At 64.6% G+C, this 57,671-nt stretch carries 47 protein-coding genes and 1 pseudogene (1 of these 48 running past the window's edge); 35 read left to right on the plus strand and 13 right to left on the minus strand.

What is annotated here, in order from left to right; genetic code table 11:
• Together H3H36_RS16910 and H3H36_RS16915 are read left to right on the plus strand one after the other, a co-directional pair.
• Window positions 1–202 carry the final stretch of a YdeI/OmpD-associated family protein gene (locus H3H36_RS16910; protein WP_182219264.1) on the plus strand. 416 nt of this gene lie to the left of the window's left edge, so the window shows 202 of its 618 coding nt (coding positions 417–618); its start codon lies off the left edge, out of view; the stop codon is at window positions 200–202.
• A gap of 298 nt (window positions 203–500) precedes the next feature.
• Window positions 501–866, plus strand: coding sequence for a VOC family protein (locus tag H3H36_RS16915; protein ID WP_182219265.1), 366 nt, complete (start codon window positions 501–503; stop codon window positions 864–866).
• A 9-nt stretch (window positions 867–875) separates the two neighbouring features.
• Here H3H36_RS16915 and H3H36_RS16920 read toward each other — a convergent pair whose 3' ends face one another.
• Window positions 876–1,523, minus strand: coding sequence for a LysE family translocator (locus H3H36_RS16920; RefSeq protein ID WP_182219266.1), 648 nt, complete (start codon window positions 1,521–1,523; stop codon window positions 876–878).
• Window positions 1,524–1,553: 30 nt separating this feature from the next.
• Window positions 1,554–2,177, minus strand: a complete 624-nt coding sequence (locus H3H36_RS16925) for a glutathione S-transferase family protein (RefSeq protein ID WP_182219267.1) — start codon at window positions 2,175–2,177, stop codon at window positions 1,554–1,556.
• A gap of 104 nt (window positions 2,178–2,281) precedes the next feature.
• Here H3H36_RS16925 and H3H36_RS16930 point away from each other — a divergent pair, with 104 nt between their 5' ends.
• Window positions 2,282–3,163, plus strand: a complete 882-nt coding sequence (locus tag H3H36_RS16930; RefSeq protein WP_182219268.1) for a LysR family transcriptional regulator — start codon at window positions 2,282–2,284, stop codon at window positions 3,161–3,163.
• Between the two features lie 41 nt (window positions 3,164–3,204).
• On the opposite strand, the gene tssK is transcribed toward H3H36_RS16930, so the two are convergent.
• A complete protein-coding gene (gene tssK / locus H3H36_RS16935) occupies window positions 3,205–4,551 on the minus strand; it encodes a type VI secretion system baseplate subunit TssK (RefSeq protein WP_182219269.1) in 1,347 nt (448 codons plus the stop codon).
• 276 nt (window positions 4,552–4,827) lie between these two features.
• Between tssK and tssF the strand changes: the two genes are divergently transcribed.
• The 7 genes and pseudogenes from tssF (at window position 4,828) to H3H36_RS16970 (ending at window position 14,450) form a co-directional block, all read left to right on the plus strand.
• Complete coding sequence (gene tssF, locus H3H36_RS16940; protein ID WP_182219270.1) at window positions 4,828–6,675, plus strand: type VI secretion system baseplate subunit TssF; 1,848 nt, start codon at window positions 4,828–4,830, stop codon at window positions 6,673–6,675.
• A complete protein-coding gene (gene tssG, locus H3H36_RS16945; RefSeq protein WP_311196647.1) occupies window positions 6,672–7,724 on the plus strand; it encodes a type VI secretion system baseplate subunit TssG in 1,053 nt (350 codons plus the stop codon). Before tssF ends, tssG begins: the two co-directional genes overlap by 4 nt.
• Window positions 7,725–7,752: 28 nt before the next feature.
• Complete coding sequence (locus tag H3H36_RS16950; RefSeq protein WP_182219272.1) at window positions 7,753–10,551, plus strand: type VI secretion system Vgr family protein; 2,799 nt, start codon at window positions 7,753–7,755, stop codon at window positions 10,549–10,551.
• 34 nt (window positions 10,552–10,585) lie between these two features.
• On the plus strand, window positions 10,586–12,361 hold the full coding sequence (locus H3H36_RS16955; protein WP_182219273.1) for a Tle4 family T6SS lipase effector: 1,776 nt from the start codon (window positions 10,586–10,588) through the stop codon (window positions 12,359–12,361).
• 19 nt (window positions 12,362–12,380) lie between these two features.
• Window positions 12,381–13,727 (plus strand): T6SS immunity protein Tli4 family protein, encoded by a 1,347-nt coding sequence (locus H3H36_RS16960; protein WP_182219274.1) that lies wholly within the window; start codon window positions 12,381–12,383, stop codon window positions 13,725–13,727.
• A gap of 83 nt (window positions 13,728–13,810) precedes the next feature.
• Window positions 13,811–14,077, plus strand: coding sequence for a PAAR domain-containing protein (locus H3H36_RS16965; RefSeq protein ID WP_182219275.1), 267 nt, complete (start codon window positions 13,811–13,813; stop codon window positions 14,075–14,077).
• A gap of 55 nt (window positions 14,078–14,132) precedes the next feature.
• A pseudogene (locus H3H36_RS16970) lies at window positions 14,133–14,450 on the plus strand (helix-turn-helix domain-containing transcriptional regulator).
• Between the two features lies 1 nt (window position 14,451).
• Here the strand turns inward: H3H36_RS16970 and H3H36_RS16975 are convergent.
• Together H3H36_RS16975 and H3H36_RS16980 are read right to left on the minus strand one after the other, a co-directional pair.
• Window positions 14,452–14,922 (minus strand): cyanophycin metabolism-associated DUF1854 family protein, encoded by a 471-nt coding sequence (locus H3H36_RS16975; protein WP_182219276.1) that lies wholly within the window; start codon window positions 14,920–14,922, stop codon window positions 14,452–14,454.
• A gap of 9 nt (window positions 14,923–14,931) precedes the next feature.
• Window positions 14,932–17,202: a cyanophycin metabolism-associated ABC transporter gene (locus H3H36_RS16980; RefSeq protein WP_182219277.1), complete on the minus strand. Its 2,271-nt coding sequence runs from the start codon at window positions 17,200–17,202 to the stop codon at window positions 14,932–14,934.
• Between the two features lie 267 nt (window positions 17,203–17,469).
• On the opposite strand from H3H36_RS16980, the gene H3H36_RS16985 reads away from it, so the two are divergent.
• The 6 genes from H3H36_RS16985 (at window position 17,470) to H3H36_RS17010 (ending at window position 31,162) form a co-directional block, all read left to right on the plus strand.
• Window positions 17,470–17,613, plus strand: a complete 144-nt coding sequence (locus tag H3H36_RS16985; protein WP_182219278.1) for a hypothetical protein — start codon at window positions 17,470–17,472, stop codon at window positions 17,611–17,613.
• Window positions 17,610–19,769 (plus strand): cyanophycin synthetase, encoded by a 2,160-nt coding sequence (locus tag H3H36_RS16990; protein WP_182219279.1) that lies wholly within the window; start codon window positions 17,610–17,612, stop codon window positions 19,767–19,769. Before H3H36_RS16985 ends, H3H36_RS16990 begins: the two co-directional genes overlap by 4 nt.
• A gap of 144 nt (window positions 19,770–19,913) precedes the next feature.
• Window positions 19,914–22,484 carry a cyanophycin synthetase gene (cphA, locus tag H3H36_RS16995; RefSeq protein WP_182219280.1) on the plus strand — a complete coding sequence of 857 codons (2,571 nt, stop codon included), beginning with the start codon at window positions 19,914–19,916 and terminating at the stop codon, window positions 22,482–22,484.
• Window positions 22,485–23,022: 538 nt separating this feature from the next.
• Window positions 23,023–23,676: a phage tail protein gene (locus H3H36_RS17000; RefSeq protein ID WP_182219281.1), complete on the plus strand. Its 654-nt coding sequence runs from the start codon at window positions 23,023–23,025 to the stop codon at window positions 23,674–23,676.
• Between the two features lie 154 nt (window positions 23,677–23,830).
• On the plus strand, window positions 23,831–29,977 hold the full coding sequence (locus H3H36_RS17005; protein ID WP_182219282.1) for an Ig-like domain-containing protein: 6,147 nt from the start codon (window positions 23,831–23,833) through the stop codon (window positions 29,975–29,977).
• 111 nt (window positions 29,978–30,088) lie between these two features.
• Complete coding sequence (locus H3H36_RS17010) at window positions 30,089–31,162, plus strand: patatin-like phospholipase family protein (protein ID WP_182219319.1); 1,074 nt, start codon at window positions 30,089–30,091, stop codon at window positions 31,160–31,162.
• Between the two features lie 40 nt (window positions 31,163–31,202).
• On the opposite strand, the gene H3H36_RS17015 is transcribed toward H3H36_RS17010, so the two are convergent.
• Complete coding sequence (locus H3H36_RS17015; protein WP_182219283.1) at window positions 31,203–32,093, minus strand: LysR family transcriptional regulator; 891 nt, start codon at window positions 32,091–32,093, stop codon at window positions 31,203–31,205.
• A gap of 99 nt (window positions 32,094–32,192) precedes the next feature.
• On the opposite strand from H3H36_RS17015, the gene scpC reads away from it, so the two are divergent.
• The 10 genes from scpC (at window position 32,193) to pqqD (ending at window position 40,050) form a co-directional block, all read left to right on the plus strand.
• Window positions 32,193–33,695 carry a succinyl-CoA:acetate CoA-transferase ScpC gene (gene scpC / locus H3H36_RS17020; protein ID WP_182219284.1) on the plus strand — a complete coding sequence of 501 codons (1,503 nt, stop codon included), beginning with the start codon at window positions 32,193–32,195 and terminating at the stop codon, window positions 33,693–33,695.
• Between the two features lie 167 nt (window positions 33,696–33,862).
• The gene (locus H3H36_RS17025) at window positions 33,863–34,984 is read left to right on the plus strand and encodes a M14 family metallopeptidase (RefSeq protein WP_182219285.1); all 1,122 of its coding nucleotides are present in this window, start codon (window positions 33,863–33,865) and stop codon (window positions 34,982–34,984) included.
• Between the two features lie 2 nt (window positions 34,985–34,986).
• A complete protein-coding gene (locus tag H3H36_RS17030) occupies window positions 34,987–35,451 on the plus strand; it encodes a CYTH domain-containing protein (RefSeq protein WP_182219286.1) in 465 nt (154 codons plus the stop codon).
• Between the two features lie 29 nt (window positions 35,452–35,480).
• Window positions 35,481–35,786, plus strand: a complete 306-nt coding sequence (locus H3H36_RS17035) for a hypothetical protein (protein ID WP_182219287.1) — start codon at window positions 35,481–35,483, stop codon at window positions 35,784–35,786.
• Between the two features lie 145 nt (window positions 35,787–35,931).
• Window positions 35,932–37,077 (plus strand): pyrroloquinoline quinone biosynthesis protein PqqE, encoded by a 1,146-nt coding sequence (gene pqqE / locus H3H36_RS17040; protein WP_182219288.1) that lies wholly within the window; start codon window positions 35,932–35,934, stop codon window positions 37,075–37,077.
• A 103-nt stretch (window positions 37,078–37,180) separates the two neighbouring features.
• Window positions 37,181–37,687, plus strand: coding sequence for a urate hydroxylase PuuD (locus H3H36_RS17045; RefSeq protein ID WP_182219289.1), 507 nt, complete (start codon window positions 37,181–37,183; stop codon window positions 37,685–37,687).
• Window positions 37,684–38,769: a 3-phosphoserine/phosphohydroxythreonine transaminase gene (gene serC / locus H3H36_RS17050; RefSeq protein WP_182219290.1), complete on the plus strand. Its 1,086-nt coding sequence runs from the start codon at window positions 37,684–37,686 to the stop codon at window positions 38,767–38,769. Before H3H36_RS17045 ends, serC begins: the two co-directional genes overlap by 4 nt.
• Window positions 38,766–39,530 carry a dihydroorotate dehydrogenase gene (locus H3H36_RS17055; RefSeq protein WP_182219291.1) on the plus strand — a complete coding sequence of 255 codons (765 nt, stop codon included), beginning with the start codon at window positions 38,766–38,768 and terminating at the stop codon, window positions 39,528–39,530. Before serC ends, H3H36_RS17055 begins: the two co-directional genes overlap by 4 nt.
• A gap of 107 nt (window positions 39,531–39,637) precedes the next feature.
• On the plus strand, window positions 39,638–39,712 hold the full coding sequence (gene pqqA, locus H3H36_RS27735; protein WP_182155479.1) for a pyrroloquinoline quinone precursor peptide PqqA: 75 nt from the start codon (window positions 39,638–39,640) through the stop codon (window positions 39,710–39,712).
• Window positions 39,713–39,774: 62 nt separating this feature from the next.
• Window positions 39,775–40,050 (plus strand): pyrroloquinoline quinone biosynthesis peptide chaperone PqqD, encoded by a 276-nt coding sequence (pqqD, locus tag H3H36_RS17065; protein WP_182219292.1) that lies wholly within the window; start codon window positions 39,775–39,777, stop codon window positions 40,048–40,050.
• Window positions 40,051–40,052: 2 nt separating this feature from the next.
• Here the strand turns inward: pqqD and H3H36_RS17070 are convergent, their stop codons facing one another.
• The 3 genes from H3H36_RS17070 to H3H36_RS17080 all read right to left on the minus strand — a co-directional run bounded on the left by H3H36_RS17070 (window position 40,053) and on the right by H3H36_RS17080 (window position 43,607).
• Window positions 40,053–40,700: a response regulator gene (locus tag H3H36_RS17070; RefSeq protein ID WP_182219293.1), complete on the minus strand. Its 648-nt coding sequence runs from the start codon at window positions 40,698–40,700 to the stop codon at window positions 40,053–40,055.
• Window positions 40,701–40,722: 22 nt separating this feature from the next.
• Entirely contained in the window at window positions 40,723–42,138 is a 1,416-nt protein-coding gene (locus tag H3H36_RS17075) for a sensor histidine kinase (RefSeq protein WP_182219294.1), read from the minus strand.
• A gap of 200 nt (window positions 42,139–42,338) precedes the next feature.
• Window positions 42,339–43,607 carry a DUF2863 family protein gene (locus tag H3H36_RS17080; RefSeq protein WP_182219295.1) on the minus strand — a complete coding sequence of 423 codons (1,269 nt, stop codon included), beginning with the start codon at window positions 43,605–43,607 and terminating at the stop codon, window positions 42,339–42,341.
• A gap of 178 nt (window positions 43,608–43,785) precedes the next feature.
• Between H3H36_RS17080 and H3H36_RS17085 the strand changes: the two genes are divergently transcribed.
• Window positions 43,786–44,487, plus strand: coding sequence for an RNA polymerase sigma factor (locus tag H3H36_RS17085; protein WP_375539602.1), 702 nt, complete (start codon window positions 43,786–43,788; stop codon window positions 44,485–44,487).
• A 49-nt stretch (window positions 44,488–44,536) separates the two neighbouring features.
• Window positions 44,537–45,112 carry a ferritin-like domain-containing protein gene (locus H3H36_RS17090; protein WP_182219296.1) on the plus strand — a complete coding sequence of 192 codons (576 nt, stop codon included), beginning with the start codon at window positions 44,537–44,539 and terminating at the stop codon, window positions 45,110–45,112.
• A 518-nt stretch (window positions 45,113–45,630) separates the two neighbouring features.
• Here H3H36_RS17090 and acnA read toward each other — a convergent pair.
• From acnA to H3H36_RS17110, 4 genes are all read right to left on the minus strand, one after another.
• Window positions 45,631–48,342: an aconitate hydratase AcnA gene (gene acnA / locus H3H36_RS17095; protein ID WP_182219297.1), complete on the minus strand. Its 2,712-nt coding sequence runs from the start codon at window positions 48,340–48,342 to the stop codon at window positions 45,631–45,633.
• Between the two features lie 95 nt (window positions 48,343–48,437).
• Window positions 48,438–48,914 (minus strand): hypothetical protein, encoded by a 477-nt coding sequence (locus H3H36_RS17100; RefSeq protein WP_182219298.1) that lies wholly within the window; start codon window positions 48,912–48,914, stop codon window positions 48,438–48,440.
• 2 nt (window positions 48,915–48,916) lie between these two features.
• Window positions 48,917–49,918: an HpcH/HpaI aldolase/citrate lyase family protein gene (locus tag H3H36_RS17105; RefSeq protein WP_182219299.1), complete on the minus strand. Its 1,002-nt coding sequence runs from the start codon at window positions 49,916–49,918 to the stop codon at window positions 48,917–48,919.
• Between the two features lie 111 nt (window positions 49,919–50,029).
• Window positions 50,030–51,019: a malate dehydrogenase gene (locus H3H36_RS17110; RefSeq protein ID WP_182219300.1), complete on the minus strand. Its 990-nt coding sequence runs from the start codon at window positions 51,017–51,019 to the stop codon at window positions 50,030–50,032.
• Between the two features lie 355 nt (window positions 51,020–51,374).
• Here H3H36_RS17110 and H3H36_RS17115 point away from each other — a divergent pair, with 355 nt between their 5' ends.
• From H3H36_RS17115 to gltA, 7 genes are all read left to right on the plus strand, one after another.
• Entirely contained in the window at window positions 51,375–52,184 is an 810-nt protein-coding gene (locus H3H36_RS17115; protein WP_182219301.1) for a GntR family transcriptional regulator, read from the plus strand.
• 234 nt (window positions 52,185–52,418) lie between these two features.
• A complete protein-coding gene (gene sdhC, locus H3H36_RS17120) occupies window positions 52,419–52,841 on the plus strand; it encodes a succinate dehydrogenase, cytochrome b556 subunit (protein ID WP_182219302.1) in 423 nt (140 codons plus the stop codon).
• Complete coding sequence (sdhD, locus tag H3H36_RS17125) at window positions 52,841–53,206, plus strand: succinate dehydrogenase, hydrophobic membrane anchor protein (protein WP_182219303.1); 366 nt, start codon at window positions 52,841–52,843, stop codon at window positions 53,204–53,206. The genes sdhC and sdhD overlap by 1 nt, the downstream gene beginning before the upstream one ends.
• Before the next feature lie 2 nt (window positions 53,207–53,208).
• Window positions 53,209–54,987, plus strand: coding sequence for a succinate dehydrogenase flavoprotein subunit (sdhA, locus tag H3H36_RS17130; RefSeq protein WP_182219304.1), 1,779 nt, complete (start codon window positions 53,209–53,211; stop codon window positions 54,985–54,987).
• A 10-nt stretch (window positions 54,988–54,997) separates the two neighbouring features.
• Window positions 54,998–55,708 carry a succinate dehydrogenase iron-sulfur subunit gene (locus H3H36_RS17135; RefSeq protein ID WP_182166963.1) on the plus strand — a complete coding sequence of 237 codons (711 nt, stop codon included), beginning with the start codon at window positions 54,998–55,000 and terminating at the stop codon, window positions 55,706–55,708.
• Window positions 55,709–55,786: 78 nt separating this feature from the next.
• On the plus strand, window positions 55,787–56,068 hold the full coding sequence (locus tag H3H36_RS17140; protein WP_182219305.1) for an FAD assembly factor SdhE: 282 nt from the start codon (window positions 55,787–55,789) through the stop codon (window positions 56,066–56,068).
• A 104-nt stretch (window positions 56,069–56,172) separates the two neighbouring features.
• A complete protein-coding gene (gltA, locus tag H3H36_RS17145) occupies window positions 56,173–57,477 on the plus strand; it encodes a citrate synthase (protein ID WP_182219306.1) in 1,305 nt (434 codons plus the stop codon).
• Window positions 57,478–57,671 lie beyond the last annotated feature (194 nt).

Raw genomic sequence — 57,671 nt, forward strand, 5'->3', positions numbered from 1 at the left:
GGACCACCCCGGGGCAGCTGAATTTTTTGCCACTCTCAAATCTCAAAACAGATATGCAGTGTTGTTCCGGGTGCAGACTGCAATAAAGCCTGAGACCAAACTACGCAAGGCGCAGGAGTATGCAGCCATGCTGGCTCGGCATGAGACGCCTCATCCGATCATGGCTAAGAAGCCGAGCAAGGCGGCCGAGGATGCGACATAAGTGAAAGGGGGCGACTCATCGCGGCAACTATGCGAGTCGCCCGCCACCGTGACTCATTACGAGTTTGTTTTTGATAATTCACCTGCGCGTTGCTCGTCCGGTTGTATCAGCACGCGGAACCGGCCCATCCGCGGAAAACTGCCCGCCGGATCAAATCCGAACGCGTCCACATGAAGGAAGGACGGCGCGCGTCCTGCCTACTCAAACGCTACTGACAGAAACTGTCAGCGCTTGCCCTTAGCATAATGTTTCGCGACGTCACAAGCGCGCCATACTTTGAACTTATGCGGAGAGCACCATGATCGACCCCAATTTCATCCTGCTGTATGTGGACAACCCGCAAACCAGCGCCACCTTCTACACCGAGCTGCTGGGCGTGGCGCCGGTGGAGGCGTCGGCCACCTTCGCGCTGTTCGCGCTCAAGTCCGGCCTCAAGCTGGGCCTGTGGGCGCGCCACACGGTGCAGCCGGTGGCCATGGCCTCCGGTGGCGGCGCGGAAATCGCGTTCGCCCAGGCCGACCGCAGCGCCGTCAACGACATCTACGCCGACTGGGTGGAGCGCGGCGTGACCATCGCCCAGCGTCCGGTACAGATGGATTTCGGCTACACCTTCGTGGCGCTGGACCGCGACGGCCACCGCCTGCGCGTGTTCACGCCGGAGTGAGGGCGGCGTTCACGCCTGGCGCTGCAGCGTGAACATCGACACGCCCAGTGCGATCAGCAGCAAGCCGGTGGCGCCGTTGAACCATCGGGCACGGCGTCCGCCGGCCATGAAGCGCAGCACCGGGCGCGCCAGCGCGATGTAGGTCAGGTGCGACAGCATGGCGCAGGCGGCGAAGGTGGCCGTGAGCAGCACGAAGCGCGCGCCGCCCGCATCGCCGCCGCCCATGAAGCGCGGGAACAGGGCGATGAAGAACATCAGGCTTTTCGGATTGGTGAGCGCCACCAGCAGCCCTTGCCTGAGCGTTTGCCAGTCGCCCTGGGCGTGCGCGGTGGCCGCTGGCGTCGCCTGGCCGGGGCCGGCGGCGCCGAATCCCCGTTGGCCGCATTGGCGCCAGCCCAGCAGGATCAAGTAGCCGCCGCCGGCCAGTTGCAGCATGAGGAAGGCCGTGGCCGAGGTCTTGAACAGCAAGCCCACCACCGTCACCGACAGCGTGGCCACCATCAGGATACCGAGCGCGTTTCCGCATGAGCTGCACAAGGCCTTGCGCGGCCCCAGCGTGGCGCAGTTGGCGATGGCCAGCAGCACGCCGGGGCCGGGCGAGAAGGTGGTGAGCAGGGAGATGGTCAGGAACAGCAGCCAGGTCGAAACGGTCATCATGGTCGGGGGCTCGTCAGGTGGTCGGGAGCATCAAGGCAGGCCATTGGCGCCGTGGGCGGCAAAGCCGGGCCGTTGCAGCAGGCGTTCGTGGTAAGCCGCCACTGCCGGCAGCGCCGGGCGCGTGATGGGCGAGAGCAGCCAGCGGTTCACCGACAAGCCGATCACCACGTCGGCCAGCGTGAACGCCGCGCCCGCGACGTGGGCGCCCGTGCGCGCCAACTGGCCGTCGAGGATGGCCATGCGGCGGTTCCAGTCCTGCACGCTGGCCTCGGCCGCCGCCGCGTCGCCGAACGCGGGGTTGCGCCGCACCAGGTGCATGAAGGCGTAGCGCCACGCGCTGTTGAGGTCCGTGGCTTGCCAGTCCATCCATTGCTCCACTTGCGCGCGCGGCGCGGCGGCCGCTGGCAGCAGGGCGCCGTTGCCGTAGCGTGCGGCCAGGTAGCGGCAGATGGTGTTCGATTCCCACAGCACCAGGTCGCCATCTTTCAGCACGGGTACGGTGGCATTCGGGTTAAGCGCCAGGAACGATGGGGTGGCGGTGGCTGGTCCGGCGCCGCCCCACGCTTCGAGCGTGTACGGCAGATCCAGTTCGGCGCAGGTCCACAGCACCTTGCGCACGTTGATCGATACGGTATGGCCGAGGATGGTCAGCATGGTTGGTTTCCTTTGCGTTCGATGGTGGACAGTATGGCAGTGTATGGCCTGCAGATAAATAATCTATAATTTTCAATACTATTAACCATTAATTCATAATCGCCATGGACAAGCTGCGCAGCATGGAAGTATTCGCGGGCGTGGTGGGGGCGGGCAGTTTCACGGCGGCGGCGCGTCAGTTCGAGATGTCGACCGTCATGGTGGGCAAGCACATCGCCAGCCTGGAACAGCAACTGGGCGCGCGCCTGCTCACGCGCACCACGCGCCGCCAGGCGCTGACGGAGATCGGCGCGCGCTACCACCAGCAGTGTTTGCAGATACTGAGCCTGGTGCGGCAGGCGGAAACGGGGGCGGAAGCCATGCGCAGCGAGGCGCGCGGCACGCTCAAGGTGAGCGCGCCGGTGGCGTTCGGCAGCGAGTGCCTGGCGCCGGCGCTGGCTGATTATCTGGCCCGGTATCCCGAAGTGTCGGTCGATCTGGACCTGGGGCCGCGCGTGGTCAATATCGTCGATGAAGGGTTCGACGCGGCCATCCGCATCGGCACGCTGGATGAATCGGCGCTGGTGGCGCGGCCGTTGCGGGCCTATGGCATGGTGATCTGCGCCGCGCCTTCCTATCTTGAGCGGAACGGCTGGCCGCGCACGGCGGCCGATCTGGCGCAGCATCAATGCCTGGACTTCCTGCACTGGAAGCGCCTGGTGCGCTGGCGGCTCGATGGCGGCGACCAGCAATGCACGCCGCCGCAAAGCCGCTTCCGCTCCAACAACGGGCAAGCGTTGAAGCGCGCCGCGCTGGCCGGCCTGGGCATCGTGATGCAGGCCGAGATCGTGCTGCAGGAGGAACTGCGCAGTGGCCAGCTGGTGCGGCTGTTGCAAGAGCATGTGCCGCCCGCACGCCCCATGCACCTGGTCTACCCGCGCGACCGCCAGGCCACGCCCAAGCAGACTAGCTTCATCGAGTTTGTGATGGAGCGGTTTGGCAAGTAGGCGCACCCGGTGGACGCACGCGCATCCAACATCGTGGATGATTAAGTCTTGATGGCAAACAACTCGATTTCGAGTTCCTTGATGATAATGGGCGCATAGATCGCGATCATGCGTTCCTTTCGGATCGCCTGGCAGTGGTCGCTCTTGTTCACCAGCGAGAAATAGTAGGTGTTCGGCTGCACCGGCACCTCCACCGGGACCTGTGCCAAATGGAGCAGCTCCGCACCTGGCAGTGCGCTCTTGACAAAGGTATCGACGGCGTTGGGTGTGCCTATCTTGAAGAGGCGCGGCACCTTCTCTACCAGCTCCAGCGCTGGCATGTCGGCGCGCACGGCGAGATAGAACGGGGCGTCCGAATCGGCCAGTTCGGCATCGATGGGGGCCTGCCAGAAGCAGGTTTTCTCGATCGTCAGGGGGATTTTGATCAACCTGGACGATACGACGGTGTCGAGCAGTTCGTTGATGATGCCGACCAGTGTCGCGAAGCCTGGCGCGGGGTCTTCATGCGGGTAGGCGGGCAAGTCGTTCAGCGCATACTTGGTCGAGAATGCCATCAGCGCGCCGGCAAGGTTGGCTAGCCGATCGAACAGGACTTCCGGGTGACAGTGTTGGGCTTTGGCGTGGATGGTCAGGTTAGCGCCGATCGTCGTCAAAGCACCGAGCATCGAGAATGAAGTCGAGCCGCCGCTGTGTGCCTCGACCGCGTATCCATTCGGCCGGCGTTGCAGTTGGTAGAGTGCGTCGATCTTCGTGGCGACCTTCGCCAACAGACCAAACAATAGGCGCTCCAGCGCCGGGGATGCTTTGGCCGCCACGCAGGGCGAAATGAACTCTGGGTCGATCGCGAAGCTGCCGTCCACTTTGCGCGATAGTTTCACTACCGGAATACAGTCATATCCCTTGTGCGGTTCAAGGTGTGACAAGAGCCGGACCGCCTTCCTCACATGGGAGATGGGAGCGGGCGCCCCGTCCGAGTGCAAGTCGGCCGTTTGCACGGTGAATGAGGTGTAGCGGGCATCGTCGAGTGACGCATTGATGCGGGACACATTGCCGCCATGGGCTTTCAGAATGGGGAGCGCGGCGTAAAAGGTGAAGTTTTGTTCGTCGGCGGGCAGCTCGCGCAGATCGATGGGCAGGGGCAGGGCGTCGGATGTCGGCGCCTGGTAAATGTCGCCCGTCTGGAAGATCAGCGACATGCGCTCCGCAGCGAGCGAATTGTTCGCCAGTGCGTTTTCATCCCACGTTACCGACTGCACGCCCCAGATGTGCGGATTGAGCGCCTTGGCCAAGTATTGCACGCGTGCTTCGTGATAGAGGTCCAGTTGCTGGAAGTGCTGGGCTTCCAGGCCCAGTCCCTTTTCCCACAGCAGTTTTGGCGGCAAGCTCATCGCGTTCTCCCTGTCGGCTGGTCCGGCGGACTGTGCCTATTCGGCTAGTGTGGAGAGGTCGCGAACGATGCTGTTGATTTTCCTCATGAGAAGAACCTGGCCGCCCGCCATGGCGCACCAAGCAAGACGACGCGAAGGCCATGCCTGAATTCTAACGATGCGTTGTTCGACCTCAAAGCTCGCGAGCGGCCTCATGCGAATATCGGTCGGGTCCGCATCATGCGGCCGGCTTCACTCCACGCGCCGACAAAGGCAACTCCGGGATCGATAACCACGATGAAATCTCTAGTCCCATATTATGAGCGAGAACTAGGTAGGAACGAGCTCCTCGCCGAGGGCTTTTCCGTTAGGCACCCCAAGCTTGCGGATAAATTGGGGATCCGGAGTGAGGCTGGCGGTGATCCGCAAACTGGCCGTGTACTTCAGTCGGTCGCGTTGCTTGGCGCCCGTACCGTCAAACTGCTCGATGACGATTATTCGCGCATTACCGCCGCCTTGCTCAATGTGTTGCGGCCACATTACCTGCGCCCGATTCCGGCCGCTTCTGTCGCATGCCTGGACTTTGGCCGGGCAAAGGAGAACGCGATCACCGGGGTGTCGGTCATCCCGCGCGGGACTGAGCTCAAATGCGTGGATCCCGCCGCGCACGCATGTAAGTACACGACTGCTTATCCAGTCACGATAGGACCGTACCGGATATCGGACGCGCGCTTCGACGCTATCGTTAAGGCGCCCGCCGCAGTGGCTCTCTCCGGCGATGTGACATCGCAAATCAAAATCGAGATTCGTTGTACTGCGTCGAACACTGGCCTGGCGGCTCTGGGCCTGGACAAGATCCGCGTCTACATCGCTGGCGAACCGTCCTTTGGCGCCACCTTGCGCGATACCTTGTTCATGCGCACCGTGAGCACTTACGTCGAGGCGGATGGTAGCGGGGAATGGACCGCGCTTGACCAACCGCCGCTGGTGGCGGTGGGGTTCGCTGACGGGGACGCGATGATTCCATTCGCACCTAGCGAACATCCCGTCCATCGACTGCTTGCCGAATATTTTTCATACCCTGCGAAATTCCGATTCATCGACCTCCACCTCGCCGCGTTGCTGCCGTATCTGCCGGCAGGCTGTCAGCGCGTGACCGTGCACTTCGTGCTGGCCGGCGTGTTCGCCGATTCGAACGCGGCGCGTATCCTCAAGCGGCTGTCCGCCGACAATCTGCTGCTGGGCTGCACACCGGTCATCAATCTGTTCAAAACCCATGCGACGCCAATCCGCCTGACCCACGAGCGTAGTGAATACCCCTTGCTGCCATATGAGGGGCCGGTTGAGAACTACGAGATTTACAGCGTCGATTCGGTGCAATTGCTGCGCAAGTCGGCCAAGGGCAGCGTCACCACGGAATTCACGCCCTATTATGCGCTGCGCCACGGCGCCGACGCGGGCGCGAAGGCACATTACTATCTGGTGCATCGCGACGAGGAGCTGGCTGAATTGAGTCCTGGCCACGAGTATGCGATGGCGTTCGTGGACGGCGACTTCTCTCCGCTCGCTGCGGCGACAGGGACGGCCTCCATCGCGCTGACCTGCACCAATCGGGCGCTGCCTTGTTCCTTGCCCTACGGCGCGACAGGGGGCGATCTGGCGATTGAAGGCGGCACCGGCAATTTTCCCATCCGTCTGCTGTACAGGCCGACGGCGCCGCATCGGCTGACGTCGGCCAACGGTGCGCAGTGGGGGTTGATTTCCAGTCTGTCCCTGAACCATCGCTCGCTGAGCACGGATGGCCTGCCAGCGTTCGCGGCCATGCTGGAGCTCTACGCGCCATCGGACTGCCCCGTCGCGAAGCGGCAGATCGAGGGCATCGTTGACCTTTCCCATCGGCCCATCAGGGTCTGGCTGCGCGACGGTGTGGGTGCTGCCTACCTGAGCGGTATCGAAGTGACGGTCACGCTGGACGAGGACGCTTACGCCGGTTGTGGCGTGCACACGTTTATCCAGTTGCTGGACCACTTCTTCGCGCTCTACGTCCACCTGAACAGTTTTACGCAATTGGTTGTGCTGTCCAAATCGACGGGAAAGGAGTTGCTGCGATGCCTGCCGCGCAACGGTGCTTTGAGTCTGGTGTGATCGACCTGCTGCTCAAGCAGCCCTATCGATTTGAATTCTTCCAGGCGGTCCGGCTGATCGAGCTTTGGCTGCGCCAGAACGGTATCGAGGACGGCCCCATGCCGATGCGATTCATCCGGTTCGAAAATTCCCTGTCTCTTACTTTCCCACCCAGCCAGATCGTCGCGTTGGCGGCCGTGGCCGATCGGCCCATCGATTCGGCTGCCGCGCTGCAGGCGGCGCAGCTGGAAAACCGGCTTGAGTATGTCGCCATCACGCCGGCGTTCATCGGCATCCTGGGCGCCAATGGCGGGTTGCCTTACCACGACACCGAACGGATCGCCGAGTACGAATTCGTCAACAAGGACAGTGGCCCCCGCGCTTTTCTCGACATGCTTTCCACCCGCTCGGTTGCGCTGTTCTACCAGGCGTGGGCGAAGTACCGGCCGCCATGCATGATCGATGCGCAAGGCAAGGACACGTTCTTGGCCATGCTGCAGGCGTTTTCCGGATTGCGGCCGTCCGCAAAACCAGTGGAACCGGCGGCGCCGCAAGATGTCTGCATAGGCGAGGAGATCCTCGCCTACTATGCCGCGCAGTTCCGTAGCCGTTGCGTGCCGGCGCGCGTTGTCGCTGGCGTGCTCACTGAATACTTCGCCGTTCCCTTCACGCTGGAACCGCTGGTAGGTTGCTGGGAAGACTTGCCGGATCAGCACCGCACCCGGCTGGGTGCCACGAATCGCGTCCTCGGCGAAGGCGCGATGCTGGGCAGCTGTATCTATCGCCGCGATAGCAGTGCGCGGCTATTCATCGGCCCATTGAACAGTCAGGAGTTTGAACGTTTCCTGCCGCATTCCGAAGGTGCGCGTGCCATCAGCCGGGTGCTTGGCATGTTCTGTGGCGTGGGCATGACCATCGACGTGCGGCTGGTGTTGCGTGCCCAGGATGCGAGGCAAGCCCGTTTGGCAATGGACGATGCCAGCCGCCGTTCCCGCCTGGACATCGATGCGTTCCTGGACCGGCGCGCGGCGCGGGATCGCACGACCGCGCATTACGTCCTGCAACCCTGACTATCGCCGCTTGTATTGGAAGACGAAAATGAAACGAGACCAAGACTTCCTCAATTTTCTGCAACAGACTAAATTGCTGGACACGGAGAACCGGCCGGTGCGGATGCGCATGGAGCATGCGGCCGGCATCCTGACGGACGTGCTACTGCCGCAACGGGTGATGGGCACGGCGGCCATTTGCGAAGGAACTCGTTTCGAGGTCTGGTGCATTTCGACCGACGCCGGGATCGAGCTCAAGCAACTGATCGGCTTGCCTGTGGCGGTGGACTTTGTCACCGACAGGGGAGAGTTGAATACCGTATCAGGCATCGTCACGGAGGCGTGTGCGGGCGACAGCGATGGCGGCGTGGCCACCTACAAGCTGGTGATGCGCGACGCGCTGGCGATCCTGGACAAGCGCGTCAACACTCGCATCTTTCGCAATCTGAACGAATTCGAAATCGTCAAACGCCTGATCGCGGAATGGCGGCAGAGCAACGAGGTGCTGGCCAACGCGTTTGACATGGAGGTGGATGAGAGTTTTCAACTGCGCCAGTATCCGCAGCGCGAGTTCACTATGCAGTACAACGAATCGGACGCCGCGTTCATTCGCCGCCTGTTGGCGCGCTGCGGCATCGCCTGGTATATCCGCGCGGGAGCGGGCCGGGAGTCCGGGGCGCAGGCCGAGCCGGGAAAGACCCTGGCGCACACGCTGGTGTTGTTCAATAACGCCGATAGCCTACCCCAGAACCGTGCCGGCACCGTGCGCTACCATCGCGACAACGCGACCGAGCAGCGCGACACCATCACATCCTGGGCCGCCGTGCGCACTTTGCAGGCGGGCAGTGTCACGTTGCATAGCTGGGACTACAAACAGCCGCAGGGCTACTTTTCTTCCACCGACGCCAACAGCGCAGGCGAGCAAGGCCCCAGTGGCGACGAGCTGGCAGCCAGCCTGAACGATTATCAGATTCTGCCCCCGCATACGGCCGACGATCACGATGAACTGCGCCAGCTTGGCCGGCTGCGCATGCAGCGCCACGACTACGAGGCGAAATGCTACCGGGGGCAGGGCAGCGTGCGTGATTTCTGCGTCGGCGAATATTTCAGTCTGGCCGATCATCCGGAAATCGATACCCACCCGGCGGAGGAACGCGACTTCGTCATCACCGGGTTGCAATTGACGGCCCAGAATAATTTGCCCAAGGGGCTGGTGGCCAAGGTCGAACGCCTGTTTTCCCGCAACCGCTGGACGCATGCGCCGAACGACCATTCCCAGTTGGCCAATTGTGGTCCGGTCCGCTTTCACATGACCTTTTCCGCCGTCCGGCGCGGCGTGCCCATCGTGCCCGCGTTCGACGCGCGCGTGGACTTGCCCAACGTCCCGCTGCAAAGCGCGATCGTGGTCGGGCCGCCTGGGGAAGAAGTGTATTGCGACAAGTTCGGCCGGGCCCGGATAAGGTTTCTTGGTTTGCGTCCCGATGACCACGCGCATGCACAGGGCGCGGGCACGTCCGGCACGGAGCGTGATTCGGCGTGGGTGAGGGTGGCATCCAGCTGGGCAGGCAACGGGCCAGGCAGCCTGCAGCAGTGTGGCTCGCTGCACTTGCCGCGCGTGGGAACGGAGGTGCTCGTCGCGTTCATGGGCGGCGATCCCGATAAGCCTGTGATAGTCGGCCAACTCTACAACGGCAATGCGCAGCCGGCGGCCCTGAGCGAGCAGGGCGACTTGCCGGGAAACCGCTATCTGTCCGGTATCAAAAGCCGAGAAATCAAGGGGGAACGGCACAATCAGCTGCGCTTTGATGACAGCACTGGACGGATCAACGCCCAGCTGTCCAGCGACCATGGCGCGTCGCAACTGAACCTGGGCTGGCTGACACACCCCATCGCTGGCGGTAGTGGCGATGCGCGCGGCGAAGGCGCAGATCTGCGCAGTGACAAGGCCGTGGCGGTCAGGGGCGCGCAGGGTGTGTTGATCACGGCCGATGCTCGCCCCGGCGCGAAGGGGCGGCAACTGGACCGGCCGGAGTTGATCGGTATTAATGATGTGCTGCAGGGCATCCACAAAACGCTGTCCGAATTGGCCGTCAAGCATTTCGCCGACGATGGGGATGGCGCGCCGCTGGCGAAGCTGATCGAGCATATCCGGCAGTGGGAAAAGGGCAGCAACACGGAAGGTGGAACGCCCGATCCCACAGGAGGTAAGCCCATCGTCGCGGTCAGCGCGCCGGCCGGCATTGCGCTGGCTAGCCAGGACAATGTGATGATAGGCGCGCAGACGAACACCGACTTGGTCAGCGCCGGCAACACGCAGGTGTCGGCTGGGCGCAAGTTGCTGATGCGGGCGGCGCAGGGCGTGAGCTTATTCGCCCATAAAGTCGGCATGCAGCTCATCGCCGCCAGCGGCAAGGTCGTCATCCAGGGACAGGACGACATGGTGGAGATCGGCGCCGCCAAGCGACTGCACCTGTATTCGCTGGAATCACTGCTGCTGGAAGCGCCCGAGGTGGTGATCCGGACCGATGGGGCGCAGTGGAGCATCGGCAAGGGCAAGGTCATGTCCTCATCGAGCGGCGAGTTCAATATGCAGGCATCCGAGTTCAAGTTCACCCGCGGCGGCGGTGGCAGTTTGAATTTGCCAAGCATGCCGCATTCAACATTAGAGACGGATGAACAGATCGCGTTCTCGGGGCGCGGCGGGCAGGCGCGCGAGAACGTGCCTTATGAGGTTAGCGACGACCAGGGCGCTGTGCAGGATAGTGGCAAGTCTGGTGCTGATGGCGCAAGTAAGACCGTTGTGACGGATAACGTCATCAAAACGCTAAAAGTGAGAATCCGCAGCTGAGGTTTCAAGAATTGCCAATGCAAGGAGACAGGGTATGGATGAAGCATTATTGCCTGCGGCGACTCGTCGCGTGCCGCTGACCTTAAATGACGATGGCGATCCCAGCTTCGTCACGGTCTGCAGCCCCAAAAGCTTTCGCGTGCGGGCTCACGCGGTGGTCCCGCCGCGCCATGTGATCCCGGTTATCTTTGTGCCAGGGATTATGGGAACAAATCTGCGGATGACCAAGGAGGCCAGTACGCAGCAGGTGCCAGCCTGGAGTCCTCCTAACGGCACGATTGGCGGTCTGAAGGAAGTCGGAAGCCGAATGAAGCAAAAGCCGCGAGAGCGACAGTTGCAAATGACAGCCACACGTACGGAGGTCGACCATACTGGGAAGGTTGAGGTACCACAAGGCATATACACCATCACGGCTGGAGAGGCCAAACGTCGGGGCTGGGGGGCGCTGCATTTTGACAGCTACGGACATGTTCTGGCGGAACTGGAAAGGTCGCTCAATGATCAGTACGAGGAACCTGGAAAGAAGGGTACTAAGAAACTGGCTGTATGGGAAGTCGCCCAGACCTTGAAGAAGCCTGCGCCAATCCAACCGTGCGCGGGCGAGCCTGGCGACCCGTGCTGGGCTCCTGAGTTCATTGATGTAAGGAAAGTATGGAATGCGATCAAGGGAACAGTGGCACCCTTAACCGAGGATGAGTTCGCGCGTCTTGACGATTTTTATTATCCAGTGTGGGCCTACGGTTATAACTGGCTAAGTAGTAATGAGTCGTCCGCCGACGGTCTAGTCAAACGGATAGACGAGGTACTCGCCTGGTATGACAAGACCAACTACTTTATAACGCAAGGGAAGGTCATTCTTGTTACCCATTCGATGGGAGGCATTGTCGCGCGCAGAGCTGCTCAGAAGAGCACCAGCAAGATACTGGGCGTCGTACATGGCGTACAACCAGTTAGTGGTGCCCCGGTAGTCTATCGGCGGTTCCGTGCCGGTACCGAAGTCGGGAGTGTTTTCAATATAATGGGCGCGGCTACGGCAATGGTTATTGGCTGGAACGCAGCCGATATTACTTGCGTAATGGCAAACTCGCCAGGTGCGCTGGAATTGCTTCCGACCAAGAATTATCCACCAGGTTGGCTTACAGTGTCGCAAAAAATAGCTGGTGAACCTGTAAAAGAGTTGACTCAAGCATTGCCAATAGCTGATCCGTATGAGGAAATTTATTCCAAACGGGTTCAGGACGTGTGGTGGGGCATGATCGACGAAACTCTGATTGATCCAGCCGAATTGGCAAAGGATCAGGATTCGACGCCAATGAGGATGTACGGAATAGCGCTCAAAACAGCGAAGGATATGCATGATAACCTCGGACTATATTGCCACCCGAATACCTATGCACATTATGGTTCAGATTGCCAAGAAGTCGCTTTCGGTAAGGTTCATTGGATAACGGATCAACGTCTACTCAGCAGAGTTCAGACGGGATTGATGGGCTTCCCTGCAGCGTCATGGACACTGTTGGGCGAGACGACCCTTGGTGTCGACGAGAAGTCCGTCAAGTTTGAACTTGATAATAGACGGAGTCCGAAGACTGACGACGATGTGGATGCCGGCGATGGTACCGTTCCAAATTTATCGGGCTCTACGATCGCGAAAGCTGAAGGAATCCAGTGTGTTTTTCGCATGAAGGGGTTTGATCATCAGGGTAGTTATGCCAATCGTGATGTTCTCGATAACGTTATGTATTGCATCGGCAAGATCATCCAGAAAGCCCAACCAGCTAAAGAGATTCCGGCAAAAAATAAGGAGTGAAGTATTTATGGTCTCGCTTATGCAACGAACCGCTGGGATAGGATTTGTCATCTCTGTTTTCTTTCTCTCTTTGGGTGCTTGCGCCAAGGATGTTGCCATGAAAAATACAACAACTCTATGCTTTGGCCGTTTCTTGATCGATTTGCCCCCCGGAGCGCAAATTAAGGAAATTGGCCAGCAATCCCAGTTTATGTATGGGGACTTATTGTCGGAGGTATTTCAAGGAGGGGTGGCCGAATTCGGAAAAAGGATGATGCAGCGCGAAACGAAATTGCGATCGGTTACAGGCAAGAACGAAAGGCTGCTGGATAAAACCCTTTCGCCAAGCCAAGACGCAATGATTTTTACCACCAGGGAGAAGGTATTTGGGGAGAATGATTTTGGTTTTGAAGCATACAAAGTAGATCAAGATCAGCTTTTTTCACTGATGCACATAAATTTTGACGAAGGTGTATTTAGGAATAAAGTGTTGATACGTTTGCAAAATGAAATTCTTCCTTATTTACGCGCTCGATCGATTGAGGAAATCCCTGTAGAGCCAGGATTTTGCGTCAAGAATGGATTTATTGCTAATGATGGAAGCAGATATCAATTCGAGGAGGCGCGGATGCAGATTAACTTCAAAGAATGGCCGGATGTATGGGTTTCCATCTATAGCCAGACCGTGCCCAAGGGGGGGGAGCAAACGCTGTTGCAGAGGGTGGCAAGTCATCCATATACGGGAATTTACGCTACGCTTGCGCGACAGATAAAGACATTACGGAAAGGTGTGCATGACATACATGGTATTAAAGGGGAGGAAATTCTCGAAGTATTTCCAACTGAGAATGGATTCAAACAACATTCATTTAGATGGGAAACGCTTGGTGCGGTAAAAAGTATATTCGCGCCGAGTATCGTTTTTGAGTTTGAAAGTGGGACTCCCCTTGAGGGGGAGCCGCGTCCTCCCACTCTCACCGACGATCAGGCCGTCAAGCTTTTCGACAGCATTGTCAACTCGATCCGATTGCGCCCGACCACGGCGCCCGCCAAGAGCAACGCGAATGAGCGACCTAAAAGGCCGCTGGGTGATCAAGCCGTCACAGGCCGCATCTGTCCGCAAACTGGTTGGTGGCAGACCGATGATGCCGGCGTGGTCGCTGATTGGCGGCGCCGGCATTTCAAGGAGGGGGAACCGTTACCCAGCGCGTTGCGCTATCTAGAGCCCAACTTATGGCAGAAGATCAAAGGTGAGCGACCCGCGGGCCAAGGTGCCGTGCTTTGGAAACTGGTCGAGTACGGAGACGCACCGGAGGTGGCCAAACAAGAACTACCGCCTCAGGAAGCGGGGCCTGCCAAGGGTGCTGAGCCACCGACTGGCGGCTAAAGCCTGAGTTGACGCATCTGAGCGATTTTGTCGCTGGTGAACTGAGAAAGACTGTTCGAGCTATTCAAAAGAGGAGCACCAATATGGCCAATGTTATCCGTTTAAGCGATCCGACTTCCCATGGTGGCAAAGTCGTCAGTGTCAGTGCCACGTGGTTCACTGTTGATGGTATCCCTGTTGCCCGGGTCAACGATGTGTGCGTCTGCCCGTTGCCCGGTCACTCGGCTTGCACGATCACTGAGGGCGATCCTAATCATATCGTGGACGGTCTGGCGGTCGCCTATGACGGCCACAGGACCAGCTGCGGCGCGACGCTGAAATCGACGATCGGCCATTTCAGCAACGGTTGAGGATAATCGTTGAGATGAGTGAAAAGCCTGCGGGCTGGCAAACAAGAGTAGGAGAATGAAAGACCGAACGCATGATGAAGCGATGGCGGAAGTGCTCTGGGACGATCTGGAATATGCGGTCCAGCTCATCAACAGCATCCTCGAGCACTGGACGGCGACCAGCGCGAATTGCTGATCGCCTTGCGTCAGTTGACGAAGGCGTTTGGTGGCGTGCCGACCGTGGCCGCGTCGGCCAATCTGAGCGCCACCCAGCTTTATCGCACGCTTTCGCCGGAAGTTAATCCTGTCCTCAGCAGCCTGTCGGGCATCCATGAAAGCCATGGGGCTACGCCTGGCCGTGCAGGCGCTGCCGGAGGCGCCATCGCGCCCCTGAATCACAGGAACCGATCCAGGATCTTCTTGCTGTGCTTATCGAGCTCGTGCGCGTCGCGGATCAGGAAGTGGATGCCGTGGATGTCTGATACCAAAAGGGTATCAGGGCCGATGCGGCGTATGTCTTCCTCGCCGCGCAGCACGAATTCCGTGTCGCCGCGGTCCGTGTGCACCTTCCACGTGCACGGCGTGGCGTAGCTGGTCACGCTGAGGATGCGCGAGATTTCGGGCATGAACTCGCGTCCGCCCAGTTCCTCGCGCACCAGCGCGGCGATGGCCGGCGGCAGGTCTTCCAGCCGGTCGATCCAGGCCACCTCCTTGCCATCGGTGCACACCAGCGCGATGCCTTCCTGCGGCGCCTGCACGGGGAAGGCGCGCGCCGGCGCCACGTTCTCGAACACCTGGCCATCTTCGGTGGTGAGCACCAGGCGGCCAAATGGATTGCGGACTAATTCAAAACGGGTAGTGGTCATGGTGGGTTCTTAATCGGAGCTGCTGTCGTCGGGATCGACGTCCACGTTGCGGGCCTGGGCCGTGTACAGGCGGTGATAGGCGCCTTCGCGCGCCATCAGTTCGTCGTGCGCGCCTTCCTCCACCACCACGCCGCGGTCCAGCACCACCAGGCGGTCGGCCTTCTGCAGCGTGGACAAACGGTGGGCGATGGCGATCGTGGTGCGGCCGTGCACCAGGTTGTCGAGCGCCTTCTGGATTTCCTTTTCCGTCTCCGAGTCCACCGAGGAAGTGGCTTCGTCCAGGATCAGGATCTTCGGATCGATCAGCAGCGCGCGCGCGATCGAGATGCGCTGGCGCTCGCCGCCCGACAGGCCCTGGCCCCGTTCGCCCACCATCGAGTCGTAGCCTTGCGGCAGGCGCAGGATGAACTCGTGCGCGTGCGCGGCGCGTGCGGCGGCGATGATCTGCTCGCGCGTGGCGCCCGGCTTGCCGTAGGCGATGTTCTCGGCGATGGTGCCGAAGAACAGGAACGGCTCCTGCAGCACCAGGCCGATGTTGCGGCGGTAGTCGGACACGGGGAAGGCGCGGATGTCCACGCCGTCGAGCATGATGGCGCCTTCGGAGACGTCGTAGAAGCGGCAGATCAGGTTGACCAGCGTGCTCTTGCCGGAACCGGAGTGGCCCACCAGGCCGATCATCTCGCCGGCCTTGATGTCGAGGCTGATGCCGCGGTTGACGGCGCGGTTGCCGTAGCGGAAGCCCACTTCGCGCAGCGTGATATTGCCTTCCACCTTGGCCAGCTTGACGGGGTTGGCGGGTTCGGGCACGGACGATACGTGGTCGAGGATGTCGAAGATGCGCTTGGCGGCCGACGCCGATTTCTGCGTCACGGACACGATGCGGCTCATGGAATCGAGCCGGCCGTAGAAGCGGCTGCTGTAGGCGATGAAGGCCGACAGCACACCGACCGTGATGTGGCCGCGCGCCACCTGCCAGATGCCGAACACCCAGATCACCAGCAAGCCCAGCTCCGTCAGGAACGACACGGTGGGCGAGAACAGCGACCAGATTTTGTTGAGTTTATCGTTGACGGCCAGGTTGTGCTTGTTGGCCGTGCGGAAGCGGGCCGCCTCGCGCGACTCCTGCGCGAACGCCTTCACCACGCGGATGCCGGGGATGGTGTCGGCCAGCACGTTGGTCACTTCGCCCCACACGCGGTCGATTTTCTCGAAGCCGGTGCGCAGCTTGTCGCGCACCACGTGGATCAGCCAGGCGATGAAGGGCAGCGGCAGCAGCGTGACGGCGGCCAGCCACGGGTCGATCGAGCACAGGATCACGCCCGTCATGATGATCATCAAGACGTCCGAGGCGAAGTCCAGCAGGTGCAGCGACAGGAACACGCAGATGCGGTCGCTCTCGCTGCCGATGCGCGACATCAGGTCGCCCGTGCGCTTGCCGCCGAAGTATTCCAGCGACAGCTTGAGCAGGTGTTCGTAGGTGGCCGTGCGCAGGTCGGCGCCGATGCGCTCGGACACCAGGGCCAGCACATAGGTCTTGCCCCAGCCCAGCGCCCAGGCGACGACGGCCGCGGCCACCAGGCCGCCCATGTACATGGTCACCAGCATGGGATCGACCGGCTTGCCGTTCTGATACGGAATCAGCACGTTATCCATCAGCGGCATGGTCAGGTAGGGCGGGATCATGTGGGCGCCCGTGCTCAGCAGCATGAGCAAAAAGCCCAGGCCCAGCTGGCCCTGGTAGGGCTTGGTGAAGCGCCACAGGCGGAACAGGGTCCAGGTCGAGGGCGGGGTGTACACCACCTTGGTGCAGATCGGGCATTCTTCCTGGTCCGGCTCCAGCGGCGCCTTGCAGCTGGGGCAGACGTGCTGCTCGTCGCGCACCACGGGCAATCCCGTCACCTTGCTTTGCAACAGGGCGTCGAACTGTTCGACCAGCCGGATCGCGTGCAGGTTCTGGCCCAGCGTGAAGCGCCAGGCGGCCAGCCGGCCGTTCTCGTCCACCAGTTCCAGGTGGCCCACGCCCGCGTGATCGTGGTGGCGCAGCGCCATGCCGGCCTTCAATGGCCACTGTTGCCATGCCTTCGCGCCCGGCGCGCGGCTGATGATGCGCTGCGGCGTGACCAGTACCAATCCCTTGGAGAAATGAAGTTGATGATCCAAGTCAACCTCCAGGGCACTTGCAACGTTCTCACCTGAAGGTAGTTGCGCCTGTACCTCGGAGCGCCACTTTTCTGGCACGTCGGGCTGGCTGGTCGGCGAAGAAAGTTGTGTGCTTGTCATTATGTGACGTACTCCGGGTCGGTCCTTGCCATGTGGCAAAAACTGTAAACTAAAGGGAAAATGGCGGATCGCGCGGCCAGCCCCGGAAATAAACGCGCTCGGCGGGCCGGGACGCGGCTGTTGGAAGCAGTTATTTACGGTATTCTGTCAGTGGGTGACCATTTGACGGAAATCAAGGCGAATGGGCGGCATGCGTGAGCGGCAAGTATACCGCAAGAGCGCAGGCAGCAGACGAGCGAAAGTGCCTTCAAGAAAATTCGATGCCCCATGGGCACAGATTTTTCTGGCAGCAAGCTTGACCCGGCGGTGGCAGCAAAGGACTGGAAATTTGCGGTGCGTAACGGCGTAGGGATTACAATACGGCGCGGGCTGGCCACGGCTGATAACAAAGATACAAGAATTGAAACATGACCAAGAAGAAAGACATTGAAGTTCTCCGTGTAACGCATTTGCGCGGACCAAATATCTGGACCTACCGCCCAGTGATCGAGGCGTGGCTGGATATCGGCGCGCTGGAGCAGTTTCCCTCGAATGCACTTCCTGGTTTGTATGAACGCCTGACGGCCCTGCTGCCCAACCTGCTCGAACACCGCTGCGGCGTGGGCGAACGGGGCGGCTTCCTGGAGCGTCTGCGCGAAGGCACGTATGCCGGCCACATCCTCGAACACGTGGTGCTGGAATTGCAAAACCTGGCCGGCATGAAGACCGGCTTTGGCAAGACCCGGCAAGTGGCCGAAGGCAGCGGCATCTACAAGATGGCCTTCCGCACCCGCCAGGAACAGGTGGGCCGCGCCGCGCTGGCCGCCGGCCGCGATTTGCTGATGGCCTGCATCGAGGACCGTCCCTACGACCTGGCCGCCACGGTGGCCAAGCTGACCGACATGGTCGATTCGCTGTGCCTGGGCCCCAGCACCAGCAACATCGTGGACGCGGCCACCGCACGCAAGATCCCGTTTATCCGCCTGACCGATGGCAATCTGGTGCAACTGGGCCACGGCGCCCTGCAGCGCCGCATCTGGACCGCCGAGACGGAACAGACCAGCGCCATCGCCGAAGGCATCGCCAGCGACAAGGACTTGACCAAGAGCCTGCTCGCTTCGTGCGGCGTGCCCGTGCCCGAAGGTGAGCTCGTCACCAGCGCCGAAGCGGCATGGGAAGCGGCCCAGGACATCGGCCTGCCCGTCGTCGTCAAGCCCTATGACGGCAACCATGGCCGCGGCGTGTCGCTCAACCTGATGACCCAGCCCGACGTGGAAAAGGCTTACCACCTGGCCGCGCGCAAGGGCGGCAGCAAGAGCGTGATCGTGGAGCGCTTCATCGCCGGCAACGAGCACCGCTTGCTGGTGGTGGGCAAGCGCCTGATCGCGGCCGCCGCCGGCGAGGCGCTGTGGGTGACCGGTGACGGCACCTCGACCATCAAGCAGCTGGTGGACACCCAGATCAACATCGACCCGCGCCGCGGCGAGACGGAAGACGCGCCGCTCAACGTGATCCGCGCCGACGAGGCGGCCGAAGTGATCCTGGAACTGGAACGCCAGGGCATGACGGCCCATTCCGTGCCGGCCGCCGGCCAGCAGGTGCTGATCCAGACCAACGGCAACGTCGCCTTCGACGTCACCGACCAGGTGCACCCGTCCGTGGCCGCCATGGCCACGCTGGCCGCGCGCGTGGTGGGGCTGGACATCGCCGGCATCGACCTGGTGGCCGCCGACATCAGCCGTCCGCTGGAAGAGCAGGGCGGCGCCGTGATCGAAGTGAACGCCAGCCCCGGCCTGCTGGCCCATTTGAAGCCGGCCAGCGGCAAGCCGCGCAACGTGGGCGAGGCCATCGTCGACCACCTGTTCAGCGTCACCGAGACGGGCCGCATGCCGATCGTGGGCATCGCCGGTGGCCACGGCAGCACCATGGCTGCGCGCCTGATCGCGTGGCTGCTGCAGATCGGCGGCCAGAAAGTGGGCCTGACCTGCCAGGATGGCCTGTTCGTCAATGGCCGCCTGCTGCCCAAGGATGGCTTCAGCGACTGGGAGACGGGCGAGCGCCTGCTGCTCAACAAGAACGTGGACGCGGCCGTGTTCGAAAGCAGCGCCCGCATGATCCTGACCGAAGGCCTGGCCTATGACAAGTGCGCCGTGGGCGTGGTGATGAGCGCGACCACCGGGGACGACCTGGGCGAGTTCTACATCGACAGCCCGGAGCGCCTGTTCAGCGTGCTGCGCACCCAGGTCGACGTGGTGCTGCCCGACGGCGCGGCCGTGCTCAACGCGGCCGACGCGCAAGTGGTGGAGATGGCCGAGCTGTGCGACGGCGAAGTGATCTTCTATGGCGTGGACGAACAACTGGCCGCGCTGGCCGCGCACCGCGCGCTGGGCAAGCGCGCCGTGTTCCAGCGCGCCGACCGCATCGTGCTGGCCACCGGCATGGACGAAGCGGCCACCTTGCCGCTGTCGCCGCTGGTGCCGCCCGAAGCCGTGCTGGCCGCCATCGCCGCCGCCTGGGCGCTGGACCTGACGCCGGAGCTGATCGGCGCCGGCCTGCGCACCTACGACGCCCACGCGAAGAAACAGTAGCACTGGCAGGCCCGCGGCAGTTACAAGAACAATATGCGAGCGGCCGGCGGCGCACTCACGCCACCGGCCGCCACCAGCGATGGCGGCAAAGGACAGCTAAACGATAGCCGCCACGACGTAAAACACGACAGGATAAGCAGATTTATGGAAGTCATACGCATCCGCGCGCTGCGCGGCCCCAATCTTTGGAGTCACCACACGGCCGTCGAGGCCATCGTGTCGTGCACGCCCGAAGAGCAGAATATCGAACTGCTGTCCGGTTTCGAAGCGCGCCTGCGCACCCGTTTCCCGGCCCTGAGCGCGCTGCAGCCCACCGGCCACACGGACGCGGTGCCCATGGCCCATGTGCTGGAGCTGGCGGCCCTGTGCCTGCAGGCGCAAGCCGGTTGCCCCGTCACCTTCAGCCGCACCACGCCCACGCTGGAAACGGGCATCTTCCAGACCGTGGTGGAATACACGGAGGAAGCCGTGGGCAAGCTGGCGCTGGAGCTGGCCGAGAACCTGATCAACGCGGCCGTGGCCGACACCCCGTTCGACCTGACGGGCGCGCTGGCCGAGCTGCGCGAGCTGGACGAGGACGTGCGCCTGGGCCCCAGCACGGGCGCCATCGTGGCCGCCGCCGTGGCCCGCAACATTCCGTTCCGCCGCCTGACCGAAGGCAGCATGGTGATGTTCGGCTGGGGCAGCCGCCAGCGCCGCATCCAGGCCGCCGAAATGGATACCACCAGCGCCATCGCCGAATCGATCGCGCAGGACAAGGAACTGACCAAGAAGCTGCTGCACGCGGCCGGCGTGCCCGTGCCCATCGGCCGCTCCGTGGAGAACGCCGACGACGCCTGGGCCGCGGCCCAGGAAATCGGCCTGCCGGTGGTGGTCAAGCCCAAGGACGGCAACCAGGGCAAGGGCGTGACGGTCAACGTGATGACCCGCGAGCAGCTGACCAAGGCTTACCACACGGCGCGCGAGTTCCGCGACGACATCATGGTCGAGCGCTTCCTGCCCGGTAACGACTTCCGCCTGCTCGTCATCGGCGACAAGCTGGTGGCCGCCGCCCGCCGCGACCCGCCCCAGGTGGTGGGTGACGGCGTGCACACGGTGCGCGAGCTGGTGCAGCAGGTGAACGCCGACCCGCGCCGCGGCAGCGGCCATTCGACCTCGCTCACCAAGATCAAGTTCGACGACATCGCGCTGGCCCGCCTGGCGCTGCAGGACCTGGAAGCCGACTCGATTCCGCCCAAGGGCCAGCGCGTCATCCTGCGCAACAATGCCAACCTGTCCACCGGCGGCACCGCCACCGACGTGACCGACGACGTGCATCCGGAAGTGGCGGCGCGCGCGGTGGAAGCGGCGCAGATGATCGGCCTCGATATCTGCGGCGTGGACGTGGTGTGCGACAGCGTGCTGCAACCGATCGAGGACCAGCGCGGCGGCGTGGTGGAAGTGAACGCGGCGCCGGGCCTGCGCATGCACCTGTCGCCGTCGTATGGCAAGGGCCGCGCCGTGGGCGAAGCCATCGTCAACAGCATGTTCCCGGAAGGCGAGGATGGCCGCATTCCCGTGGTGGCCGTCACCGGCACCAACGGCAAGACCACCACCGTGCGCCTGATCGCCCACCTGCTGACGGCCTCCGGCCTGCGCACCGGCATGACCAACACGGACGGCGTCTACATCGAAGGCCGTCGCACCGACAGCGGCGACTGCAGCGGCCCGCGCAGCGCGCGCAACGTGCTGCTGCACCCGGACGTGGACGCGGCCGTGTTCGAGACGGCCCGCGGCGGCGTGCTGCGCGAAGGCCTGGCCTTCGACCGTTGCCAGGTGGCCGTGGTGACCAACATCGGCACCGGCGATCACCTGGGCCTGAACTACATCACCACGGTGGAAGACCTGGCCGTGCTCAAGCGCGTGATCGTGCAGAACGTGGCCGAAAGCGGCTTCGCCGTGCTCAACGCGATGGACCCCATCGTGGCCGGCATGGCCGCCAACTGCCGCGGCAAGGTGATCTTCTTCGGCGCCGAGCGTGGCCATCCCGTGATCGCCACCCACGTGGCGCAGGGCCGGCGCACCATCTACGTGGAGAACGGCCACCTGGTGGCCGTCGAGGGCAAGCAGATGCACCAGGTGGACCTGACCCAGGTGCCTATCACCCGCAACGGCGCCATCGGCTTCCAGGTCGAGAACGTGATGGCGGCCGTGGCCGCCGCGTGGGGCGTGGGCATCAGCTGGGACGCCATCCGCCTGGGCCTGAAGACCTTCGCCAACGACACCGACAACGCGCCCGGCCGCTTCAACGTGTTCGACTACAAGGGCGCCACCCTGATCGCCGACTACGGCCACAATCCGGACGCCATCCTGGCCCTGGTGCAGGCCGTGGAAACCATGCCGGCCAAGCGCCGCTCGGTGGTGATCTCGGGTGCCGGCGACCGCCGCGACCAGGACATCACGCAGCAGACGGAAATCCTGGGCCGCGCCTTCGACGACGTGGTGCTGTACCAGGACCAGTGCCAGCGCGGCCGGGTCGATGGCGAAGTGGTGGCCTTGCTGCGCGCGGGCCTGGATGGCGCCCCGCGCACCAGCCACATCGCCGAGATCACGGGCGAGTTCCTGGCCATCGACACGGCGCTGGCGCGCCTGCAGGAGGGCGATTTGTGCCTGATCCTGGTCGACCAGGTGGAGGCATCGCTGGCCCACATCGCCAAGCGCATCGCGGAAGGCTGACCAGCGCTGATCTGACCAGCGCTGGTCGCGACGGCCGCTGCGCACCGGAATTTCCGGTGCGCAGCGGCCGTTTTTTTATATACGGTCTATTCTTTTTGAGTGAATTTGTTGTTCCGTTATTTTACGTTTCCCGGCAGTGTCATTTACTTTCAATTAGCTATTTTATTCTGTTTGAGGTGGCAATTTGGAAGGTATTGTGGGGCCGCTGTTTTATTGCGACCGAGGTCAGTCGCCGCTTGCTGGAAGCGAGTGGTGGTGCGGGTTTTGGCGTGTTTTTATGTCGGGCTTAATGCGGGAAAATAATGACATTCACTTGCAGAATAAATCTCACTGATTCTCACCTTCGACACGCATGTAATCAAAAGAGTCAACACATATTTTATTTTTGACGTGCATTAATTCTATTGCTTATGGCATTATATTTTGGCGGACGCGGAAAAATATAATCCCATCCGGCTATTGATGCGAGTGGCAATTTGTTTGTTAGCCATATATCGGGTATTCCCTAGTATGCAACCGAACGAACGAGGAGCGAGCAATGGATCCATTTATTGGGCAGATCATCCTGTGGCCGGGCCTGTGGGTGCCGGAGGGTTGGGCGCTGTGCGATGGCACGGTGCTCAACATTTCCGACTACCAGGCCCTGTTTTCCCTGATCGGTAACACCTATGGCGGCGACGGGCGCAGCAACTTTGCCTTGCCGGACCTGCGCTCCAAGGTGCCGGTGGGGACCACGGCCATGAACGCCGTGGGCCAGAAGGCGGGCGCCACCACCGCCAGCGTGACAGCCGTGGGGAGCGGCAGCGTCACCATCGGCGTGAACAACCTGCCCAGCCACACCCACTCGGCCACGTTCACGCCCGGCGGCGGCACGTCGTCGGTCAGCATCGCCATTCCGGCCGACAGCAGCGGCGAGACGGATAACGTGCCCGGCGCGGGACTGGTGCTGGGCAAAGCCGTGACCGGCACCGCCACCACCAAGATCTACAGTTCCAACGCGGCCAACACCACGCTCAAGCCTTTTTCCGTCAATGTGCCGGCCGGCGGCGGCACCGTGGCCAACGCCAGCACGGGGGGCGGGGCGGCGCTGCCCATCAGCGTCAGCGTGCCGGTGTCGGTCAGCACCTTGCAGCCTTCGCTGACGCTCAATTACATCATCGCCACCAACGGGATCTATCCAACCCGTCCGTAAGCGGCCCTGGCCTGGTGGCGTGCGGCGCAGGCCCGGCCGCGCCCCCACCGGCGCCTTGCCGTATTCATGCCGGATCGACGGCGCGTCCAGGCAGGGCGGACGCACAACCTGGGGCATGCCAGCGTCATCCGGCTCACCTACACAGGAAGAAGCCATGTATCTTTCGCCAGAATTCGCCGTTCCTTCCCGCGCGCGCGGCGGCCACGCGCGTCATGAAGTCGCGTTTGTCGACAGCGCGCTCGACGACTTGACCACGCTGCTGGCCGGGCTCGCGCCCGGCCTTGAGGTGCGGCTGCTCGATCCGGCCCGCGATGGCCTGAGCCAGATGGCGGCGGCGCTGGCGGGACGGGGCGGCCTCGCGGCCGTGCACGTGCTCACGCACGCCTCGCCCGGTGCGCTGGCGCTGGGCACGTTGACGCTGGACGCGGCCCAGGCGCGGGTGCGTGCCGACGAGCTGGCGCGCATCGGCCAGGCGCTCGAACCGGGCGCCGACTTGCTGCTGTATGGCTGCCGGGCCGGTGCCGGCGCGCGCGGGGCGGCGCTGCTGGACGCGCTGGCGCTGGCCACCGGCGCCAACGTGGCCGCGTCGGACAGCCCGACGGGCGCCGCCGCGTTGGGCGGCGACTGGCGGCTGGAGGTGCGCCGCGGGCCGGTCGCAACGCCGTCCCTGGGCGCGGCCGGCGCGCTGGCGCCTTATGCGGGACTGCTATCGAGCTCGCTGTTCGACTTCACGTCCAACGTGTTCCCGGCCGCCGGACCAGGCGCGGGCGCGGCGAGCGGCGGGCAGACCGTTGGCAGCGATACCTTGACGCTGACGCCGAACGGGACGGCGCCGCTGGTCTGGGTAGCGGACCCGGTGGACTTGTATGGCGGCAGCTACACCAACTTCGCGGGTAATGTCTATGGGATGAGCTTTAGCGACGGCGACACCACCACCGTCACTTTTTCCATCGACAGCGGCAAGGTGTTCGACCTGACCGGATTCAGCATCCTGGACCTGAACGGCGATGGCTCGACGCCCACGCCGATGCGCCTGACCACCAGCAAGGGCCATGTGGACTTCTCGTTCGTGAGCAGCAATTCGCTGGCCGTCGCGTCCACGTTCTCCGACGCGATACTGGACGGCGTATCGTCCGTCACCCTGAGCCTGCAGTCGCACGCCAGCTTCGTCGTGGCGCTCGATAACATCAGTCTCGCCAATATCATGCTGCCCAACACGGCGCCCACCTTCGTCGGCGCCACCACCACGCTGGCGGTGACGCAGAACGACAGCGCCACCAGCATCACGGGCCTGCTGCAGGTGAGCGACACGGACGGCAGCCAGACCCTGACGTGGAGCCAGAGCGGGGCGCCCAGCCACGGCGCGTTGAGCTTTTCCGGCGCCACGGCCAGCAGCGGCAGCAGCACCATCACCAGCGGCGGTGCCATCACCTACACGCCCACGGCCGGCTACGCGGGCACGGACAGCTTCACCGTGCAGGTGTCGGACGGCACGGCCACGGCCACCCGCACCATCAGCGTCAGCGTCAACCCCGGCACGCCCGGCGCGCCCGACCTGGCCAGCGCCAGCGACACGGGCAGCAGCAGCACGGACAATGTGCTCACCGGCGGCAGCGTCAGCTTCAGCGGCACCAGCCCGGCCGGCGACAGCGCCAGCACGGTGCGCGTATTCCTCGACAAGAACGGCAACCACAGCTACGACGCCGGCACCGATCCCACGGCCACGGCCACCGTCAGCGGCGGCAGCTGGACCGTGTCCGGCCTGAGCACGAGCGGCGTAAGCGATGGCACCTACGACGTCTATGCCCAGCTCACCTCGGCCACGGGCGGCCTGACGGGCACCGCCAGCAGCGCCCTGAGCGTGACGCTCGATCACACGGCGCCGACCCAGACCGTGAGCGCCATCGCGCTGTCGGCCGACACGGGCAGCAGCCCCAGCGACCTGATCACCCGGACGGCCGCGCAGACCGTCAGCGCCACGCTGAGCGCCGCGCTGGGCGGCACGGACGTGCTGTATGGCTCGACCGACAATGGCGGCACGTGGACCGACATCACGTCCATGGTCAGCGGCACGGTCGTCACCTGGAGCGGCGTCACGCTGGCCGGCAGCAGCGCCCTGAAGTTCAAGGTGACCGACCTGGCCGGCAACGACGGCACGGTGGCCAGCCAGGCCTATGTGCTCGACACGACGGCGCCCACCGTCACGGTCGGCTTGACTGACGCCGCCCTCAAGATCGGCGACACGTCCGTCGTCACGTTCACCTTCTCGGAAGCCGTGACCGGCTTCACCACGGCCGACATCACGGCCGCCAACGGCACCGTGAGCGGCCTGGCGACGTCCGACGGCGGCACCACCTGGAGCGCCACCTTCACGCCTGCGGCCAGCACCGCCGACGCCACCAACATCATCACGGTCGACCAGACTGGCGTGAGCGACCTGGCCGGCAACGCCGGCAGCGGCACCAGCGACAGCGCCAACTACACGGTCGACACGGTGCGCCCCACCGCCACGCTGGCCGTGGCCGACGCGGCGCTCAAGGCCGGCCAGACGTCGCTGTTGACGATCACGTTCTCGGAGGCCGTGACCGGCTTCACGGCGGCCGACCTGACCGTGGCCAACGGCACCGTCAGCGGCCTGGCGTCGTCCGACGGCGGCATCACGTGGACGGCGACCCTGACGCCGGCGGCCAGCGTGACGGCCGCCACCAACGTCGTCACGCTGGACAACACGGGCGTGGCCGACCTGGCCGGCAACGCCGGCAGCGGCAGCACCGACTCCAACAACTACGCGATCGACACGGCCCGGCCTTCCTCCACCATCACGCTGGCCGACAGCGCGCTGGCCGTGGGCGAAACGTCGCTGGTCACCATCACGTTCTCGGAGGCGGTGACGGGATTGACCAACGCCGCGCTGACGGTGTCCAACGGTATCCTGAGCGCCGTCAGTTCCAGCGATGGCGGCACCACGTGGACCGCCACTTTCACGCCCACGGCCAGCCTGGATGCGGCCAGCAACGTCATCACGCTCGATAACTCGGCCGTGACCGACGGGGCCGGTAACGCGGGCAGCGGCAGCACCAGTTCCGGCAACTACGTGATCGACAGCACCCCGCCCACGGCCACCATCGTGGTGGCCAACACCGACCTGCATGCCAGCGGCACGTCGCTGGTGACGGTCACGTTCTCGGAAGCGGTGACGGGTTTCACGACGGCCGACCTGACGGTGGCCAATGGCGTCGTCAGCGGCCTCAGTTCGTCGGACGGCGGCGTCACCTGGACCACCACCCTGACGCCGACCCTGGGCGTGCTGGACGCCACCAACCTCATCACGCTCGATAACACGGGCGTGCGCGACATCGCCGGCAACGCCGGCAGCGGCAGTACCGATTCCAACAACTACGCCGTCAGCACCCTGGTACCGACGGCCACCATCGCGCTCAGCGATACGGCGCTCAAGATCGGCGACACGGCCACCGTCACCATCACGTTCTCGGAAGCGGTGACGGGCTTCACCAATGCCGACCTGACGGTGGACAACGGCACGCTGACGGCTGTCGCATCGTCCGACGGCGGCGTCACCTGGACCGCCACCTTCACCCCGGCGGCGGCCACCACGGACGCCAGCAACGTGATCCGGCTCGACAACACGGGGGTGGTCAACGGCGACGCCGTGGCAGGCGTGGGGCACACGGATTCGGCCAACTACACGGTTGACACGGTGCGCCCCACTGCCACCGTGGCGCTGTCGGACAGCGCGCTGCTGGCCGGTGAGACGTCGGTGGTGACGCTCACGTTCTCGGAAGCGGTGACGGGCCTGACGACGGCCGACCTGAGCGCGCCCAACGGCACGCTGAGCGGCCTCGCATCCACCGACGGCGGCGTGACCTGGACCGCGACCCTGACGCCCACGGCCGATATGGCGGACGCCAGCAACACGCTCACGCTGGACCTGTCAGGGGTGGCCGACCTGGCCGGCAACGCCGGCGCCGGCGCGGCCAACTCCGGCAACTACACGGTCAGCACGGTGCGCCCCACGGCCACCATCGCCGTGGCCACCACCACGCTGGGCGTGGGCGCCACCAGCGTGGTCACCATCACCTTCTCGGAGGCGGTGACGGGCTTTGACAACCACGACCTGACGGTGGGCCACGGCACGCTGAGCGCCGTCGCCTCCACCGATGGCGGCGTCACCTGGACCGCCACCCTGACGCCCGACAGCGCCGTGAACGCGGCCGGCAATGTGATCACGCTCAATGGCGCTGGCGTGCACAACGCGGCCGGCAACGCCGCCAGCGGCACCATCTCGTCCAACGCCTACACGGTCAGCACCGCGCCCGAGACGCCGTCCCAGCCCACCACCGTCGATGGCGTGCCGCTGACGACGGTCACCATCACCGATCCGGCCACCGGCCTGACCAACCACCAGGTGACGGTGCCCGTGGTGGTGCCGACCCGGCCCGACGATCCGTCCTCGCCCAATCCGGGCCTGGCCGACATCCCGCTCGGCGTCACACCGACCGACGGCCATGGCACCGCGCTGACCGTCAGCCTGCCCACCGGCACGGGCCTGGAGGCCAGCGGCCCCACCAGCTTGCTGACCAACAGCCAGGCGCTGCAGGACCTGATCCTGCGCATCGACCAGAAGACTGCCGACGGCTCCACCGTGCAGCACGACATGACAGGCCAGGGCACCGCCTTCCTGCACGAGCTGGCCGGCAGCGTGCTGCTGCAGACCCAGACCCTGGCGCCCACCGCGGCCACCGGCGCCGGTCCGCAGACCATCCACATCAGCGGCAGTTCCACCACTCCGGCGCCGGGCCAGCCGGCCAACGCCACGGCCATTGGCCTGGTGATCGACGCCAGCCAGCTGCCGGGCGGTTCCACCATCGATTTGAACAACGTGGACTTCGCGGCCGTGGTGGGCGCGGCCACGCTGCGCGGCGGCGATGGCCGCAACTTCGTGGTCGGCGACGACGCGTCGCAAAACATCCTGCTGGGCGCCGACGACGATGTGCTGTACGGCGGGGGTGGCAACGATGTCGTGGGCAGCGCCGGCGGCAACGATTACCTCGACGGCGGCAGCGGCGACGACACGGTGGCCGGCGGCATCGGCAACGACACGCTGGTGGGCGGCACCGGCAACGACGTGTTGCAGGGCGGGCGCAGCGACCAGGGCGCATGGCAGTTCTACCTGGGCGGCGATGGTAGCGTGTCGGCCCGCCACCAGATGGCCGTGTTCGCGCCGGGCCAGACGGAAACGCTGGCCCGGGCCGACTTGAACGGCGCCAGCGCCGGCCTGGCGTTCCTGGGCGGCGCGCGGGAACAACTGACCGAGCTGGCCTTGCTGTACCAGACGGCCCTGGGCCGCGCGCCGGACTTGGGCGCGTTGAACGCGTGGCTCAGCAGCGGCAACACGCTGGACGGCGAAGCCCGGTTCCTGATGAACTCATCGGAATGGCTGGCCGCCGGGCACGGCCAGCTCAGCGACAGCGCGCTGGTGACCACCTTGTTCCAGCAGGCGCTGGGCCGCGATCCGACGGCGGCCGGCCTGGCCTACTGGACGGGCCGGCTGGCCGGCACGGACGGCGCCCAGGCCGAGAGCCGCGCGCAGCTGCTGGCCGACATCGCGCTCAGCGCCGAACACCGGGCGCTGGCAAGCAGCGGCCCCGGCCTGCTGATCGGCAGCGGGACGGTGAGCCAGGAGCAGGGCTGGATCGCCGGCAGCGGCGATGACCGGCTCGATGGCGGCGCCGGCAGCGACCTGCTGGTGGGCGGTGATGGCACCGACACGGTGGTCTATGGCGGCGCCTTGAGCGGCTACCAATTCCTGCTGGCGGCCGACGGCACGGTCAAGGTGGCCGACAAGGCCAGCGCGGATGTGGACACCATCAGCGGCATCGAACTGGGCGCCTTCAGCGACGGCACGGTGGACCTGCACTTCACGCAGGCTGCCACGGCCAACCTGAAGACGGTGGGCTTGCTGTATGAGGCGGTACTGGACCGGGCCGGCCGGGTGGCCGGGGTCACCTGGTGGACCGACCAGCACTTGAGCGCGGCCCAGTTGGCGCAAGGCTTCGCCGGCACCGCCGAGTTCAAGGCCCGCTACGACGGCATGGACGATGCGGCCTTCGTCCACGCGCTGTACACCAACAGCGGGCTGGCCGACAGCGCCGCCGGCGGCGGCGCGCAGTGGACGGCGTTCCTGGCCAGCCACACGCGCGCCGAACTGGTGGGCGCCTGGGTGGCGCAGCAGGACGTGGTCAACGCGCAGTTTGGCACGCAGGGCTTGTGGGTGGTGTGAACGGGGCGGGGCGGGCGCGGAACTGGACTACAATCGAACTTCACACCGATTGCTGCCAGCCGCGCGGAGGACCAAGTGAACCGAACCCCCACCCGTCATTCCCATCCTTCCATGCCGGGCCAGGTGGTGCTGGTGCTGCAGGGCGGCGGCGCGCTGGGCGCCTATCAGCTGGGCGTGTACCAGGCCATGCACGAGGCGGGCGTGGAGCCGGACTGGGTGATCGGCACTTCGATCGGCGCCGTCAACGCCGCCATCATCGCCGGCAATCCACCGCACCACCGGCTCGACCGGCTGCGCCAGTTCTGGGGGCAGATGGAGCAGAACGCGCTGGGATTCTCGGCCATGCCGCGCGCCTGGGCCAACCTGGTGACGATGGGGCAGGGCATCCCGGCCTTCTTCGAACCGAACCTGGCAGCGTGGTGGGGGCCGGAAATACGCCTGGGCGTTGAGCAGGCGGCCTACTACCGCACGGCGCCGCTGCGCACCACGCTCGATACGCTGGTCGATTTCGATTACCTCAATGGCGGTCATGCGCGGCTGACGGTGGGCGCCGTCAACGCCCGTACCGGCGCCATGCGCTATTTCGACACCCGCAGGGAACGGCTGGACGCGTCGCACGTGATGGCCTCGGGCGCCATCCCGCCCGCGTTTCCGGCCGTGCGCATCGCCGGCGAGCCGTACTGGGATGGCGGCATCTATTCCAACACGCCCATCGAGGCGGTGCTGGACGACGAGCCGCGCCGCAGTTCCGTGATCTTTTCCGTACAGGTGTGGAATCCGGACGGCAGCGAACCGCAAAGCGTGCTGGAGGTGCTCGACAAGCACAAGGAGATCCAGTACGCCAGCCGGGCCGGCAACGTGGAGCAGCAGCGCAAGCTGCACCGGCTGCGCCACGTGATCCGCCAGTTGACGCTGCACCTGTCGGACGAGGCGGCCGGCTCGCCCGAAGTGCGCGAGCTGGCCGCCTGGGGCTGCGGCACCACCATGCACATCGTCTCGCTCAAGGCGCCCCGGCTGGGCGGCGAGGACCACACCAAGGACATCGACTTCAGCGCCCAGGGCATACGCCAGCGCTGGCAGGCCGGCTACGACGACACCCAGCGCTTCATCGCGCTCAAGCCGTGGGAGCGGGAAGTGGACCCGATCGAGGGCGTGGCCATCCACGAGCTGCCGCCGGCGCCCTAGCCGCGACCGCGTGGCTTGATTCCCGCGTCGGCCCGCGCCGTCAGGGGATGGGCGCGCCCAGCACCTGGCGGCACACGTCCAGCCACGCGCGCGCCGCGTGCGACAGGTAGCGCCCGTTCCACACGTGCGCCACCTGCCATTGCAGGCGCGGCTCCACCAGCGGCAGCGCATCGAGCTTGCCGATGGCGAGGCGGTGGATGAACGGTTCCGGCACCAGCGCTACCCCCATGCCGGCCGACGCCATCGCCACCAGCCAGTCCCACTGGCCGCTCTGGGCCGCCACCTGGGGCTCGAAGCCGGCCTCGCGGAACGCCGCGCGCAGGCTGCGGGTGAGGGCGAAATCGTCCTTGAGCAGCACCAGCGGCAGCCCGGCCAGGGCCTTGATCGGCAACGTGGTGCGCTTTTTGGGGAAGGTGCCGGCCGCCGCCAGCGCCCACAGCGGGTAGCTGGCGATGCGCACCGTCTCCAGCGGCAGGTCGGGGTCGGCCGGCAGCACTGTCATGCCGATCTCCAGTTCGCCGGCCGCCACCTGGCGCTCGATATCCTGCCCCGTGCCTTCGTGCAGGGTGAGCACGATGTCCGGGTGGCGCTGGCGGAAGGCCTTGAGCACGGGCGTAAACAGCAGGTTGATCATGGGCGGAATGCCCACCGTCAGGCTGCCAGTCCTGGCGGCCTGGATGTCGCGCAGTTCCAGGTTCAGCTGGCGCATGGTGGCCAGCATGTCCTCGCCGCGCGCGTACACCACCTGGCCCGTGTCGGTCAGCGTCAGCTGGCGGCCCTCGCGCACCAGCAACTGGGCGCCCACCTCGTCCTCCAGCTGGCGCACCATCTTGCTGATGGTGGACTGGGTCACGTGCAGCGATTCGGCCGCCAGCGTGAAGCTGTTCAGTTTGACGGTCTCGACGAAGTAGCGCAGCGAGCGGAGGTCCATGAATTTTTCGAATGGATGGATGGAGAATAAGTCATAAAACGCATGCGGCTCCAATTCTATACTGGTTCGTATCCAATCAAGAAGAGCGAGGAGCACCGCATGTACCAAGACCGCATCCGCCGTCCGGCGCTGATGGAAAAACTGATGACAGCCCAGCAGGCCGCCCGCCTGTTCAAGAGCGGCATGACTGTGGGCATGAGCGGCTTCACCCGCGCCGGCGACGCCAAGGCGCTGCCGCTGGCGCTGGTGGAGCGTTCGCGCCAGGAGGCGCTGCAACTGACACTGGTGACGGGCGCCTCGCTGGGCAACGACAGCGACGGCCTGATGGCCAACGCCGGCGTGGTGGCGCGCCGCATGCCGTTCCAGAGCGACGCCGCGCTGCGCCGCAAGATCAACAGCGGCGAAGTGATGTTCATCGACCAGCACCTGTCGGAGACGGCCGAGCAGCTGCGTTCGGGCGACCTGCACGGGATCGACATCGCCGTGGTGGAAGCGGTGGCCATCACGCCCGATGGCGGCATCGTGCCCACCATGTCGGTCGGGAACAGCGCCAGCTTCGTGCAGCAGGCGCGCCAGGTCATCGTCGAGATCAACCTGAGTGCGCCGCTGGCGCTGGAAGGGCTGCACGACATCTACCTGCCGGCGTCGCGTCCGCACCGGGGCGCCATTCCCATGCTCACGCCGTGGCAGCGCATTGGCTCGACCACCATTCCTCTCGATCCGGACCGCATCGCCGCCATCGTCATCACGGACAGCCCGGACAGCCCGTCCAACGCGCTGCCGCCGGACGCCGAGACGGACGCCATCGCGCGCCACGTGATCGCCTTCCTGGAAGGGGAGGTCAAGGCCGGGCGCATGGGGCCGGAGCTGCTGCCGCTGCAGGCTGGCATCGGCACCATCGCCAACGCCGTGCTGCACGGGCTGGTCGATTCGCCGTTCCGCGATCTCACCATGTATTCGGAAGTGCTGCAGGACAGCGCGCTGGAGCTGCTCGATTCAGGCCAGCTGGCGATCGCGTCGGCGTCCTCGATCACCCTGTCGGCCGCCATGCACGACAAGTTCATCCGCGAACTGGAACGCTACCGCAAGCGCGTGATCCTGCGGCCGCAGGAGATCAGCAACCACCCGGAAGTGGTGCGGCGGCTGGGCATCATCGCGCTCAACACGGCGCTCGAATTCGACATCTACGGCAACGTCAACTCCACCCACGTGGGCGGCACGCACATGATGAACGGCATCGGCGGCTCGGGCGACTTCGCCCGCAACGGCGCGCTGTCCATCTTCGTCAGCAAGGCGGCGGCCAAGGGCGGCAAGATTTCGAGCGTGGTGCCGATGGTGTCCCACGTGGACCACACGGAACACGACGTGGACGTGCTGGTGACGGAATGGGGCCTGGCCGACCTGCGCGGGCTGGCGCCGCGCGAGCGCGCGCCGCTGATCATCGAGAAATGCGCCGATCCGGCCTACCGCCCGGCGCTGCGCGCCTACTTCGAGCAAGCCTTGCAGCGCGGCGGGCAGACGCCGCACGTGCTGGAGCAGGCCTTGTCGTGGCATACGCGCTACCGCGATACGGGCGACATGCGTCCGACGACCTCGATCTGACCGTTTTTGAAGTGGCTTGGCCCGGCGACGAATAATCGCCGGGCTTTTTTTATTTTGCCGCCCGAATATTTTGAAGCTGGCAAAAACTGGCCGGCGCCACGCTTGGAGAATCGGGCCAAAACCGGGAAAATAGCGGCATCGGTAACCCCCTCAACACGGAACCAGCAATGACCATCAAAATCAGCCAAAACTTCGACTCCGGCGCCATCGAGGTGCTGCGCGCGGACAGCGCCGCCGCCATCGAACTGAATCTGCGCCAGGATAACAGCGCCGATATCCGCCAGTGGTTCCATTTCCGCCTGCAGGGCGCGCGCGGCCAGGCCTGCACCATGAAGTTCCTGAACGCCGGCACCGCCACCTACGCCAAGGGCTACGAGGATTACCAGGCGCGCGCCAGCTACGACGGCGAGAACTGGTTCCAGGTGCCCACCTCGTTCGACGGCCAGGTGATGACCATCCACCACACGCCGGACCTCGACAGCGTGTACTACGCCTATTTCGAGCCATACTCGTTCGAACGCCACCTGCGCCTGCTCGGTGAAGTGGCCGAGAATCCGGTGGCGCGTGTGCTGGACCTGGGGAACACGGTCGATGGCCGCGACATGAACCTGGTGGTGGTGGGCGACCCCAAGGCCGAAAAGAAGATCTGGTTCATCGCGCGCCAGCATCCCGGTGAATCGATGGCCGAGTGGTTCATCGAAGGCATGATCGACGCGCTGCTGGACGACGCCAACCCGATCGCCCGCAAGCTGCTGCAGCGCTGCGTGTTCTACATCGTGCCCAACATGAATCCGGACGGCTCCGTGCGCGGCAACCTGCGCACCAACGCGGCCGGCGCCAACCTGAACCGCGAGTGGATGACCCCCAGCGCCGAACGCAGCCCGGAAGTGCTGGTGGTGAAGCAGAAGATGCACGAGACGGGCATCGACATGTTCTTCGACATCCACGGCGACGAGGCGCTGCCGTACAACTTCGTGGCCGGTAACGAGATGCTGGAGAACTTCAGCGATGCACGCCGCGCCGCGCAGCAAGCCTTCATCGACCGCTACAAGCAGGCCAGCCCGGACTTCCAGGACAAGTACGGCTACGCGGCCAGCAAGTACAAGGAAGACATGCTGACGCTGGCGTCGAAATACGTGGGCCATCACTTCGGCTGTTTGTCGCTGACGCTGGAAATGCCGTTCAAGGACAATGCCGACCTGCCCGATCCGCACGTGGGCTGGAACGGCGCGCGCAGCAAGGCGCTGGGCGCGGCCATTTTGCAGCCTATCCTGCTGTCGCTGGACTGAGCATGGGCGTCGAGATCGAACGCAAGTTCCTGCTGCGCGGCGACGGCTGGCGTGGCCTGGGCCAGCCCGTGCTGCTGCGGCAGGGCTATCTGTCCTCGCACAAGGAGCGGGTGGTGCGGGTGCGCATCGAGGGTGATCAGGCCATGCTGACCATCAAGGGCCGCACGCAGGGCGCCAGCCGCGGCGAGTGGGAATATCCGATCCCGCTGGCCGATGCGGCCGAGCTGCTGGACGGCTTGTGCGAGCAGCCGCTGATCGAGAAGTACCGCAGCCGCATTGCCATCGGCGGCCACGTGTGGGAAGTCGATGAATTCCTGGGCGCCAACGCGGGCCTGGTGGTGGCCGAGATTGAACTGGGCAGCGAGGACGAGGCGTTCGACAAGCCCGACTGGGTGGGCGAGGAAGTGACGGCGGACGTGCGCTACCTCAATGCCAACCTGATTCGCCATCCCTACACCAGCTGGTAAACGCTATCGTCTTGAACTAAGCTGGAGGGATGGACGAACGGCGTACCGCGCTGGAGGCGCATTGCAATGCTGTCCTGCCGACGTTGGCGACGAAGGCGGACATTGAGGCCTTGCGTGCCGATATGTACAAGATGTCGACCGATACCCATCGGTGGATGCTGGCGTCGCTGATCGGCATATTCCTCGGCTTCGGCGGCCTGTATTTCGCGTCTTCGCGCGAACTGCGGGCGCCGGCCAGCCAAGTGGCGACTCCGCCGGCAGTAACCCAGCAGGTGGCCCAGCCGCCCGTCATCATCTACAACATTCCTCCCGATCCGCGCCCGCCAGCGAAGTAGCACTAGCGAAAATCGCTAGCCCGCGCTGCAGCCGATCGCGAGTGCCGATTCCCAGTTTTCCCGTATTGCCGCCATGCGCGGCGCCCGATAATTGTCGCCAGGTCCGGATGTCCCGGACCGCTTCAATTTCGAAAGGGCCCGCGCCATGCCGCAAGATACCAATGCACTGCGCCTCGACGGCCAGGGCAAGCCGTTGTGGCTGGCCCTGGAACTGACTTACCGCTGCCCGCTCAAATGCTCGTGGTGCAGCAATCCCCTCGACTTCGACGACTACGCCGAGCGTGAACTGAGCACCGAGGAATGGTGCCGCGTGATGCGCGAGGCGCGCGCGCTGGGTGCCTTGCAGATCGGCTTCACCGGCGGCGAACCGTTGCAGCGGCGCGACCTGGAACAACTGGTGGCCTACGCCGAGCAGATCGGCCTGTACACCAACCTGATCACCTCCGGCGTGGGCCTGAGCGACGAACGGCTGCTGGGCCTCAAACAGGCAGGGCTGCGGCAAATCCAGCTGTCCATGCAAGCGACCGATGCCGCCATGACGGACGAGCTGGTGGGCGCCAAGGCCCATCAGCTCAAGCTCGACGCGGCGCGCCGCATCAAGGAGCATGGCTTGCCGATGGTGCTCAACATGCCGGTCGGCCGCCAGAACATCGGCCAGGTGGGGGCCATGATCGCCTACGCGGCCGAGTTGGGTGCGGAATACCTGGAGCTGGCCAACCTGCAGTACTACAACTGGGCCCTGATCAATCGCGATGAACTGATGCCCACGCTGGCCGCCTTGCGCGAAGCGGAAACGGTGGTGCAGCAATGGCGGCAAAAGCTGGGCAAGCGCATGGCCATCTACTACGTGATCCCCGACTACTACGAAGGCCGGCCCAAGGCCTGCATGAACGGCTGGGGCGCCATCCACCTGACCATCGCGCCCGATGGCGTAGCCATGCCGTGCCAGGAATCACGCTCGGTGCCCGGCCTCGATTTCGTGTCAGTGCGCGAACGGCCGCTGGACTGGATCTGGAACGAGTCGCCGCTGTTCCGCAAATACCGGGGCCTGGACTGGCTGCCCGAACCTTGCCGCAGCTGCGACGAACGCGAGAAGGATTTCGGCGGCTGCCGCTGCCAGGCCTTCCTGCTGACGGGCGACGCGTCCAACACCGACCCGGCGTGCGACCGCTCACCACATCACCACCTGATGCAGGCGGCCGTGCACAGCGCGACCAAGCCGCTGCGCTTCCGCAAACCGCTGGTCAAGCGCGTCGCCGGCGTCATGTCCACCGCCTTCATGGAGGATTGAATGCGCTCTCCCTTCGATCATGCCTTGAGCACCCTGTTGTGCGGGGCACTGCTGACCGTCGTGCTGGTGGCGCTGCTGCGCTACGGCGCGCAGTGAGGCCGGCATGGATGCCGCGACTTTCGCCCTCGTCCTGCGCTGGGCACACTTCCTGGCCGGTGTGGTATGGGTGGGGCACAATTATTCGAGCGTGGTGCAGCGCCCGAGCTACATTCCGCTGCAGGCCTCCGACCTGATCGGCGACACCAGCGCGCGTTTCCAGTCCATGCTCAATCGGGAACACGGCATATTTCGCTGGGCCTCGGTGGTGACCTGGAGCGCGGGACTGCTGATGTTGTGGCAGCGCGGCGCGCTGCCCGCCGCCTTGCACCTGCAGGGCGGCCAGGCGCCGATCGGCATCGGCATGTACATCGGTACGCTGATGATGCTGAACGTCTGGTTCGTGCTGTGGCCCCATCAGAAAAAGGTACTGGGACTGGTGCCGGCGCCCGTCGAGGAACGCTTGCGTTGCTCGCGCATCACCCATCTGTCATCGCGCACCAACACCATGCTCTCGGTGCCGCTGCTGTTCTTCATGGCGGCGGGCGCGCACGGCGGCTTGCCGCTCGCATGAACACCAGCTACAACTTCGCGGCCGGCCCATCCGGTTTGCCGGCCGCCGTGCTCGAACGGGCACGCAAGGAGTTGTTCGCGCACGGGGACGACGGCAGCACCGCGTTCGAGCAGCCCTTCACCGGCGAGGCATTCGGCGCCACGCTGGCACGCGCGCGTGCGCGCCTGAGGGACTTGCTGGCGGTGCCGGACAACTATCACATCCTGTTCCTGGCTGGCGGTGCGACGCAGCAGTTTTCCATGGTGCCGCTTAACCTGCTGGGCAATGCGGCGCACGTCGCCTACGCCGACTCCGGCCATTGGTCGCAGCGGGCGATCCGTGAGGCGGGCCGCTACGCGGCCGTCACCGTCGCCGCCCGCTACGAAGGCGAGCGGCCACTGGCGGCGCCGCCGCTGTCCGCCTGGCGCTTGCCCGACGATTGCGCCTATTGCCACATCACGCCCAACGAGACTGCCGACGGCATTGCTTACCCGGCGTTGCCCGACTGCGGCGACGTGCCGCTGGTGGCCGACGTGACTTCCTGCCTGTTGACAGCGCCGCTGGAGGTGGCGCGTTTTGGCCTGTTGTACGCGGCGGCGCAGAAGAACCTGGGTATCGCCGGCATGACGGTGGTGATCGTGCGCGACGACTTGTTGCGGCGCCCGGCACCGCTGGTGCCGTCCAGCTGTGATTACCGTGCGCAGGCCGCGCAGGAGAGCCGCGCCAACACGCCGCCCACCATCGCCATCGCGCTGGCGGGCATGATGTTCGACTGGATCGCGCAGCAGGGCGGGCTGGCCGAAATGCACACGCGCGGCCAGCGCAAGGCCGCCTTGCTGTATGACGCGATCGACGCCAGCGGCGGCTTCTTCCGCGCGCCCGCGGCCCCTGTCCACCGTTCACCCGTCAACGTGCGTTTTGAACTGGCCAATTCCGCGCTGACCGCGCCTTTCATTGAATATTCCGCGCGACGCGGGCTGCACCATTTGCGCGGCCACAGCGCGTTTGGCGGCCTGCGCGCCAGCTTGTACAACGCCATGCCGGAGGAGGGCGTGCGCGCGCTGATCGCCTGCATGGCCGATTTCACGAGGAGTTACGGATGAACGATTGGCTGCGCGCGCTGCGCGAACGTCCTGGACTGGCGGGCGGTGTTGACCGCGATGGCAGCCGCGCCGCATCGCTGCTGGCTTGCGGCTTTGCCGGGGTCGAATTCGGCACCGCCGCGCCGCTGCCCGGCGAAGGTGGCCAACCCGGCGTGGCGGCGCTGGTGCAACGGCTGAAGTCCGTGGTGGGGCTGCCGGGCCGGGCCCGCATCGGCATTGGCCTGGGCATGAATGCGGGCATGGCGCCCGAGGCGCTGGGGGCGCAATGGCTGGCCGGGATGCGCGCCGCCTGGCCGGTGGCCGACTATTTGTGCTTCAACCTGAGTGCCGCCGCCTATCGTCCCTTGCTGCGCCCCGAGTACCACGGTTTGATCGCGGGCGCGCTGGCGACCGTGGCCGCCGAACGCGCCCGGCTGACGGCGCGCGGCGGCCGCCACGTTGGCTTCGTGCTCAAATTGCCGCTGGACGGGCCACGGCCCTGCGCCCCGGCACGCGCGGCGCTGGAATCCGGTTTCGATGCCCTGGTCACTGTGCTGCCCGAACACGCCGCCCGGCTGGACTGGCTGCGGGGCTGGGCCACGGGCGTCGGCGGCGGCGCCATGGTGATCGCCGTAGGCGGCATGCGCAGCGCGCAGGATGTACGGGCAGCATTGCGCGCCGGCGCCGGCGGCATCCAGGTCCATCGCGCCTTCGTCGAGCACGGGGCCGCGTGCATCGCGCCGCTGCGGGCAGGACTGGCCGCAGCGTCTTCGAACTCATGATAATCGCGAGGCGTAACTGGCTGGCCGCCGTTGGCGCGCCGGCGCGGACGACGCGATACTGATCACAGGTGCAGCATGTCGCTGGCCATCCATCGAGGAGAGTCACAATGAATTGGGAAACCCCCGCCTACTGCGAAATCCGTCTCGGCTTTGAAGTGACGGCTTACGTCTACACGCGCTGAGCGTAACGGGAAGCGGCCGCGTGCCGCTTCCTTTTCTTCACCATTTTCTTTGCGAGCGCATCATGTCCCTGTCCGATCACGTCATTCCCCGGCTCGCGCCGCACTATGTGTTCCGTTGGGAGGAAAGCCAGGCCGCCTGGCTGCTGCTGTATCCCGAAGGACTGGTCAAGCTCAATGGCTCGGCCAGCGAAATCATGCAGCGCTGCGACGGGCGGCGCGACGTGGCGGCCATCGTGGCCGAGCTGATGGAGGCGTTTCCCGGCACGCCGGACGAGGTGCAGCGCGGCACGCTGGCCTTTCTCGATGTGGCGTGCGACAAGGGCTGGTTGCGGGTCTGAGCTCACACGTCCAGCAAACCACTGCGCAGCGCCACCATCGTCATCTCGGCCCCGTTGCTGATATTGAGCTTTTGCTTGATGTGATACAGGTGGGTGCCCACCGTGCTGGGGCTGAGGTGGAAGTCCTGCGCCACCGCGTTCACTGAGCGGCCCTGGGCCAGTTGCATAAACACCTGCATTTCCTTCTCCGTCAGGGTGCTGGCGGGATCGGCGTCGCCGGACAGGTTGGCCAGCGCCACGGCCTGCGCCAGTTCCGGATCGATGTAGCGCCGCCCCTGGCCCACCTGGCGCACGGCCCGTACCAGTTCGTCGGGCTGGCAGCGCTTGCTCAGGTAGCCCAGCGCGCCGGCCTTGAGCGCGCGCATCGGCACGATGCTTTCGTGATAGGCCGACAGCATCAGCACCCGCGCGCCGGGCCGGTGCGCCAGCAGGCGCGCCAGCGCCGCCAGGCCGCCCATGCCGGGCATCGAAATGTCCATCACCAGCACGTCCGGCGCCGCCTGCTCGAACAGGGTCAGCGCCGTCTCGCCGCAATCGGCCTCCAGCACGCGGGCCGTGCCCGCGCCTTCCAGCAGCAGCCGGAAGCCCTTGCGCACGATGGCGTGGTCGTCGGCCAGCAGCACCGTCATATTGTTCAATACCGTATTCATCGATGTCATCCTGAAGTGAGGTTCAGCGCATCTCGTCGAGCCGGACGCCCTGGACCGGCAGCCGCACGCACAGGCGTACGCCTTGTCCGGGCTGGCTCGTGATGGACAGCTCGCCCTTGAGTGCGAGCGCGCGTTCGCGCATGCCTTGCAATCCGAATCCGTGCGGCTGGCTGGCGCTGGTCGGCAGGCCGCGCCCATCGTCGGTCAGCGACAATTCCAGCCAGTCGCCGTCGTGCCGGCGGCACAGCACCAGCGCCACCCGCAACTGGGCCGCACCCGCGTGGCGCGCCACGTTGGTCAAGCCTTCCTGCAGGATGCGCAGCAGCGCCAGTGCCACCGCGTCGTCCACTGGTGCGGCATCGGCGCATAAGTCCACCTGCAGCGCCAGTTGCGGGTAGTGCTGCTGCCATAACGACAGGTGGCGCTGGATGGCCAGGTTCAGGTTTTTGGTGTCGCCGCATGCCGGGCGCAGTTGCTGCAGGATGTGGCGTATGCCTTGCTGGATGTCGTTGGTGACGGCGATGATGCTTTGCGCGTGGCCGTGCAGCGCCGCCTGGCCGGCCGTGCGCTGGACGATGGCGCCAGCCAGCGCGCGCACGGCGGTGATGCCTTGCGCCAGTTCGTCGTGCAGTTCGCGGGCGATGCCGCTGCGCTCGCGTTCGACGCTGGCTTGCATCAGCTGCGCCAGTTCGCATTCGCTGTACAGGCGCACGTTGTCGTTCACGGCTTGATCGAGGCGGTCGGCCATGCCGTTGTAGGCATGCGCCAGCAGGTTCAGTTCGCGCGCCGCGTAGACAGGCAGGCGCAGGTCGTGCCGGCCGCGTCCCGTGCGTTCGAGTGCGCCGCGGATCTGCTCCAGCGGCGCGAGGGCGCGGTCGAGCAGGTGGCGGGTCGCCAGGAACAATAGCGCCAGCAGGGCGCCGGCCCACAGGGCCATGGTTTGTGCGCTGTCCCACGCGTCCACGCTGGCGCGCGAGGGATCGGGCGTGAGGATCAGGGTCAGTCCGCCGGCCACGATGCGGCGCGGCTGCACATGCGGGTCGATCAGGCGCGCGAACCAGGCAGGCGCATCGCGTCCGGCTTTGTAAAGCGGCGCTGGCGACACGTACAGCAGCTGGCCGGTGGCGTCGAACGCGCTCAGGGCGTTGGCCCGGACGCGCCCGGCGGAGCGCACCCGGGCCAGCAACTGCTGGTCGGAGGCCGCGTCCGGCCCGGCCTCCGGCGCACCGGCGAGGACGGTCAGCCATTGCTCGCAGACGCGGGTGCCGGCCGTGATTTCCTCGTCGATGCTGGCGCGCGTCGCTTGCAGCCACTGTGCGCCCAGCGCCAGCGTCAGGCAGGCCGCCACGGCCGTCAGCAGCAGGCTGATACGGGTGCGCAGGCTCAGCGGCCCCAATCGTGCCGCTCTGCTCGCCGTTCCCGCTGTTGTGTTGCCCATCGCAGCCTCCTTCCAGTGGAGGAGGATGCAAGAAATGTACCGTTGATCTCAGGCGGGGGAGGGAAGGGATGTGTGCCGATTCGTACCAGCACTTCGTTGCCGCCGTGTTCCGTCCCGGAGCATCGTCCGGGTGGCGGAACACGACCAGCCCGCGCGCGTGCGCGGGCTGGCCAGCTTGCGTTGCGCTTGCTGGGCGCCGGTCAGTGGAAGTGCTCGGTGCCCGTGGGCGCGTCTTCCGGCATTTCCGCGTGGGCCAGTTCGCCCGTGGGGTCGGCGAACAGGGGCGCGCCGCAGTCGTCGCAGAACTCGACCACGTAGCGCTCGTTGTGCTTCTTCACCACGGTGACGCCGGCCTCGTTCAGGCAGCGCACGATCTCGTCCACCGGCGTGACCGGCTTGCCCAGCGGGCCGTCGGCGCCGCCCTGGCCCGGACCTTCGGGCGGCGTGCCTTCCTCGTCTTCCTGGCCATACAGCGGCCACACCACGCCGTAGATCACGTCCGTGCTCTGGCGCTGGGTGAAGGCGATGCGGTATTCATCGATCTGGCCGTCGGACGATTCCTCGCCGAAGCCGGCGATCACGGCGCGCAGTTCGGACGGCTCCACCGACAGGGTGTTGGTCAGGTAGTGCACGGCGGCGCGGATCGATACCGGGCGGATCAGCTTGTCGGCCTCGCGGCAGGCCATGTAATACGCTTCGGGCAGCAGCAGGTCGATGCCGCAGCCGGGCATCAGGCGGGCCACGGTCGGCATGGCTTGGGTGCGCCATTGTTCCAGCGCGGCCGAGCGCTCGGCGCTGAAGTTGGCCTGGTGCGCCGGCATCTGCCAGCGGAACAGCGGCGAACCGGCCGGCGCCACCACGGCCACCAGCAGGTAGCGGGTGTCGGCCAGGAAGGGCGCCGTTTCCGGAATCTTGGTTTCGGCCTTCAGCGTGGCACCCTTGAGCGCGGCCTGGCCCAGCTTGAGCGTCTTGCCGTAAGTTTCCACGTGGGTGCGCGGCAACTGGTCGATCGAGTACAGCGTGGGCGACATGGCCATCTGCGTGCCGTCGGCCAGCAGGTGGGCCGAGAAGTGGGTCGACAGCGTGCCCAAAATGTCGGCGGGGATGGGACCGGAGGCGATGGCGAAGCGGGTCCAGGCCAGGATGGGGGCGGCCACCAGCAGCACGTCGTACTGGTGCGGCACGCCTTCCACGTCCTGCGTGATGGTGGCGGACTCGCTGACCGCTTCCACGCCATCCATCAGCACGTCGTAGGCATTCAAGTCTTGCTTGAACAGGTTGCCCAGCGTGGTGTCGATGGTGTCCTGGTGGCCGGTCTTGAGGAGTTTCTGGAGCTGCGCATCGAGGCTGTGTTCCCAGGCCCGCTCTTCGATACGGCTGGCCGCCTGCCCCACGGCTTGGGCATAGGCGACGAGGCGTTGGCTCTCGGCAGACAATTTATGGGATGAATCTTTTGATGGACGACGCATAGCGCTATAAAGCTCTCATGTAGTGAAAAAAAGCGGTTCAGTTATCAGTCAAACAGATGATAACCCTTATCCCCCGTATTGTAGTGGATTCGCTCGATAATCGAGCAATCGTAGCCGGCCAGCGCATTTTTTGCGGAACGCCGGGAACGCCGCGCCGTTCGCGTGCATCTAATGCGGCATGACCACCCCGCTGACAGAAAGTTCCATCATGCAGCCCAACCCGATACCAGCCTTGCCCGACCTGCCCGACGCCGAGCTGGCGCGGCGCGTGGCCGCCGGCGAGCGCGACGCCTTCACGCTGCTCATGCGGCGCTATAACCGCAGCCTGTACCGCGCCGCCCGCAGCATCCTGCGCGACGATGCCGAGGCCGAGGATGCGTTGCAGGATGCCTACCTGCTGGCCTTAGCCGCCATCGGCCAGTACCGCGCCGAGGCGAAGCTGGGCACCTGGCTCACGCGCATCGTTGTCAATGCAGCGCTGGCGCAGGCCCGGCGCGGACGCCGGCGTGCCGCCGTGATCCAGTTGGATGGCAGCGCCGAACCAGGGGAGGAACAGGACATGCGTAACGGCGCCCACGCCACGCCAGAAGACGCCGCCTTGCGGACCCAGATGCGCCAGTTGCTGGAGCAATCAATCGACCAGTTGCCGGAAGCGTTCCGCACCGTGTTCATGCTGCGCGCGGTGGAGGAGATGAGCGGCGAGGAAGTGGCGGCCTGCCTCGATATTCCCGAAGCGACCGTGCGCAGCCGCTACTTCCGCGCCCGCAGCTTGTTGCGCGCGGCGCTGGCGCAGCGGGTCGACGTGGCGCTGGAGGATGCGTTCGGCTTCGACGGCGCGCGCTGTGACCGCATCGTGGCCGGGGTGCTGGCGCGCCTGTGAACGGCGCCCGGAGCGAATTCACGTAGTACTTACACCAAGGAGAATCACCATGTCTTTTCTGATCAAACCTGATGGCGCCGCGCTGGCCCAGCCCCGGCGCCTGTTCCTGGGCCAGTCCGGCCTGCTGTTGTCCGGCGCCGCCGTGGCCCTGCTGGCCGGGCGCGACGCGCTGGCGGCCAAGGGGGCCGCCACCCCGTCCGATATTGAGATCCTCAACACGGCGCTGGGCGCGGAACTGGAGGCGGTGGCCGCCTACCAGCTGGGGGCCGACAGCGGCCTGCTGCTCAAGCCCACGCTGGACCTGGCCGTCACGTTCCAGGGCCACCACAAGGCCCACGCCGGCATCCTGTCGTCCACCATCGCCAAGCTCGGTGGCAAGCCGGTGCAAGCGAAGGCCAAGTACGACTTCCCGGTTGACGCGCTGAAGACGCAAACGGACGTGCTGCGTTTCGCGGCCGGGCTGGAGAAGGGCGCCGTGAGCGCCTACCTGGGCGCGGTGCCGCTGTTCCGCGACCGCGAGCTGGCCAAGGCCGCCGCCAGCATCCTCGGCGACGAAGCGATGCACTGGGCCGTGCTGCGCAACGCGCTGGGCGAGGAGCCGGTGCCGGCCGCCTTTATGGGGTGAATGGCGGCGGGCAGTCCACTGCGTAGTGGACGTTGCGCCCAATACTGGAGCGCCGCTATCGCTGAGTCTCCGGCGTCGTCCGCGAGCGGCAGTTCCCTGCTAGACGGCGTCGTCCGCGAGGGGCAGTTCCCTGCTATCCGGCGTCGTCTGCAAGGGGCGGTCCCCTGCTATACGGCGTCGTCTGCAAGGGACTGACCCCAGCGCCGCTGCGTCACACCCAGACCGGGCAGCATAACCGCAGGGTCTGTCCCCCAGCCTGCAGTCGAGATGCACCGGGGACAGACCCTCGACACGCCACTGGCCATGGTCCTGGCCGCCGTCCGTGGGGTCAGTCCCCTGCATTGCGTCCGTGGGGTCGGTCCCCTGCATTGCGTCCGTCGGGGCAGTCCCCTGCATTGCGTCCAAGAGGGCAGCCCCCTGCGTCGCGGACGGTACACGTAATATGCGATGGTTGGCACTGTTCCCCAACAAAAAAACGCCGGACGAATCCGGCGTTTTTGCCTGGCGGTGAACGCTGTTTAAGCAACCAGCAGCTGGCGCAGCACGAAGGGCAGGATGCCGCCGTGCTTGTAGTAGTCCACTTCGATCGGGGTGTCGATGCGCAGCAGCAGCTGCACTTCGCGGGTCGAGCCGTCGGCGCGGTGGATCACCAGCGTGGCTTGCTGTTGCGGCTTGATCTCGCCTTCCAGGCCCTTCAGGTCGAAGGTTTCGTTGCCCGTGATGCCCAGCGATTCCACGCTGTCGTTGCCCAGGAATTGCAGCGGCAGCACACCCATGCCCACCAGGTTGGAGCGGTGGATGCGCTCGAACGAGCGGGTGATCACGGCCTTCACGCCCAGCAGCTGGGTGCCCTTGGCGGCCCAGTCGCGCGACGAGCCGGTGCCGTACTCTTCGCCGCCGAACACCATGGTCGGCGTGCCTTCGGCCACGTACTTCATGGCCGCGTCGTAGATCGACATCTGCTCGCCGGACGGCTGGTGGATCGTGATGCCGCCTTCCACGGCCGAACCGTCCGCTTTCGGCGGGATCATCTTGTTCTTGATGCGCACGTTGGCGAAGGTGCCGCGCATCATGATCTCGTGGTTGCCGCGGCGCGAGCCGTAGGAGTTGAAGTCGGCCTTGGTCACGCCGTTGGCCAGCAGCCATTTACCGGCCGGGCCGTCTTCCTTGATCGAGCCGGCTGGCGAGATGTGGTCGGTGGTGATCGAGTCGCCGAACACGCCCAGCGCGCGCGCGCCCGTGATGCCGGTGGCGGCCGCCTTCGGCGTCATCTCGAAGCCTTCGAAGAACGGCGGCTCGGCGATGTAGGTCGAGGACGGCCAGTTGTACACCTGGCCTTCGGTGGTGGCCACGTTTTCCCACAGCTTGCCCGGATTGCCCTTGACGTCGGCGTAGTTGGCCTTGAACACTGCCGAGTTCATGGCGAACTTCATCAGCTTGGCGATCTCGGCCGAAGTTGGCCAGATGTCGCCCAGGTAGACGTCGTTGCCATCCTTGCCCTTGCCCACGGGTTCGGTCATCAGGTCCACCGTCATGTTGCCGGCGATGGCGTAGGCCACCACCAGCGGTGGCGAGGCCAGGAAGTTGGAGCGGATGTTCGGGTGGATGCGCGCTTCGAAGTTGCGGTTGCCCGACAGCACGGCCGAGGCGACGATGTCGTTGGCGGTGATGGTGGCGTTCAGCTCCGGCGTCAGGTCACCGGCGTTGCCGATGCAGGTGGTGCAGCCGTAGGCCGCCACGCCAAAGCCCAGTTGCTCCAGGTAGGGCAGCAGGCCGGCGGCCGTCAGGTATTCCGTCACCACGCGCGAGCCGGGGGCCAGCGAGGTCTTGATGTGCGGCGCCACCGTCAGGCCCGCTTCCACGGCCTTCTTGGCCAGCAGGCCGGCGCCCAGCAGCACGCTCGGATTGGAGGTGTTGGTGCACGAGGTGATGGCGGCGATCAGCACGTCGCCATTCTTGACGTTCACGCCAGTGCTGGTGGTGTAGGTCTGGCCCAGGTCGGCGGCCTTCTTGTTGAAGCCGTTCTCGGAGGTGGGCTTGGAGAACAGCTCGATGAAGTTGTTCTTGACGTTGCCGATTTCGATACGGTCCTGCGGGCGCTTGGGACCGGCCAGCGACGGCGTCACGCTGCCCAGGTTCAGTTCCACCACGCGGGTGTAGTCGATCTCGCCGGCCTTGGGCACGCCGTACAGGCCCTGGGCCTTGAAGTAGCCGGCAAAGGCGGCGATTTCTTCCTTGGTGCGGCCGGTGCCTTCGAAGTATTCGATGGTGGCGTCGTCGACGGGGAAGAAGCCCATGGTGGCGCCATATTCAGGGGCCATGTTGGCGATGGTGGCGCGGTCGGTCAGCGACAGCGTTTCCGTGCCTTCGCCGAAGAATTCGACGAACTTGCCGACGACCTTCTCTTTGCGCAGCAGTTCGGTAATGGTCAGCACCAGGTCGGTGGCGGTGCAGCCTTCGCGCAGCGCGCCCGTCAGGTTCACGCCGATCACGTCCGGGGTCAGGAAGTACACGGGCTGGCCCAGCATGCCCGCTTCCGCTTCGATGCCGCCCACGCCCCAGCCGACCACGCCGATGCCGTTGATCATGGTGGTGTGCGAGTCGGTGCCGACCAGGGTGTCCGGGTAGTACACGCCCTCATTGTCCTTGTGCACGCCGCGGGCCAGGTATTCGAGGTTGACCTGGTGCACGATGCCGAAGCCCGGTGGCACCACGCCGAAGGTGTCGAACGCCTGCATGCCCCACTTCATGAACTGGTAGCGCTCGTTGTTGCGCGAGAATTCCAGCTTCATGTTCAGGTCCAGCGCGCCCTTTTCGCGGAAGTGGTCGATGGTGACCGAGTGGTCCACCACCAGGTCCACCGGCACCAGCGGCTCGATCTTCTTGGCGTTGATCCCCATCTTGCTGGCCACGTTGCGCATGGCGGCCAGGTCGGCCAGCAACGGCACGCCGGTGAAGTCCTGCAACACCACGCGGGCCACGACGAACGGGATTTCATCGGTACGCTCGGCGGTGGCGCCCCAGTTGGCCAGCTGCTTGACGTGTTCCTCCGTCACTTTCTTGCCGTCGCAGTTGCGCAGCACCGATTCCAGCACCACGCGGATCGAGACCGGCAGGCGGGAAATGTTGGTGCCCAGGCTCTTTTCCAGGGCCGGCAGCGAGTAGAACTTGCCTTTCTTGCCGGCCGAAATGGTGAAATCCTTCAGCGTGTTCAGAGTGTTGCGGGACATGGGTTCTCCTTCGGGGGTCGTTTATTATTGATCGCAGGAAAAACAGTACGGCGCGGCGCCAGGGCCGGCGCCGCCAGTGCTAAAAACGGTGTGGATTACAGCTTGGCGTCGGCGGCCGGCGCGGCCAGGCTGACGGCCTTGTTCTGTTCCGCGTTGCGGCATTCGTTGGCCAGCTGGTGGCCGCCCTTGGAGTCCAGCAGCATGCTCTTGGCGGGGATACCGATCCACACCAGGCCCAGCAGCTTGTTCTCGAAGCGCTGGGCGCCCGTGGTGGTGCCCACGCGGGTCAGGCGCATCAGGCGCTTTTTCCAGCGCAGCGCGATATGGCTGTCGTCCGCGTCATTCTTGTACAGCGTGATCTTGTTGCCCAGTTCGCAATCGAAATCGACCACGGTGGCGCCCGTCACGGATGGCTCGTCGGCGTCCGGATCGCCCGATGTGGGTGCGGCGGCGGTGGCGGCCGTGTGGACCTTGTGTTTGGCGGGTTTTTTCACTTCCGCCTGGGCGCTGGTGGCCAGGGTCAGGGAAGCGAGCGCGAGGCTGCATGCCAGGAAAAGTTTAGAGATGGACATGTTCATGCCTCCTTGGTGGGGTCGCTGGGACCGTTGTTGATCATGGCGGCCACTGATTCGGGCAGCGTGAGCCCGGCCAGTTTGGCCCGTTGTAAAACGGTCCAATAATATCGGTAGCTGGCGCGGTCGTGCAAGCGTCCGTTCAACGAGATCGGGCCCCATTGCACCTGGGCCGCCTCGTGCAGGATGGTTGCTGCCTCGTGCACTTCCGACACGCGCGGCGTGAAGGCCTTGATCACGGGCTTGATCTGGCTCGGGTGGATGCTCCACATGCGCGTGTAGCCGAGTTCGGCCGCCGCGCGCTGGGCGTCGTTGGCCACCACGGCCGTGTCCTTGATTTCCGTCGTCACGTTATGCGACGGCACCTTGCCGTGCGCGTGGCAGGCGGCCGCGATTTCCAGCTTGGCGCGCACCACCAGCGGGTGCGCGAACTGGCCAGGCGTGCGCATGGCGTTGCCGGGCACGGCGCCGTAGTGGGCCGACACGAAGTCCATGATGCCGAACGACAGGCATTCGACCTGGGGCAGGGCGGCGATGGCGTGCACCTCGTGCAGCGCGCCATGGGTTTCGATCAGCACGTGGATCGGCAAGTCCTCGCGGCCGGCCGCTTTGGCGTGGCGGTTGACGAGGGCGATGGCGTCCTTGGTCTCGCGCGCGCTGTTGACCTTGGGCAAGACCAAATAGGCCAGCTTGGGCGCGGCGGCGCAGATGATGGCCACGTCGCGTTCGAAATGGGGGCTGGCCACGTCGTGCACGCGGGCACCGATGCGGTTGAACTTGTTCTCGTCCGACAAGAGCAACTCGGCCACCAGGCGCGCGTGGGCCTCCTCGTTGCCGGCGCTGGCGCCGTCCTCGCAATCGAGGGTGATGTCGAACACGGGGCCAAGCTCTTGTTGCAAAGCAATCGACTTGCGCATCAGCTTTTCGGCGCCGGCGTAATGGTCGCACACGGGCAGCAACAGCGGCTGACGATTGCCCTGGAATAAAACCTCGGATGGATGCATGCGGGTAGTGGAAGTAGAAACAGGGGAGTTGAAATGCAAACCCGCCGCGTCGCTCGGGGCGGCGCGGCGGGTGCGGCGGATCGGTAGTTCAACCGGGTCCACGGGAGGGTATTACGGCAGCAGGTGCTTGACGCCTTCGCGCTCTTCGGTCAGTTCCTTCAGGGTCAGGTTGATGCGCTCTTGCGAGAAGGCATCGATTTCCAGACCTTGAACGATCTTGTATTCGCCGTTTTCGGTGGTGACAGGGAAGCCGAACACGGTGCCTTCAGGGATGCCGTACGAACCATCCGAAGGAACGCCCATGGTGGTCCACTTGCCGGCCGTGCCCAGTACCCAGTCGTGGATGTGGTCGATGGCGGCGTTGGCGGCCGAGGCAGCCGACGACAGGCCGCGCGCTTCGATGATGGCGGCGCCGCGCTTGCCCACGGTCGGCAGGAAGGTGTTGGCGTTCCATTCCTGGTCGTTGATCATGTCCTTGACCGATTTGCCGTTCACGGTAGCGAAACGGTAGTCGGCGTACATGGTCGGCGAGTGGTTGCCCCACACGCACAGCTTTTCGATGTCCTTGACGGCGGTGCCGGTCTTGGCGGCCACTTGCGACAGGGCGCGGTTGTGGTCCAGGCGCAGCATGGCGGTGAAGTTCTTCGCTGGCAGCGAAGGAGCCGATTTCATGGCGATGTAGGCGTTGGTGTTGGCAGGGTTGCCCACCACCAGCACTTTCACGTTGCGCGAAGCGACGGCGTCCAGCGCCTTGCCCTGCACCGTGAAGATCTGGGCGTTCGCTTCCAGCAGGTCCTTGCGCTCCATGCCTGGGCCGCGGGGACGGGCGCCAACCAGCACGGCCACGTCGGCGTCCTTGAAGGCGGTCATCGGGTCGGAGTGGGCGGTCATCTCGGTCAGCAGCGGGAACGCGCAGTCGTCGATTTCCATCATGACGCCTTTCAGCGCTTTCTGGGCTTTCTCGTCATTGATTTCCAGCAGTTGCAGGATCACTGGTTGATCCTTGCCGAGCATGTCGCCGTTGGCGATGCGGAACAGCAGGGCGTAGCCGATCTGGCCGGCGGCGCCGGTCACTGCAACACGCATTGGGGTTTTAGCCATGATGAATCTCCAAGTTGGGAATGAAAACGTTCTGTCTAAGCTGGTGGCCAGCTCGCACCGGCGGGGAAAACGGTAATGATACCAAAACCAGCGCATACACGGGCTATGCTGCACGGGCCGGTGTTGCTGCTGTGCCCGGCGACTGATAGCTGTCCCCGGCGGCGTTCGGGCGTTGCTTTTCGGGATGCCTGGGGCGGGTCGATGGGGGCGTCGCCACAGGTCCTGAAAACGCTAGCCAGGCGAGTGTAGGCGCGTCCCCGGCATCTGTCAATCCTATCTTATGTCTTATATAAGACACATAACTAGACAGGTTTTTGCTGGACGGGGAGGGGGTTTTGTGGTGAAATCGCGGTCTATGAATCCCGTCCCGCCCAACCAAAACCAGAACAGCACAGCCGCCAGCGGGACGGCCGGCACGGCCGCGAGCCCGGCGCCGGCAACGGGCAGTTCGCCCACGTTTTCGCCACTGTACCAGCAAATCAAGGCCCTGATCACGCAAAGCCTGCAGTCGGGCGAGTGGAAGCCCGGTGAACTGATCCCCAGCGAGGTGGAACTGGCCAACCGTTTCAAGGTCAGCCAGGGCACGGTGCGCAAGGCCATCGACGAGCTGGCCGCCGAGAACCTCGTCATGCGGCGCCAGGGCAAGGGCACGTTCGTGTCCACCCACCACGAAGCGCGCGCCCATTTCCGCTTCCTGCGCCTGATGCCCGACGAGGGCGTGCCGCACTATCCCGAAAGCAAGATCATCGAAGTCAAGCGTATCCGCGCCCCGGCCGACGTGGCCCGGCTGCTGGACATGAAGACGGGCGACGCCTTGATCTTTATCAAGCGCGTGCAATCTTTTGACGGCGTGCCCACGATCGTCGAGGAATTGTGGCTGCCCGGTCAAACCTTCAAGGGCCTGACGGCCGAGCGCCTGATGGAGTACAAGGGGCCGATGTACGGCCTGTTCGAATCCGAGTTCGGCACGCGCATGATCCGCGCGGCCGAGAAGATCCGCGCCGTGTGTGCCGACGGCGCCGCCGCCGAGCTGCTGGGCATCGCGGAAGGCACGCCGCTGCTATGCGCCGAGCGGGTGTCGTTCACCTATGGCGATAAACCGGTGGAACTGCGCCGCGGCTTGTACCTGACCGCGCACCACCACTACCAGAATGAGCTGAACTGAGCGCCGACAGATTGTGAGACAGGGGCGCCGTTCGCGGCGCCTAACCAGCCAGCCGCACCGGTAACCCCGCGTGTTGCCGGACTGATAATACGACGAGCTACCAAAGGTGGCCGACCGACAGTGTTGTAAAACACTATTTTTGTTATATGTAGGAATAGATATTGGTGGTAGCTGCGAAATAAGCGAAAATCGCAGTCTCGCAACATTTTGTCTAAGATCAAAGGGAGGTTTGTTATGTCAGAAGCCGTCAGGGAAGCGCCTAAAAAGGAACGGCCCGAATTTCGTAATATTCACGTTACGGAATTGTCCAACTACCGTATGCCTTTAGCCAGCATCGTCTCCATCCTGCACCGCATCAGCGGCTTCATGATGTTCGCCCTGCTGCCTTTCGTGCTCTACCTGCTGCAGCAAAGCCTGACGTCGGAAATGACGTTCGCCTACCTGCAAGGCATCGCCTCGCAACCGCTCGTGAAGCTGATCATCCTGGCCCTGGTCTGGGGCTATATGCACCACTTCTGCGCCGGCGTGCGCCACCTGTTCATGGACCTGCACTTCGGCCTGGACAAGCTGTCGGCCCGCCAGTCGGCTGCCACCGTGCTGGCCGTGAGCCTGTCCCTGACCGCCCTGGTCGCCCTCAAATTGTTCGGAGTATTCTGATGGCAAACAATAATATCGGCCCCAAGCGCCTCGTCGTGGGCGCCCACTACGGTCTGAAAGACTGGCTGGCGCAACGCATGACCGGCATCCTGATGGTGATCTACACCGTCACCCTGCTGGTGTCCTTCCTGACCGGCAGCAACTTCAGCTACGAAGGCTGGGCTGGCCTGTTCGCCCAACAATGGTTCAAGCTGTTCAGCGCCGTGACCCTGTTCGGCCTGTTCTATCACGCCTGGGTAGGCGTGCGTGACATCTGGATGGACTACGTCAAGCCCGTCGGTCTGCGCCTGACCCTGCAAATTGCCACCATCTTTTGGCTGATCGCGTGCGCGTTCTACGCAGTGCAAATTCTCTGGAGTGTTTAATCGTGGCAGCTATCAAATCTGCAATCCCAACCCGCCGCTTTGACGCGGTAATCGTCGGCGCCGGCGGCTCCGGCATGCGTGCATCCCTGCAGCTGGCTGAAGCCGGCCTGAACGTGGCGGTGCTGTCGAAAGTGTTCCCGACCCGCTCGCACACGGTGGCGGCGCAGGGCGGCATCGGCGCCTCGCTGGGCAACATGGCCGAGGACAACTGGTTCTGGCACATGTTCGACACCGTCAAGGGCGGCGACTATCTGGGCGACCAGGACGCGATCGAATTCATGTGCCGCGAAGCACCGAAGGTCGTGTATGAGCTGGAACACTTCGGCATGCCGTTCGACCGTAACCCCGACGGCACCATCTACCAGCGTCCGTTCGGCGGCCACACCGCCAACTTCGGCGAAAAAGCCGTGCAGCGCGCCTGCGCCGCGGCTGACCGTACCGGCCACGCCCTGCTGCACACCCTGTACCAGCGCAACGTGCGCGCCCGCACCCACTTCTTCGTTGAATGGATGGCGCTGGACCTGATCCGCGACGCCGAAGGCGACGTGGTCGGCGTGGTCGCGCTGGAAATGGAAACCGGCGAATGCATGATCCTGGAAGCGAAGACTACCATCTTCGCCACCGGCGGCGCCGGCCGTATCTTCGCCGCTTCCACCAACGCTTTCATCAACACCGGCGACGGCATGGGCATGGCGGCACGCGCCGGCCTGCCGCTGCAGGACATGGAATTCTGGCAGTTCCACCCGACCGGCGTGGCCGGCGCGGGCGTCCTGATCACCGAAGGTGTGCGCGGCGAAGGCGGCATCCTGATCAACTCGGAAGGCGAGCGCTTCATGGAACGCTACGCGCCGACCCTGAAAGACCTGGCGCCACGCGACTTCGTGTCCCGTTCGATGGACCAGGAGATCAAGGAAGGCCGCGGCTGCGGTCCGAACAAGGATCACGTGATGCTGGACCTGCGCCACATCGGCGCCGACACGATTCAAAAGCGTCTGCCATCGATCCTGGAAATCGGCCACAAGTTCGCCAACGTGGACGCCACCAAGGAACCGATCCCTGTCGTGCCGACCATCCACTACCAGATGGGCGGTATTCCGACCAACATCCACGGCCAGGTGGTCACCCCGGCCGGCGACGGCACCCAGAAAGTGGTCAACGGCCTGTACGCGATCGGCGAATGCGCCTGCGTGTCGGTGCACGGCGCCAACCGCCTGGGCACCAACTCGCTGCTGGACCTGGTGGTGTTCGGCCGCGCGGCCGGCAACCACGTGGTCGCGTCCAACCTGAAGCAGAAGGAAAACAAGCCGCTGCCGAAGGATGCCGCCGACTTCGCCATGAACCGCCTGAACAAGCTGGAAACGTCGACCGGTTCGGAAAAAGTGCAGGGTGTCGCCAACGACATCCGCGCCACGATGCAGAAATACTGCGGCGTGTTCCGTACCGACGAACTGCTCAAGCAGGGTTACACGGAAATCATGAAGCTCGACGAGCGCCGCAAGCACGTCTCGTTCAAGGACAAGTCCAAGGTCTTCAACACGGCCCGCGTGGAAGCGCTGGAACTGGACAACCTGATCGAAACGGCCAAGGCCACCATCACGTCGGCCGTAGCCCGCAAGGAATCGCGCGGCGCCCACGCCCACAGCGATTTCCCTAACCGCGACGACGACAACTGGATGAAACACACCCTGTGGTTCTCGGAAGGCAACCGTCTTGAATACAAGCCGGTCGTCACCAAGCCGCTGACGGTCGACACCTTCAAACCGAAACCACGTACTTTCTAAGGGTCAGAACATGGCACGCACTCTCAAATTCAAGATTTACCGCTACGATCCGGACAAGGATAGCAAGCCTTACATGCAAGACCTGACCGTCGAGCTGAAGGACACCGACAAGATGCTGCTCGACGCGCTGCAGCGCATCAAGTCGGACGTGGACGATTCGCTGGCCCTGCGCCGCTCCTGCCGTGAAGGCGTGTGCGGTTCGGACGCCATGAACATCAACGGCAAGAACGGCCTGGCCTGCACCACCAACCTGAACGAGCTGACCGAGCCTATCGTGCTGCGTCCGCTGCCTGGCCTGCCCGTGATCCGCGACCTGATCGTGGACATGACCCAGTTCTTCAAGCAGTACGACTCGATCAAGCCGTTCCTGATCAACGACTCGATCCCGCCCGAGAAAGAGCGCCTGCAGTCGCCCGCCCAGCGCGAGGAACTCGACGGCCTGTACGAGTGCATCCTGTGCGCTTGCTGCTCGACCTCGTGCCCGTCGTTCTGGTGGAATCCGGACAAGTTCGTCGGTCCGGCCGGCCTGCTGCAAGCCTACCGCTTCATCGCCGACTCGCGCGACGAAGCCACCGGCGCGCGCCTGGACAACCTGGAAGATCCGTATCGCCTGTTCCGCTGCCACTCGATCATGAACTGCGTCGACGTTTGCCCCAAGGGTCTGAACCCGAACAAGGCGATCGGCAAGATCAAGGAATTGATGGTACGCCGCGCCATCTAAGCGCGGTCAAGCAGGTCCCTTCGCGGGCGGCGCCGGCCGCCGCCCGCTGTAGTACTCGCTGCAAGGTGCGAAATCAACATGACAGTATCGAAACCCGCTGCGCATCAGTCCGACCCGGCCAACCGCGCGCGCTTGCGCTGGCGCGCCCGCCGCGGCCTGCTGGAAAACGACATTATCCTGACCCGTTTTCTCGATGCGCATGAAACCGAATTGACCGACGAGGAAGTGGACGCATTCACGCGGCTCCTCGATTTGTCGGACAATGCCCTGATGGATCTGGTGCTGGCTCGAAAAGAGCCGGATGGCGACGTCGATTTGCCGCACGTGCACGCACTGCTGCAGCGTCTGCGCCAAGCTTGACGGTTGGGCGGTCACGCCGCGCACGACGCGGCGCCCGCCGGCCTGCATGTCCAGAATTAACGCCTTTTTTTTACTTGCCTCATCTCTCCAAGAAGGAAGAGTCCATGAACACCTCTGAAAACAAAGCTACCCTATCGTTCTCCGACGGCAGCCCGTCGATCGACTTCCCCATCTACAAGGGCACCGTTGGCCCGGACGTGATCGACATCCGCAAGCTGTACGCCGGCACCGGCAAGTTCACCTACGACCCAGGCTTCATGTCGACCGCCGCCTGCAACTCGTCGATCACCTACATCGACGGCGACAAGGGCGAGCTGCTGTATCGCGGCTACCCGATCGAACAGCTGGCCGTGAACGCCGACTTCATGGAATCGTGCTACCTGCTGCTGAACGGCGAACTGCCTAACGCCGAGCAGAAGAAGAAGTTCGTGGACACCGTCTCCAAGCACACCATGGTGCACGAGCAGATGCAATTCTTCTTCCGCGGCTTTCGCCGCGACGCGCACCCGATGTCGGTGCTGGTGGGTACGGTCGGCGCGCTGGCCTCGTTCTACCACGACTCGCTCGACATCAACGACCCGCACCACCGCGAAGTGTCGGCCATCCGCCTGATCGCCAAGATGCCGACCCTGGTCGCCATGTCGTACAAGTACTCGATCGGCCAGCCGTTCGTGTACCCACGCAACGACCTGTCGTACAGCGCCAACTTCATGCGCATGATGTTCGGCAACCCATGCGAAGAATACAAGGTCAACGACGTGCTGGTGCGCGCGCTGGACCGTATCCTGATCCTGCACGCCGACCACGAGCAGAACGCTTCGACCTCGACGGTTCGTCTGTCCGGTTCGTCGGGCGCCAACCCGTTCGCCTGTATCGCTGCCGGTATCGCCTGCCTGTGGGGCCCTGCCCACGGCGGCGCCAACGAAGCGGCCCTGAACATGCTCAAGGAAATCGGCACGGTCGACAAGATCCCTGAGTTCATCGCCAAGGTCAAGGACAAGAACTCGGGCGTGAAGCTGATGGGCTTCGGTCACCGCGTGTACAAGAACTTCGACCCGCGCGCCAAGCTGATGCGCGAAACCTGCCACGAAGTGCTGAACGAACTGGGCCTGCACGACGACCCGCTGTTCAAGCTGGCCATGGAGCTGGAAAAGATCGCCCTGAACGACGAATACTTCGTGTCGCGCAAGCTGTACCCGAACGTCGACTTCTACTCGGGCATCGTGCAGTCGGCGCTGGGCATCCCTGTGTCGCTGTTCACCGGTATCTTCGCCATGGCCCGTACCATCGGCTGGATCGCCCAGTGGAACGAAATGATCTCCGATCCCGAGCAGAAGATCGGCCGCCCACGTCAGCTGTTCGTCGGCTCGACCACGCGCGAAGTGCTGCCTATCGACAAGCGCGCCTGATCGCAGCAGTCACCCGTGACTGACCAGCCTGGGATAGCCGGGGAGTGGCGCTAGCCGCCCCCACATCGCAGGACACGAAACGCCCGGTGCCATGCACCGGGCGTTTTGCATTGGTGCGCCCAGCATGGGCGCACTCCTGTGGGTGCAAGTCCCGCCGCGAGCTGACCACAGTGAGCGAAGTGAAGCGCAACTGC

Source organism: Rugamonas fusca, from assembly GCF_014042365.1.
GTDB classification, from domain to species: Bacteria; Pseudomonadota; Gammaproteobacteria; order Burkholderiales; family Burkholderiaceae_D; genus Rugamonas; species Rugamonas fusca.

What these genes read in the sequence shown, in the direction of transcription:
- H3H36_RS16915 (WP_182219265.1), top strand. Translation starts at nt 501, where the DNA reads ATGATCGACCCCAATTTCATCCTGCTGTATGTGGACAACCCGCAAACC.
- H3H36_RS16920 (WP_182219266.1), bottom strand. Translation starts at nt 1,523, where the DNA reads ATGATGACCGTTTCGACCTGGCTGCTGTTCCTGACCATCTCCCTGCTC.
- H3H36_RS16925 (WP_182219267.1), bottom strand. Translation starts at nt 2,177, where the DNA reads ATGCTGACCATCCTCGGCCATACCGTATCGATCAACGTGCGCAAGGTG.
- H3H36_RS16930 (WP_182219268.1), top strand. Translation starts at nt 2,282, where the DNA reads ATGGACAAGCTGCGCAGCATGGAAGTATTCGCGGGCGTGGTGGGGGCG.
- tssK (WP_182219269.1), bottom strand. Translation starts at nt 4,551, where the DNA reads ATGAGCTTGCCGCCAAAACTGCTGTGGGAAAAGGGACTGGGCCTGGAA.
- tssF (WP_182219270.1), top strand. Translation starts at nt 4,828, where the DNA reads ATGAAATCTCTAGTCCCATATTATGAGCGAGAACTAGGTAGGAACGAG.
- H3H36_RS16950 (WP_182219272.1), top strand. Translation starts at nt 7,753, where the DNA reads ATGAAACGAGACCAAGACTTCCTCAATTTTCTGCAACAGACTAAATTG.
- H3H36_RS16955 (WP_182219273.1), top strand. Translation starts at nt 10,586, where the DNA reads ATGGATGAAGCATTATTGCCTGCGGCGACTCGTCGCGTGCCGCTGACC.
- H3H36_RS16960 (WP_182219274.1), top strand. Translation starts at nt 12,381, where the DNA reads ATGCAACGAACCGCTGGGATAGGATTTGTCATCTCTGTTTTCTTTCTC.
- H3H36_RS16965 (WP_182219275.1), top strand. Translation starts at nt 13,811, where the DNA reads ATGGCCAATGTTATCCGTTTAAGCGATCCGACTTCCCATGGTGGCAAA.
- H3H36_RS16975 (WP_182219276.1), bottom strand. Translation starts at nt 14,922, where the DNA reads ATGACCACTACCCGTTTTGAATTAGTCCGCAATCCATTTGGCCGCCTG.
- H3H36_RS16980 (WP_182219277.1), bottom strand. Translation starts at nt 17,202, where the DNA reads ATGACAAGCACACAACTTTCTTCGCCGACCAGCCAGCCCGACGTGCCA.
- H3H36_RS16985 (WP_182219278.1), top strand. Translation starts at nt 17,470, where the DNA reads ATGGGCACAGATTTTTCTGGCAGCAAGCTTGACCCGGCGGTGGCAGCA.
- H3H36_RS16990 (WP_182219279.1), top strand. Translation starts at nt 17,610, where the DNA reads ATGACCAAGAAGAAAGACATTGAAGTTCTCCGTGTAACGCATTTGCGC.
- cphA (WP_182219280.1), top strand. Translation starts at nt 19,914, where the DNA reads ATGGAAGTCATACGCATCCGCGCGCTGCGCGGCCCCAATCTTTGGAGT.
- H3H36_RS17000 (WP_182219281.1), top strand. Translation starts at nt 23,023, where the DNA reads ATGGATCCATTTATTGGGCAGATCATCCTGTGGCCGGGCCTGTGGGTG.
- H3H36_RS17005 (WP_182219282.1), top strand. Translation starts at nt 23,831, where the DNA reads ATGTATCTTTCGCCAGAATTCGCCGTTCCTTCCCGCGCGCGCGGCGGC.
- H3H36_RS17010 (WP_182219319.1), top strand. Translation starts at nt 30,089, where the DNA reads ATGCCGGGCCAGGTGGTGCTGGTGCTGCAGGGCGGCGGCGCGCTGGGC.
- H3H36_RS17015 (WP_182219283.1), bottom strand. Translation starts at nt 32,093, where the DNA reads ATGGACCTCCGCTCGCTGCGCTACTTCGTCGAGACCGTCAAACTGAAC.
- scpC (WP_182219284.1), top strand. Translation starts at nt 32,193, where the DNA reads ATGTACCAAGACCGCATCCGCCGTCCGGCGCTGATGGAAAAACTGATG.
- H3H36_RS17025 (WP_182219285.1), top strand. Translation starts at nt 33,863, where the DNA reads ATGACCATCAAAATCAGCCAAAACTTCGACTCCGGCGCCATCGAGGTG.
- H3H36_RS17030 (WP_182219286.1), top strand. Translation starts at nt 34,987, where the DNA reads ATGGGCGTCGAGATCGAACGCAAGTTCCTGCTGCGCGGCGACGGCTGG.
- H3H36_RS17035 (WP_182219287.1), top strand. Translation starts at nt 35,481, where the DNA reads ATGGACGAACGGCGTACCGCGCTGGAGGCGCATTGCAATGCTGTCCTG.
- pqqE (WP_182219288.1), top strand. Translation starts at nt 35,932, where the DNA reads ATGCCGCAAGATACCAATGCACTGCGCCTCGACGGCCAGGGCAAGCCG.
- H3H36_RS17045 (WP_182219289.1), top strand. Translation starts at nt 37,181, where the DNA reads ATGGATGCCGCGACTTTCGCCCTCGTCCTGCGCTGGGCACACTTCCTG.
- serC (WP_182219290.1), top strand. Translation starts at nt 37,684, where the DNA reads ATGAACACCAGCTACAACTTCGCGGCCGGCCCATCCGGTTTGCCGGCC.
- H3H36_RS17055 (WP_182219291.1), top strand. Translation starts at nt 38,766, where the DNA reads ATGAACGATTGGCTGCGCGCGCTGCGCGAACGTCCTGGACTGGCGGGC.
- pqqD (WP_182219292.1), top strand. Translation starts at nt 39,775, where the DNA reads ATGTCCCTGTCCGATCACGTCATTCCCCGGCTCGCGCCGCACTATGTG.
- H3H36_RS17070 (WP_182219293.1), bottom strand. Translation starts at nt 40,700, where the DNA reads ATGAATACGGTATTGAACAATATGACGGTGCTGCTGGCCGACGACCAC.
- H3H36_RS17075 (WP_182219294.1), bottom strand. Translation starts at nt 42,138, where the DNA reads ATGGGCAACACAACAGCGGGAACGGCGAGCAGAGCGGCACGATTGGGG.
- H3H36_RS17080 (WP_182219295.1), bottom strand. Translation starts at nt 43,607, where the DNA reads ATGCGTCGTCCATCAAAAGATTCATCCCATAAATTGTCTGCCGAGAGC.
- H3H36_RS17085 (WP_375539602.1), top strand. Translation starts at nt 43,786, where the DNA reads ATGACCACCCCGCTGACAGAAAGTTCCATCATGCAGCCCAACCCGATA.
- H3H36_RS17090 (WP_182219296.1), top strand. Translation starts at nt 44,537, where the DNA reads ATGTCTTTTCTGATCAAACCTGATGGCGCCGCGCTGGCCCAGCCCCGG.
- acnA (WP_182219297.1), bottom strand. Translation starts at nt 48,342, where the DNA reads ATGTCCCGCAACACTCTGAACACGCTGAAGGATTTCACCATTTCGGCC.
- H3H36_RS17100 (WP_182219298.1), bottom strand. Translation starts at nt 48,914, where the DNA reads ATGTCCATCTCTAAACTTTTCCTGGCATGCAGCCTCGCGCTCGCTTCC.
- H3H36_RS17105 (WP_182219299.1), bottom strand. Translation starts at nt 49,918, where the DNA reads ATGCATCCATCCGAGGTTTTATTCCAGGGCAATCGTCAGCCGCTGTTG.
- H3H36_RS17110 (WP_182219300.1), bottom strand. Translation starts at nt 51,019, where the DNA reads ATGGCTAAAACCCCAATGCGTGTTGCAGTGACCGGCGCCGCCGGCCAG.
- H3H36_RS17115 (WP_182219301.1), top strand. Translation starts at nt 51,375, where the DNA reads ATGAATCCCGTCCCGCCCAACCAAAACCAGAACAGCACAGCCGCCAGC.
- sdhC (WP_182219302.1), top strand. Translation starts at nt 52,419, where the DNA reads ATGTCAGAAGCCGTCAGGGAAGCGCCTAAAAAGGAACGGCCCGAATTT.
- sdhD (WP_182219303.1), top strand. Translation starts at nt 52,841, where the DNA reads ATGGCAAACAATAATATCGGCCCCAAGCGCCTCGTCGTGGGCGCCCAC.
- H3H36_RS17135 (WP_182166963.1), top strand. Translation starts at nt 54,998, where the DNA reads ATGGCACGCACTCTCAAATTCAAGATTTACCGCTACGATCCGGACAAG.
- H3H36_RS17140 (WP_182219305.1), top strand. Translation starts at nt 55,787, where the DNA reads ATGACAGTATCGAAACCCGCTGCGCATCAGTCCGACCCGGCCAACCGC.
- gltA (WP_182219306.1), top strand. Translation starts at nt 56,173, where the DNA reads ATGAACACCTCTGAAAACAAAGCTACCCTATCGTTCTCCGACGGCAGC.